This window comes from Pseudanabaena cinerea FACHB-1277 (assembly GCF_014696345.1).
Classification (GTDB): domain Bacteria; phylum Cyanobacteriota; class Cyanobacteriia; order Pseudanabaenales; family Pseudanabaenaceae; genus Pseudanabaena; species Pseudanabaena cinerea.
The window spans coordinates 1-57,671 of sequence record NZ_JACJPY010000004.1 but is presented as its reverse complement, the minus strand read 5'-3'; the positions used below and the strand labels follow the sequence as shown (position 1 = coordinate 57,671).

Sequence of the window (57,671 nt, the reverse complement as noted above, 5' to 3'; positions counted from 1 at the left end):
AGAAGCATTGCGTCAAAGTGAAGCATTACTGAATTCTTTTTTAGAGAATGCACCAACACCAATTTGTATCAAAGATTTGGAAGGAACATATTTATCCATCAATAACGAATTTGCCTATTGGATGCAGATGCCTAAAGAGGAGATTATAGGCAAGAAAGATCAAGATTTTTTCCCCTATGAAGTAATCCGAAGATTGCGAAGCATGGAAAAACAGGCGATTTTTGAGGAGATTTCTATCAGTTTTGAAGAAACTGTACAGTTACCTGATGGAACACATACCTTCATCATGACCAAGTTTCCAATCGTTAATGATCAAAATAAAGTTCAGACTCTAGCAGGGATTTATCTAGATATTAGCGATCGCAAACGTGCCGAACTAGATCTAGCTTACAACAACGATCTTCGGGAAGAAATTTATAATGGCTCGGCTGATGCGATTTTTTTAGTTGATCCCTTTAGTATGTTGACCTTTGACTGCAATCGCCGTGCTGTGAATATGTTTGAAGCAGATCGCAAAGAGGAACTTATCGGCATTGAAGGGCAAACTTTGCAGAAGTGCAAGTTTACCGAAGCGCAAATCAAATCAATTCATGGGGATATTGAACAATTTGGATATTGGAGTCAAGAAGTAGAATACATTACCAAAAAAGGGAATCATTTCTGGGGAAATTTGGCGGCTAAGCCCATCGCAGTTGCGGGAAAAGAGATGAATTTGGTAAGAGTGACAGATATTAGCGATCGCAAAAAAGCAGATTTAGCCCTCGCGCAAACACAAGCAGAATTGAGGCGCGTCAATTTGGAATTGCAAAAGTTAGTTAACCTCGATGGACTCACCCAAATTGCTAATCGGCGATGCTTTGATGAACGGATTATGTATGAATGGCAAAGGCTACATCGGGAGCAGCGACCCTTATCATTGCTCATGTTTGATGTCGATTATTTCAAACGCTATAACGATTGCTATGGACATCAACTTGGAGATGACTGTCTCATCAAAATTGCTCAAGCTGTGGAGCTTTTGCTATGTCGGGCTACGGATCTAGTGGCGCGATATGGCGGTGAAGAGTTTATTGTGATTTTGCCCAATACTAATATTGAAGGGGCGATCGCTGTTGCTGAACGGATTCATGCGGCGATCGCTGATTTAAAAATTCCGCATCAATGTTCAGATGTGAAGGATTTTGTCAGCGTTAGTATGGGGATCGTGTCGGATATTCCCAACCTTGAGCGATCGCCTTGCGTTTTAATCAACCAAGCCGACCAAGCTCTCTATCATGCAAAACAGAAGGGAAGGAATCAGTCAGTGGTTTTTACGATTTAGGGTGATTATAATACTGTTAAGACTTACACATTAGCCCTAGTTCTCCAATGATAGTTGTCCTTGGGGAGAATATCGGTACATAAAATTTTATTCGTGCAAGGATTTTTCTAGTTTTTATACTAATCCCTGAAATAACTACCTAAAAATATGCTGTTAGTAGAAACCGAAACCCCAATCAAAACAACGTTAAACACATGGATTAGCGCTCCTTGGACAGAATTTGTGGCGATCGCCGATGCGCCAGATAGCGACAAACGCAAAAGCTACTATTACAACCACCAGATGAGATTTGAAGATATGTCCACAGGTTCCGATCATGCCAAAGTCCACATGATCATCATTATGGCTGTGGGACTATTTGCCGCCATGCAAGGCATCCCAATCAATGGGCATGACGGCTGCTCATATCGTAAAACAGGGAAAACCGAATTTCAGCCCGATGCCTCCTATTACATTGGTGACAATGCCGATGCGATCGCATGGGGAACGCGCATCATTGACCTCGATATCTATCCCTTACCCGATCTCGTCATCGAAATATCGGACACCACTTTCAACGATGACCTCGGCACAAAACGCCTGCAATACGAAGAACTAGGTATCAAAGAATATTGGATCGTCAATGTCCAAACTATGAAAATCTACGCCTTTGCGATCGCCCCAGATGGTGGCAGTCATCATATTCGCCAATCCTTAGTGCTGTCTGGACTAAAATTAGAAATATTAGAACAGGCACTCGAACGTAGTCGCCAAGCCAATCAATCTGCCGTCACCGCATGGCTCATGCAGCAATATGGAAATACAGTCAGCTAACTTTGAATTTTTGCACCAGCATGATCCGCAATTGGTAAAGCTTGCTGCCCTCGCTGAACAGTTTTTCCATAGCGACAGCAACACCTGCATCATCAAGCTGCGCCAATATGCCGAACGCCTTGCCAAAATCATCGCCGCCAATACGGGGCTGTACCAATCCTCAGACGAACCACAGGCGGAATTGCTCAAACGCCTCAAACTTGAAGGCATCATTTCTAGTGAAGTCGCCGATCTCTTCCATGCCATCCGCATCGCAGGTAACAAAGCTGTCCATAACTCCCGCAATACCGACAGCCGCGAAGCCCTCACCCTCCTCAAAAATGCGCGACAATTGGGCATCTGGTTTCATCGCACCTTTAAGGACAGAAATTTTAAAGCGGGAGCCTTTGTGCCACCTGTTGCGCCCATCGATGCCACAGCCGAACTGCAAGCGGAAATTGAGAGACTGCAAGCGATCGCCCTTGATAGTCAGTCGGCTGCTGAACGATCGCGCCTCGAAATAGCCCAAAAAGAGAGCGCCCTGATGTCTGCCGAAGCCAAAGCCCGTCAAGCTGAAGCCGAAAAGCAACTGTGGGAACAAATGGCGATCGAAACGGAACAAAAACTGGCACAGCAAATTACCAATCTCACCGTCACTCCCAAGCAAACTGCCGAAATCGTTAAACGGTCGGAAATCGCTGCCCAAAGTATTGATCTCGATGAAGACCAAACCCGTCAGATTATCGATCAAAAATTACGCGATCGGGGTTGGGAAGTGGATAGCCAAAACCTGCGCTATAGCCAAGGTGTGCGTCCCTCCAAGGGCAAAAATATCGCCATTGCCGAATATCCCACCCGTGATGGTATTGCTGACTATGCCCTATTCATCGGCTTGCGCTGTGTCGCCATGATCGAAGCCAAGCGGCGGCGCAAAAATGTGGCAGGGGCGATCGCACAGGCGGAACGGTATGCGAGAGGGTATAGCCCAGAAGTTCCCTTCGTATTCGCTACCAATGGGCGCGGCTATCTCAAACAACTGGAAACCGCAAGTGGTATTTGGTTTCGCGATCGCCGCAAATCCACCAATCACAGCCGAGCGCTAGTTGACTTTTATACTCCCGAAGGTTTGGAAGCACTCTTGGCAATGGATCGGGAAACTGCCCATGAGAAGTTAAAAAATACCAGTTTCAATTTTGGCTTTGATCTCTATCCACACCAACGCGCCGCCATTGAGAAGATTGAAGCGGCTCTCGAAAAAGATCAGCGATCGATGCTGGTGGCAATGGCAACAGGCACTGGCAAAACCAAACTAGCGATCGCTCTGTTATATCGTTTACTGTCTGCCCAACGCTTTCGCCGTGTCTGTTTTGTTGTCGATCGCAGCGCCCTCGGCAACCAAACCGCCGATGAATTTACATCGACTAAAGTTGTGAGTATGAGAACCTTTGCTGATATTTTTGGTATCAAGGGCTTAAAGGATATCGATCCCGAATCAGAGACGAAGGTGCATATCTGCACAATTCAAGGCTTAGTCAAGCGCATTCTCTATGCCAAAGAAAATGGCGATATTCCACCGATTGATCAATATGATTTGATTTTGATTGATGAATGTCATCGTGGCTATCTGCTCGATCGCGAGATGTCCGATAGTGAGTTAAGCTTCCGCAATCAAGATGACTACATCTCCAAGTATCGCCGCGTTTTAGAACATTTTGATGCTGTCAAAATCGGCTTAACTGCCACTCCTGCCCTGCATACTAAAGCGATCTTTGGTGAACCAATTTATACCTATGGCTATCGTGAAGCCGTCATCGATGGCATTCTCATCGACCATGAGCCACCGATCCAGATTCGTACCAAACTCAGCGAACTTGGGATTAGTTTTGCCGCTAATGAAGAAATCTCGCGTTACAACACGGTTACAGGCGCGATCGATCTCAGCAACACGCCCGATGAGCTAAATTTTGATGTGGAGAAGTTTAATAAACAGGTCATTACAGAATCCTTTAACCAAGCGATCGCCCTCGAACTTACTGCCCGTATTGACCCACTCATAGACGAGAAAACTCTCATCTTTGCTGCAAATGATCATCATGCTGATATAGTCGTGCAATGCCTCAAACGTGCTATGCAAGGACGTTATGAAGAATTAGAAAATGATGCCATTCAAAAATTAACAGGCTCAGTCGATGGCGTTCAAGGCAAAATTCGCGCTTTCCGTAATGATTCCTTACCACGCATTGCCGTTACCGTTGATCTACTCACCACAGGGATAGACGTTCCCAAAATCTGTAACCTTGTCTTTTTGCGTCGCGTCAATAGCCGCATTCTCTATGAACAGATGATCGGCAGAGCCACAAGGCGCTGTAATGAGATTGGCAAACAGGTATTCAAAATCTATGATGCTGTCGATATTTACAAACAAATGCAAGAAGTCAGCGCCATGAAACCCGTGATCGTTAATCCGCAAATCAGCCTAGAGCAGCTATTTGATGAATTGATACAGGTCGGTGATCCGCAGCACCAAGCCGAAATTCGCGATCAAATTCTGGTCAAAATGCGCCAAAAAATTACCAGAATGGGCGATCGCGCTAAGGAAAATTACGAAACCCAAAGTGGGGAAACTCCTGCTAGTAGTCTCGCTAATTTCAAAACGATGACTACTGCCGAAATGATCGAATGGGTGCGATCGCGTCCCTATCTTGGCAAAATTTGGGAATGGAAGCCCACTTATGAAGGTACTTGGATTCCTATTTCCGAACATGAAGATGAAGTTATTTCCGTTACTCGTGGCTATGGTGAAGGCAAAAAACCGCAAGATTTTTTAGATAGCTTTACCGATTATGTCCGCAATAACGTTAATCAAATCGCCGCCCTCACCGTCGTTTTGCAGCGTCCCCGCGAGTTGACCCGCTCCCAGTTGCGAGAATTGCGCCGCGAACTCGATCTCAAGGGCTATTCTGATGTTTATTTACAGCAAGCATGGCGCGATACTAAAAATGAAGATATAGCGGCTTCGATCATTGGTTTTGTCCGTCAAGCAGCGATCGGCGATCCCCTCATGCCCTATGAAGATCGCGTCAGATCGGCAGTTACAAGGATTCTGAAAAGGCAACCATGGACAGAAAAACAGCGTAAATGGTTAGAGCGGATTAGAGATCAAATTATTAAAGAAGTAGTAGTCGATCGCGAGGCATTCGATCAAGGGAGTTTTCAACGGGATGGCGGATTTAAAAACATTAATCGTGCTTTTGAAGGACAATTAGAGCAGATTTTAGGCGATATCAACGAGGAAATATGGTTAAAGCAAGCTTGAGTAAGCATAATGGCAGTAATGGCGATAGCACAAATGGGAATATCACCCGTGATATTGTCGCGAAACTCTGGAATCTCTGTAATATTCTCCGCGATGATGGCATTACCTATAACGAATATGTCACCGAGTTGACCTATCTGCTATTCCTGAAAATGCTTGCCGAAACAGGCAAAGAAAGCCGCCTTCCTGAAAACTATCGCTGGCAAGATCTTGACGATCGCCAAGGTTTGGAACAATTAGAATTTTACAAACAGCTATTGCTAGATTTGGGTTCACCGAAGAAAGTGAATGACGCAGTGGTACTAGCCATCTTTACCGATGCTCAAACCAAACTCCGCAAACCCACTAATCTCAAAGCGATCACCGATGCGATCGATGCCCTTGATTGGTTTTCCGCCCGTGAAGAAGGGTTGGGCAACCTGTATGAAGGCTTGTTAGAAAAAAATGCTGCCGAAAAGAAATCGGGTGCAGGGCAGTATTTCACGCCTAGACCTTTGATCGATGCGATCGTCAGACTGATCAAGCCCCAAGCAGGGGAAGTTATCCAAGATCCCGCCGCAGGTACAGCAGGTTTCTTAGTCGCCGCCGATCATTACATCAAAGCCCAGACTGATGATTTTTACCAACTCAGTAGCAAAGCTCAAGAATTCCAAATTTGCCAAGCCTTTCGCGGACTAGAATTAGTTCCCGATACCCATCGCCTTTGCCTGATGAACTTGATGCTGCATGGCATCGAAAGCCCCGTTGATTGCGGCGATAGCCTCTCCCCCGATGGCGAAACCCTTGGCAAAGCTGATGTGATCCTCACTAATCCTCCCTTCGGCACAAAAAAAGGCGGTGGTCGTCCCACCCGCAATGACTTCTCGATTACTGCCGAAACTTCTAATAAACAACTTGCCTTTGTCGAGCATATCTATCGCGCCCTCAAACCCAATGGCAGAGCCGCCGTAGTCTTACCTGACAACGTTCTCTTTGAAGATAATACAGGCAAAAAGTTAAGACAGCAGCTAATGGAACTCTGCGATCTGCATACGATTTTGCGATTGCCCACTGGCATTTTTTATGCTCAAGGCGTGAAAACTAATGTGCTATTTTTTACACGCGGTAAGAGCGATCGCGGCAACACCAAAGCCGTGTGGGTGTACGATATGCGAGCCAATACCAACACCTTCGGCAAAACCCGCCAACTCACCCTCGCTGATTTTGCCGAATTTGAAGCCGCCTTTGGTGAAGATCCCTATGGGAAGTCACCACGCATCGATCAAGGTGAAGAAGGGCGATTCCGTTGCTTTACTCGCGAACAAATTAGCGATCGCAATGACAATCTGGATATTGCATGGCTGCGCGACACTAGCGATGATCCTGAAGATGAAATGACGGAGCCAGAAGAAATTGCGGCGGCGATCGCCACTCATTTAAAAAATGCACTAGCGGCGATCGATGGGTTGATAGAGGAGTTAAACTAATCAAAAATTCTGTAGGGTGCATTAGCTTAGCGTAACGCACCCTATTTATCTACTAGGCGATCGCTTATGATGTTTGAATGTAAAGTACGGAATTTGATGAGGTATCATGAACAACAATAACGGTTTTAAATTTGATAGTTCATCTTTTAGTGTTGTTGGTTTAAAGGATGATGATAGTGAAGATAAAGGCTATTGGTTGCTCAAAAGTCCTTCCGAAAGGTTGATAGCATTGGAACATCTAAGACAGGTAATGTATGGCTATGATCCAAATACCACAAGACTTCAAAGAGTTTTTGAGATTGCTAAATTTCCATCAAGTTGATTACTTATTGATTGGTGGATATGCTGTTGGCTATTATGGATTTGTAAGGGCAACTGGTGATATGGATGTTTGGGTTAGGATTAGCCCAGATAATGCTACAAGTATTGTAAATGCTCTCATTGAGTTTGGTTTTGCAGTTCCAGAGTTATCACCCGAACTATTTCTTAAAGAAGAGCAAATAATTCGTATGGGTGTGCCACCATTAAGGTTAGAAATTTTAACTACTATTTCAGGAGTTGCATTTGATGAATGTTTTGAAAATCGTTTGGTAGTTCAAATCGATGATCTGAGTATAAATACGATTAATTTGCAAGACTTAAAGCGGAATAAACTATCTAGTGGGAGGCTTAAAGATTTGCTGGATTTAGAGAATTTACCCTAGGTCTTGTGAAGAGCGATCAGCTCTTCTGCTGATTATCTAAATTACAGGCGATCGCTTATGATGTTTGAATGTAAGGCGCGGAGGTTGAAAACAAATGACAATTCGTGAAATGACTGCGGTTAAGCTGTTTCAGTTGCCAGATGAAATTTTAAAAGAGGTTGATAGTTTTATTGACTTTATGATCATGAGGCATCAGTTAGAGGTTAAGTCTAGTAATCTCTCTGATGGTGTTGCTCCAAAATGGCAACAGTGGTTTGATGAGGTCGATCGCCTTGAGTTGATACCGCATGAGCCTGTTAATGAGTATCAAGAGGCGATATTAGATAAGTATCGTAATCAAGGATTAGATTTATGATCTTGTAGGATGCTAGCGTTATGCTTTGCTTAGTCGATCGTAAACAGTCTCAACATATTGCTTACAGAGATTTGGTTTTGCGTCTCAATAAGCCTCTGACTACAACTTGGTGTTGTTTGACTGAAGCCATGTATTTAGCTTACAAGCGTGGTGGATGGGTTGCCCAAAAACAATTAGGGAAGATGCTTTTGAACAACGATCTATTCATCTATGAAGTTAAACAGCAAGATTCTGTTCGCATTTTAGAGTTAATGGAACGTTATCATGATCGCCCTATGGACTTGGCTGATGCTACTTTGGTCTTAGCGGCTGAGAATCTAGGTTATAGGCAAATTTTGACTACTGATTCTGATTTTTTGTTTTACCTTATTCATGATGCAGATAGTTTTGATGTAATTAATCCTCTGTAGCAGTAAAATATAGCGACTGAATCGCTTGTTTGTAAATTTAAAATGCAATGGCTGTAAGGGTAGAGCATTTGCGGATAAGGGTTTGAATGAGTTTGAGAGATTTTGGCGCAATTGCTCAACCTCTACGTCTCTGGATCTAACAATGAGAGTCTAGTCTATGTCTAAACGTTCAGATCGCTTATGATGTTTGAATGTAAGGCACGGAGGTTAAAAACAAATGACAACGATTGATATGTTACGCGATCGCCTTTTGGAAAAGTTAGAGAATCTTGAATCTGACAAGTTAAATTCTGTGATTGATTTTGTGGATTTTTTGATATTTCAACAAAATACTAATCGTATTCATGTAAAGCCTAAAACAATAGAAAATCGTGCAGCTTTGGTTGAAGATATGAAGCAGCTATTTAGAGAAACTCAGGCTTTGCCTGGTGTCAGTGAAATTACGGATGAAGAGATTGCTGAAGAAATCGCAGCTTATAGGCGAGGCGAATGATTAGAGTTGCTGATTATCTCATTACGGGCGATCGCGATTTTGAGGCATTTAATGGGGCGCAGGGTACGATGGTTGTGACTGCATCTAGGTTTTTAGGGTTGTTTGTAAAGTAAAATATAGCGACTGAATCGCTTGTTTGTAAATTTAAGATGCAATGGCTGTAGGGGTAGAGCATTCCTGCCGCGATTTGCTAATTTACAGATAACTTTAATTCGGGAATGCTCTACCCTAAACCTCTAACATTTATCCCAAATTTCGCTGCCGCAGTCATAATTTCTGGGCGATCGGCGTTAAGGGTTGAGCATTTGCGGATAAGGGTTTGAATGAGTTTGAGAGATTTTGGCGCAATTGCCCAATCCCTACTGTTTTTGTCTTATGCTAAGGTTTGTTTGTTAAATTGAGGTTGGGTTATGAGTGATGGTTTACCGATGGATAAGGAATCTATAATCAAGTGTTTGCGGCAAAATTTGGAATATTTACGCCAGAATTTTTATATTAGGAGATTGGCTCTGTTTGGGTCGTTTGCGCGTGGGAATGCGAATTTGTTTAGTGATGTGGATTTGGTGGTTGAGTTTGATCGCCCGATTGGTTTGCGGTTTATGGAGTTGTGTGATTACCTTGAGGAGTGTTTGGGGCGTAGGGTGGATGTGCTGACTTTGACGGGTGTACAGCATATTCGCAATCCTAATGTATCGCGTAGTATCCTTGAGAGTCTGGTCTATGTCTAAACGTTCAGATCGTGAACTTCTATCTGATATGTTAGAGTCTATCCGTAGAGTTGAGATGTATATTGAGCAAGTCAGTTATCAGGAGTTTGTTAATGATCTTAAAACTCAAGATGCTGTGATTAGGGCTTTGGAAATTTTGGGTGAGGCGAGTAAGGGCATTTCTCCAAAAATAAAAGAGCGTTTTCCTGATGTTCCTTGGAGGTTTATGGCTGGGATGAGGGATAAGTTAATTCATGAATATTTTGGTGTGAACTTAGATATTGTGTGGGAGGTTGCGACTGATAGTTTGCCTGAGGTGTTTTTGCAGATTGAGTATATTTTAAGTAATGAGGTTGGGTTATGAGTGATGATTTGCCGATGGGGTGGGTTAAATGCAATTTAGAAGATATTTCTAATCTAATTACAAAAGGAACAACACCAACAACTTTAGGATTTCAATTTCTTGATATTGGAATTAGATTTATAAAAATTGAAAACATAAAAAACAAGCAAATTATTAGAAGTTCAATTTCTTCCTTTATTTCTAAAGAAGCTAATGAAACACTGAAAAGATCTCAGCTAGAAGAAAATGATATCCTCTTTTCTATTGCAGGTACTATTGGTGAAACTTGTTTAGTTAAACAAGATGATATCCCAGCAAATACAAATCAGGCTGTTGCAATAATCAGGGGAACTAATTTTTATTGCATTCCTCAATTTCTTTTATATCAACTCTCTTCTGAATCTATTAAGTTGTTACGCGAAAAAGCTCGTGGTGGAGCTATGAATAACATTTCTTTAGGAGATTTGCGAACAACACAAATAAATCTCCCGCCACTTAATGAACAACGGCGGATTGTGGATAAATTGGATCGGATAGGCGATCGCCAGCGATCGGCGCGTAATGAGCTAAACCACATCCCCAAACTAATTGCGCGTTACAAACAAGCTGTTTTAGCTGCTGCTTGCTCTGGTAAATTAACAGAAGATTGGCGAGAGACTAACAATATTTCATTCAATTGGGGAAGAGTCAAAATGGCTGAAATTGGATACTTAGGACGCGGAAAATCTAAACATCGCCCAAGAAATGATTCTCGTTTGTATGGCGGTATTTATCCATTTATTCAAACTGGAGATATTGCACAATCAAACGGAAGAATAGAAAATCATTCACAAACTTATAGTGAATTTGGTCTTAGTCAGAGTAAATTGTGGGAAGCAGGTACAGTTTGTATAACAATTGCTGCAAATATTGGAGATACTGCCATTCTGTCTTATCCCGCTTGTTTTCCCGATAGTGTCGTAGGATTCGTATGCGATGATAAAAAATGTTTACCAGAGTTTTTTAAATGGTCGATTGACATGATCAGTGAAGATCTTGAATCTTTTGCTCCTGCGACTGCTCAAAAAAATATTAATTTAGCTATTTTGAACGATATTGAATTATTTTGTCCGCCACTTGAAGAACAAAAAGAAATTGTTCGGCGGGTTGAAGAGATGTTTGAGAAAATTGATCGGATGGAAAGAGAATATCAACAAGCGGCGAAACTTTGCGATCGCTTAGAACAGGCAACATTGGCAAAGGCATTTCGGGGCGAACTTGTACCGCAAGACCCTGACGATGAGCCAGCATCGGTACTGTTGGAACAAGTAAAAAGGGAAAGGTCAAAAGGAAAAATTAAGAAATAGGAGGAATATTAGAGAGGACTAAAGCTTTGCCAACGCCAGAGGATATTTTATTAATTATTGAAGTTGCCGATCGCGCGATCGCCTATAGCCTAGCTACTTAAAAACGCCTTTATATTCGGATGTAAAACCAGCCTCTGTAAGCAAAAGGATTAGCAGTGCGGCGCATTGCTAATCCTTTGGTTGTGATGTATCTATTTTTGCAGGGTATGTACTAGTCAAAGTCTTGATTGACCTACAAATTTAAAATCCCTGTAGCGATGACATACTGCCTGCTTTGGGTGAAAATTTGTCCGTCAATCAGGACAAAGCCTCAATAGGTCGAATCTAGTCACGCTTGAAAGATTCTAGCCAACTGCGAATTTGGTCAGAGGCAACATCGCGCCCACCTAAACCAAAGGCTAAGGCGATCGCCACCGCGATCGCGCCCGTGATTAGACCAAAGGCAAGGTCAACAATATTACTAGCAACGCCGATCTGCTTGAGAGCCATCGCCGAGATCAAAGCAATGATCGAAATGCGGGCGGTATGACCGAGAATCCTTGCTTGGCGACTGCCAGAACTAGCAATCAAACCATAGGCAAGGTTAGCCAAATACAAGCCGATCGCAAAGACGATTACGCCACTCAACACGCGCCCCGATATTTCTAGGACACCAAAAACAATGCGAGTAAGCGCCGCAATTTGTAGCACATCGGTGGCAGTAGCGATCGCCACTAACATAATGCCAATTAAGACAACAATGCCCACCAGTTGCGATGGGGTGAGTTTGGGTAAAGTCGCTAGAGATTCAGCATTATCACTATCACTGGCTTGATCGCTAGTCTGTTCAGTGCCAGCGATCGCGGGTAAACCGAGCCAAGTCAAAATATTGTCAAAACCAAGACTAGTTAAAATATTGGTGACAATATCTCTGGCAAATTGGGCAAAGAAATAAGCCACAACTACAATCAAACTTGCCACAAAGATCTGTGGTAAATATTTGAGGGCTTGATCGAGCATTGCAGTCGCAGGACGGGATACCGCCGCGATTTCTAGGGCTTCAAGAGAAGCGATCGCCGTAGGGATCAAAATCAAAATATAGGCAACCATCCCCAATAGTTGAGACAGGGACTGTCCACCATTATCTTGACTAGAGCGAAACTGAGGCAAAAGGCGATCAGCACCTGCGGTGGTCAAAAGATTAGTAAGGATGCGGCGCACAGTTTGGGCAATTAGCCAACCAACTGCACCAATCAAAACAGCTTTCAGGATTTTGGGTAGAGCGCTTAGCAATTGATTAACTAAGTTTTGCAAAGGCTGTAGGGCTTGCTGCAAACCGAGCGCATCTAAAATTAGGGGTAAAAACAGCAGCAAAATAAACCAGTACAAAGCATTGGCTAGGGTTTCACTGAGTGGCACTGTATCCGTGCCATCGTCTAGCTGCTGTCCGAGTCGCGCATCAAGATTAGCCGATCGCATTGAGCGTGATACTAATAACTTGCTAACCGTAGCAATGCCCCAAGCGATCGCAGATAACAGAACTGCCCCAAACAACTTGGGAATAAAAGTGGTGATTTGCGCCAAGAAGCCATTAAGAGGTGCGGCAACTGCATCTAGTTGGAGAAACTGAAAAAACCCAACAAGAGTAAACAGCAAAATAATCCAAAATATAGCTGTCGCAATCCATTTCTCGATCGGCACTGGGTTTGTATTCCCCTGCCCCGATAGCCAAGCCGCAATTTTATTGTCGATGGTGGTGCGCTTGAGTATCCCCTGCACAAAGCTTGATAGGACAATTGCCACGAGCCAGCCGCCAACCAAGATGGCGATCGCTGTCAGCAATTTGACTAAAGGGCTATCGGCACTAAGACTGAGGTTTGCTGGGACTTGTCCCAAAGGGCTAATCGCAAGATCCAGCCAGAGTCTAGACATTTCGTTGTACTCCAAATGCAACATGGTAAGAACAAAGCTAAAGCTAATTTAGTTTTGCTCTCACCATAGTACAAGCCATTTTCAGCATTGAGAAGTATTGTAATGCTTGATCACAATGCTGGTGTATATCCTAAAACTCGATCCCCGCCTGTGCCTTTACCCCCTGTTCCCGAAAAGGATGCTTGACTAGTTCCATTCTGGTTACAAGATCGGCAAACTCGATCAGAGATGCAGGAGCGCCGCGCCCAGTCAAGATCACATGGGAATCGTCTGGCTTAGTCCTCAATCCTGCAATCACGGTTTCCACATCCAGATAGCCCAGCTTTAGAGCAATATTTACCTCATCCAGCAATATTAATTTGTATGCAGGATTTTGAATATAACTTAGCCCCAATGCCCATGCCTCCTGAGTTTTAGCAATGTCGCGATCGCGGTCTTGCGTGTCCCATGTAAAGCCTTCACCGAGGGCATGAAAAACTAACTGCTCTGACCATGCTCCAAAAATCTTCTTTTCGGCTGGTTCCCAAGCGCCCTTAATAAACTGCACGATCGCCACCTTATAACCATGCCCTAGCGATCGTAGCACCATCCCCAGCGCCGCCGTAGTTTTACCCTTGCCATCACCAGTATTGACGATCACCAACCCCTTTGTGATCTGGCGATCGGCTATACGCTGTTGCTGCACTTCTTGACGGCGCTGCATTTTAGCGCGATGTTGCTCAGCAGTCAGTTCCATTATTGCTCTCCTAAAATTATCCTAAATTATATTTAGCTGTAGTCAGTCAGTACAAGTTAAAACTCCAGAAGTGAGAGACGGCGCGAAGCACCGTCTCTCACTTCCAAATTTGGTATAACTTGCTTATTGATTATCAGCACGATTGCAGTATATTTAGCCTTACAGCCATTGCCCCTCAAATGGATTACAGGGAAATTTTTGAAAACGGGACTTTGCAACACTTTCAAAATCTCTCTGAATATTATTTTGATGGCAAAGCGCTGTAATACTTGCCTTAACCTTTAATTAGCTGGCTATGTTTAAAAAAATATTCTCCTTTGGCTTGCTTGTGTTTGTGCCGATCTCAGTCATCGCTCATTTTCTAGAATGGAGTCCTTCGGCTGTGTTTGTGACTTCAGCGATCGCCATTCTGCCCCTAGCAGGCTGGCTAAGTACTGCCACCGAAGAAATATCGGTAGTTTTGGGACCATCGTGGGGGGGGCTACTCAATGCCACCTTTGGCAATGCCACCGAATTAATCATTGCGATCGTTGCCCTAAATGCAGGCTTTACGGGCGTAGTTAAGGCAAGTATCACAGGCTCAATTATTGGTAATTTGCTCCTTGTCATGGGTTTAGCCATGTTTCTCGGTGGACTTCGTTACAAAGAGCAAGAGTTTCAACCAACTATGGCGAGGCTAAATGCTTCCGTCATGAACTTAGCCGTAATTTCGATTCTGCTGCCCACAGCCGCCAACTTTACCACCGTTGGCATCAGTGAAGAAATCTTACAAAATTTATCGCTCGCCGTAGCGATCGTGCTGATATTGGTCTATTGCCTAACCCTGCTATTTTCCATGAAAACCCATGCCTATCTTTATGATGTTGGTGTATCTGAGGCAGATGATGCTGAATCCGAGTCAGGGCATCCCCAAAAAATCAATCTCAAGCTATGGATTAGTGTACTATTGGCAGTAACGCTGCTCGTGGCGCTAGAGTCGGAGCTTTTAGTAGGGACGCTAGAAGAAGCAACAGCCCAACTTGGACTTACAGAGTTATTCACAGGGGTGATTTTGTTACCCATCATTGGCAATGCTGCCGAACATACAACCGCCGTTACTGTTGCCATGAAAAATAAAATGGAGCTTTCGGTGTCGGTTGCGGTGGGCTCAAGTATGCAGATTGCCCTATTTGTTGCCCCTCTACTAGTAATCGTGGGTTGGTTTATTGGTCAGCCGATGGACTTAAATTTTCAGCCCTTTGAGTTAGTTGCGGTAGCCGTAGCCGTTTTAATCACCAATTCCATCAGTTCCGATGGGCGTTCTAACTGGCTAGAAGGTTCATTACTCATGGCAACCTATGCAATTTTAGGCTTTGCCTTTTATTTCCAACCTGCTTAGGAATAAAAATTTATCAAAACCAAAAAGTGCTGGAAAGGGCAAAGCCCATTCCAGCACTTTTTAGTTTTAATTGCACAGGTTTAGGGCGGGGTGCAAAATGGATTACAACCCTCATTGTAAGCATAATCCATGAACTGCCCCTACTCCTTACAGCCTATTGAGGCTTTGATGGGTGCAGAGAAAATTTTCTGGAAGCGACACTTTGCAGCGTTTTCAAAAAACTGTCGGGGTTTCAAGTCTATGGGTTGCCCTATGTTGCTGAATTTAAGTTTTAATTCATTAAAGTGTGGCACTGCTTCTATGAATTGGGGTAGGTGGGTTTGTAGCGGTATATGAATTATGTAAACTAAGTTTATATAATTCATATATTAAGTAGGAACATGATAAATATTTAAAGTATTTTGATCCCCTTTTGACATCATGCAGTGATAAATTAGAATCCATCAGTTTAGGTAAACCCTATTCATGTTACTGGCTAATTAATTAAAAAACTGTGTGGATTAATGGATACAGAAGGGATAGTCGAACTCATTATCAGTAAGTGCGATCGCTGTGGGGTAAAACTTGATCATCTAGATAAGCAATTGTTAAAGGGATCTTTGGAAGGATTGACAGTCGAGGCAACCTATAGAAGGTACGCACTGCATAATTCATGTACGCTTGGCTATCTCAAAACTAACCGATCGCCCAAATTCTGGAAAAAGTTGGGCATTGTTTTTCAAGATCTAGGCATAGTCACATCGGCAGATCGTTTGGGTCGTTCCAATATTTGGAGCTATATTTTCTTGCTAATGGAAAATAAGAACAAAGATATTCATCAAATTGGCAATCAAATTGGTGTACCTAACCCAGAGGATACAAAAAATCAACAACCTGCCACCCCGATTTCAGAACCGCCCTCCCGCGAACAGCAGCAACAGTCAACACAGTCATCACCAATGCTGCTTGCTCATGGAGAGTTGCCTAAGCTCTTGGAATTTTATGGGCGCGAAGACCAACTAAGGCAGTTAGAAAAATGGATTTTGACTGATCGAAGTCGGGTGGTGGCAATTATCGGTATTGGCGGTGTGGGCAAAAAGTCCCTTGCCCACAAATTTATTGAAGAGATTCAAAAAAAGCTGCCCTGCTTGGAGCCGAAGAGTTCTAATGATCCCATCGATCCAAATGCTTTCTCCAATATTGTTTGGCGATCGCTGCGTCACGCACCCCCAATTCAGGAATTATTGAGTGATCTGATATCAGAAATTAGTGACCATAGGATCACTCCTATGAACAATATTGATCGCGGCATTAGTCAATTAATTTCGCTTTTGCGATCGCAACGTTGTTTATTAATTCTTGATGATTGGGAAGTGCTGCTAGACAGTACGCGGACAGGCATATATCAAAAAGAATATAGCGACTATAGCGAATTGCTAAGGCAACTAGGCACAAATGATCATCAAAGTAGCTGCATTGTGATCAGTCGAGAGATGCCCATCGAAATTGTGGAAAAGGAAAGGTTGACGGCTCCTATCTATCGCATCCTTCGCCTAAAGGGACTAACTATGCAGGCCGCTAGTAAACTTTTGATCGCTAGGGGTTTTGCTGCCAATACACCGCAACTAAGCGATCTCGCCCAACATTATCAAGGACATCCCTTTGCCCTGCAAATTGTCGCCAATATTGTGCGCGAACAGTTTAACGGCAATATTGCTGACTTTCTGAGGCTTAGCACCCTTGTGATTGATGATGCCCTCAGTCAGTTGTTAGATGAGCAATGTCAAAGTTTGGCAAAGGCGGAATTGGAGATTATCTATTGGTTGGCGATCGCCTCGCGCCCTGTCACCCAACAGCAACTGAGCAACTGGTTATGTGCCGAAAATCCCCACTCTTCCACAATTAATGCTTTGGAGTCTCTGCGGCGGCGATCGCTTTTGCAGGTGGTTGATCCCTCTGACATCGTGGTGATGGAGCGATCGACCGATGATTTAGAAATCACGTCCCAAAATCATTACACCCTAGAGCCAGTGGTGCGGAAATATATTTCCAATCGATTTATTCAAGAATTTTGCCAAAATATGAACGATCTGATTGCCACTCAACGCCTATCCCAATCGGGATTGGTTAGCAGTCACCATCTTGTACAATCCGAATCGCCAGAAGAGTTTCAGATAATCCAAAGACATCTATTTTTAGAACGGATTGTTGCAAATCTGGCGCGGCAATGGGTGAGCCAAGATGTCTTAAAAGTCAACTGTCAAGCGATTCTAGAACTATTTGCGAAGAGTACCATCATGATCAAAGGCTATGGAAGCGACAATCTTGCCTTATTAATGGATGTCATAGCCGAATAGATTGGGATTAGCACTATCCATCTTTAAATCCGCTAAGCCATATTCTGCCCACCGCCTTGTCACCATATCGGCAATCTCAGGATCGCTCTCTAAAGGATCTCCCCAATCGCGATCGGTTTCAGGATAGATTTTCGTGGTAGCATCAATGCCCATTCTGCCGCCCAGACCTTCCTTCTCACAGGCAAAGTCTAGGGAGTCAAAGGGATTATCGGGGAGAATAAAGACATCGCGGCTAGGGTCTACCTTAGAACTGAGCGCCCAGACCACCATGCGCGGATCGCGGATATTAATCGTATGGTCAACCACAATCACAAACTTAGTATAGGTGAATTGCGGTAACGCACTCCAAAAAGCCAACGCCGCCCGCCTTGCCTGACCTGGATATGCCTTCTTAATGGAAATAATTGCTGCTTTGTAAGATAGGGCTTCCATTGGTAAAAAGAAGTCGGTAATCTCCGAAACCTGTTGCCGCAGAATCGGCGTATAAATACGATTGAGGGCGATCGCCATCATTGCTTCCTCCTTGGGAGGCAAGCCACTAAAGGTGGTCAAATAGATGGGATCTTTGCGATGTGTCATGCAATGGAATCTTAGTAATGGCGCTTGATCATTAATGCCGCCGTAATAGCCCATATGATCGCCAAAAGGTCCGTCAGTGGCGACTTCGCCTGGGGTAATTGTACCTTCGAGAATATATTCTGCCATCGCTGGCACTTCTAGATCAAGGGTCTTGCACTTGGTAAGTTGCACTCCCGCGTTGCCATAGAGTCCTGCAAAAATCCATTCTGATAAATCCACAGGAATTGGGGTCGCCGCCGCCATAATTAGTACAGGGTCAACCCCGATCGCGATCGCAATTTCTAACTTCTTCCCCGCCTCTGCCGCCTTGCGTAAATGTCTCGCGCCACCGCGCACCGATAGCCACTGCACCGTCATCGTATTTTTGGACTGTTGCTGCAACCGATAAACCCCCACATTGGGAATGCCATTTTCCACATCCTTAGTAATTACCAATGCCAGAGTCACAGCCCGTCCGCCATCCTTGGGATAGGGGCGCAGGATCGGAATTTGATCAAGATCGACCGCATCGCCATTTAGCACCACCTCTTGACAGGGCGGATTGAAGAGCATTTTTTGCGGACGTGACTTGACCACATCAAATAGAATTTTGCCAAAATCGATCGCCTGCGAAAGCTTTTTTGGTGGTTTTGGGCTTTGCAACTTGCCCAATTTTACGCCCAGTACTTCCAATTCCGATTGCTCGCGCATTCCCATTGCCCAGCAGACCCGTTCCACCGTGCCTAACAGGTTCACCGCCACAGGGGTTTGGTAGCCTTTCACATTCTCAAATAATAGGGCAGGACCGCCTGACTGCAATAAGCGATTACTAATCTCCGCAATTTCTAATTCGGGATCGACTAGGGCTTTGACGCGATGGAGTTGTTGACGTTCTTCGAGGAGGGCAATAAATGAGCGCAGATCACGGGACATAGAAATAAATCAAGCTAAGGCATTGAATCAAGAGTTGCTCAAATATTGTATCCTATGCCAATTTCTAAAGGTATTTACCGTAGTACTAAGAACAACTGCCTATAATGTTAACTGTATTTTTAACTGTATTTTGTGATCAAGAATCGTGAGCTTATGCTGTCCTTTTTGAGTCGTGGATTGATCCGTGGGGTTGCCGCCGCGATCGCCGTGGTAATCTTTAGCCATATACCCCTCAGTATGCCTTTGAGCCTGCCTTGGCAGACAAACTTTTTGCCTTCTTTGCCCTTGAGCGATCGGGCATTAGCCGAGTCAACTAGCCCAATTGCCAAAGCCGTACCCAATGTACCCATAGCGCCCGATGCCCTTACGGGCAATGTGGTTAAAACTGTGCTAGATAATGGGCTGACGGTATTGACTAAGGAGGTTAATACTGCCCCTGTGGTGACGGCGCAGATCTGGTATCGGGTCGGCTCTCGCAATGAGGCGGCAGGCATCACAGGTATTTCCCACCAACTCGAACATTTGCTGTTTAAAGGCACAAGCGATCGCCCGATTCAATTTGGTCGCCTATTTAGCGCCCTTGGCAGTAATTCCAATGCTTTTACCAGCTATGACATGACCGCCTATTTCGGCACAGTTGCCAGTGACAAGCTAGAGGCAATGCTGATGCTAGAGGCGGATCGCATGGTAAACACGGTGGCAGGGGAAAACGAACTCAAGAGTGAGCGCACCGTTGTTTTATCAGAGCTAGATGGCGGCAACAATAGCCCAGGCACGCGCCTCTATCGAGAAGTGATGTTAGCGGCATACCCTGACAATAGTTACGGCTGGCCCGTCATCGGCTATCGCCCTGATGTGGAAAATTACACCGTTGAGGATATTCAAAACTATTACCGCACCTTTTATCGTCCCGACAATGCCACTTTGGTAATTGTTGGTAACTTTGAAACGGCAGCAACCCTGAAAAAAGTTAAAGAAATTTTCGGGGCGATCGCTGCTCCCGCTAAGCCCAAAACCTTGATCACTGCCGAGGCACAAAGCCGCAAGCCCCCTAGACCAGAGCCGAAATCTACTAAAGAACCCATTCGCCTCAAAGAGCCAGGTAGTGTGCCATTTTTGCAAGCGGTCTATCCCAACTTGCCCAAGATTAACGATCCTGATGTGCCAGCTCTGGAGGTGATGGACAGCATTTTGACCGCAGGGCGCAGTTCTCGCTTCAATCAGTCTTTAGTCGAAACTGGCTTGGCAACAGGTGTAAGCGGCAGTTTGTCCTCAATGATTGGTACTGGTTGGTATTTTGTCAGCGCCACCCCGACCGAGGGCAAATCCCTTGATGAGCTAGATCGACTCATCCTGCAAGAAATTGCGAAGATTCAGACTCAGCCTGTCACCCAAGCAGAACTCGATCGCGCCAAAATTAATATGCGTTCCAGTTACATTTTGGGCAATCGGGATATTAGCTCACAAGCAATCCAAATAGGATATAACCAAACCGTTGCCCAAGACTATCGCTATAGCGATCGCTATTTGCAAGCGGTGGCAAAGGTGACGATCGCCGATGTGCAGCGCGTTGCTCAGAAATATTTACAAAGCGATCGGCGTGTAGTTGGTTACTTTGAGCCATCGGTGATTACCGCCAATGCTGGCACAACCCCCAGCAATGCCCATGCCGAAACCACCTTTACCCCTAGCAAGCCCGTCGATCCTGCCGAAGTTGCCCAATATCTGCCCCCCAGTGCCTTGACCGCCCAAGCCCTTGTTCCTCCTCAAGTAAAGCCTGATCGCTTCACCTTGAGTAATGGTATTAAGGTCTTGCTACTCAGCGATCGCAGCACCCCCACAATTACCCTAGTCGGTGAACTGAATGCAGGTTCAGGCTTCGATCAACCCGACAAAGCTGGGTTAGCCAGTATCACTGCCCAAAATATTACCAACGGCACAACCACCAAAGATGCCCTCACCCTAGCGGCGCGTCTAGAGGATCGGGGCGCAGGCTTAGGCTTTTCCGCAGGACGGGAGAGTGTGGGTATATCTGGCGTATCCCTGTCCGATGATCTACCAATTGTGATCGATCAAATGGCAGATTTACTGCAAAACGCCACATTTCCCGCCAAAGAATTTGATCTCAACCTCCAGCGCAATTTGCAATCTTTAAAATCGGAACTAGATAACCCTAGCTCCCTTGCTAGACGCATCTTCCAATCTACGATCTATCCCGCAGGACATCCCTTCAATGCCATGCGGACAGAAGATTCCCTTAAGTCGCTGACCCGTGAGGATTTAATCAACTTCTATAAAACCTACTATCGCCCCGATACCATGATTCTCACGATCATGGGCGATTTTGAGCCAGCCAAGGTCAAAGCCTTACTGGAAGAAAAACTTGGCAGTTGGCAAGCTCAGGGCAAGCCACCCCAATTTAATTTCCCGAAAATGGTGAATTTTGCCGCCACTAAGGAAAAACAATCCGCCCTAGCGGGTAAAACCCAGGCAATTACGATCATGGGTCATCCGAGTATTGCTAGAGCTGATCGCCAATATTATCCTGCCCTGCTATTAAACCAAGTCCTTGGTGGCGACACTCTCGCCAGTCGCCTTGGTACAGAAATACGCGATCGCCTCGGTCTCACCTATGGCATCTACAGTTTCTTCCAAGCGGGTCGCCCTCCCCAAGGGGCATTTATCGTGCAGATGCAAACCAGTGGCAAGGATCGCGATAAGGCGATCGCTGCAACAGTGGCACTATTACGGAATGTCAAAGAGAAGGGAATTACCGAATCAGAGTTTGCCTTTGCCAAAAAGAGCCTGATTAACAGCTTTGCTACCGATTTTGCCGATCCTGATAGTATCGCTAGTTCCTTACTCAGCGATGAAATTTACGGTCTGCCCGTTGGCGACTTTTATAAGTTTCCCGAACGGATTCAAGCTGTGACCTTAGAGCAGGTCAACCGCGCTGCCCAAGAGCTATTAAAACCCGATAATTTATTAATCGTGTCCGTAGTGCCTAAATAAAAACCAAATAAATAGGCAAAAGGGCATCGCTAAGCGATGCCCTTTTGCTTGATAAAATCAAAATTGAGATATCAAGTCCCATAAGTTAACCCAGATTGCTGTATGAAATATCGTATTTTTTTGGCGATCGCCCTGCTGGTTTTATTTCTCTTTCCTAGTCCCGCATGGTCAGCCAATCAAAGTCAAATTTTAGAATTGCAAACCACCAAAAGCTGTCAGTCCTGTGACCTCACAGGAGCATATTTGCCAGTGGCTCGACTCGACTATACTTACCTACTAGCAGCCGATCTCAGTCAAGCCAACCTCATGGGTGCAAGCATCACCTTTTCTAACCTCAGCCGTGCCAACCTCACCCAAGCGAACCTGAGCTATACCAAACTCCGCCGCACCAAGTTTTTATTAACCAATTTCTCTGACGCAATTCTCGACAAAGCCGATCTAACGGAAGCTGATCTCACTAGTGCCAACATTTCAGAATCACAATTAGTCAAGGCAAAGCTATGTAAAACCACGCTCCCCAATGGCATAAAATCAAATCGTGATTGCTAAAATGGAAGTTAAACCTGATTTATTGCCCGTATAAAAGTAGTGATATTGTGCCTGTTGAACTGCTAATAGGTCTTGAGGATACCTTAGATTCAAAGCAGACTTATCATGTGGCGGCTGTCACCTTTGCCAATGGTGGCGATAATATTGGTATTTATATTCCTCTATTTGCGAGTAGTAATGCCGCTAGTCGCTCAATTACGCTTGCTACTTTTTTTGTTCTGATTACAGTTTGGTGTTATGCCGCTAAAAGTATCATTAGTCATCCTGCGATCGCTAAATTCTTGACACAATACAGTGATGCGATCGTGCCTTTTGTCTTAATTGCTTTAGGTATTTACATCCTCTACGAGAGCGAAACCTATCAACTTCTCCCTTTCGTTAAGTCATGATTCTTCAGAAATTTCAATATTTTTGTCTGCAAGTTGTTCAATAAACATCTTCAAGCTAGGATTTTTGGGATAGAGATTCAATAAATCATCGTGATTGCGATATCTCTCAGTAATTTCTTGATAATAATCGTATTTTTTTCTAAAGCTGGGAACAGTTTTTTCCAAAATTTGACAACAGTTTTCTATTTCTTCACTTTTATCGTTAGAGGCTAATAACGGAAATAGCCAGCACTCTATTGAATGGACTGCGATCGCAAAAATAATTCGATGTCCATACTGACTATAAAATTCTTCTCCCATCTTCTGTTTAAATTTGCCTATTACTTTATCAATCAATTGTTGTGGAGAAAGTGGTTTGTCATCTTCACTATGAGAAACACCAAAGCTTTCAGACACATCAGTATCGACATGAATAATAATATACTTGTTAGCTAGAAAAGCTCGCTTTAATTTTTCTGGCTTACAGCTTTTGAATACTTTATCGTAATTAGATGACGCTTTAAAGCTTATAGGGCTAATCAGGTTAATATCAATTGTACTGTCATTAAAATATCCTATCAAAATACTATTAATGATAGGAAAATCGGTTATTCCTTCTACAATTGCTCCAAATGTGTACATATTAAAAATTTTTCGGTAATCCGCCAATGTAACCATTTATAAAAGCCTCTGAAAGAGGCACAATCTCACCATCATCTAAAGGATCTAAAGGAGCTATGCGCCTAGCTTGAGTATGACCTTCCATATTTCGATAAATTACAAAAAGACGCTGCTCATCATCGTTCAAATCCAGACCATCTAAGATAGCAGGATTATGTGTTGTGAATATAACTTGTTTATCATGTTTTTTTGCAAGTTCTACTAATTCTTGAATTAGTCTTGTGCATAGTTTGGGGTTTAGTGCATTTTCAATGTTGTCAATTGCAAAGAATTTAGGTGTATCGTCACTAACAAACAAAGCAAAGTAAAACATCAAAAATAAAAAGCCTTCATTAGAGCTTCTTTGATTAAAGTAAGGTAAATCTTTGTCTAAATACCTATCTTTAATTTGAATAGTTCTTTCTATATCGGAATCTTGATGTATTTTGAAATCATCAAACCAATCAATAAATTCAAGTCTTTGTTTAATCTCATTGATTCTTTCTGGAGTATTACTTAAAACTCTTAACAGCTTCAGTAATCCTTCTCCCTTTGTACCTAATGGTTGAACTTGTCCTTCTTCTTCAAAATTACGCAAAGCAGAATTTTCAGGAAAGAAAATAACAAAATCCTTTAGAAATTTTAATCTTTCTTTTGACCGAGTAGACAAGGCATGAAATATTTGATGTAAACGAAATGAAATTTCATCAGGAATTAACTCATCATTCTTTAATAGATTTACAATCTCAATATCCGCCTGAACTTCATTAAGTTGATCAGGTACTTCACGCAAAATATATTCCCAAGGAGAATAATCTTTGTTTTTATTTTGTATTGCAAAGCTCAACCCAAATTGATCACCTTTTCGTAGGTTTATTTTGATCTCTTTTATAACATTCTCTTTATCAAAAGCCGATCGCATAAATTCTGGTTCAGTAACTCTAATCCCTCTAGGGACTAAAAACTCGTTATCTAACTTGTCGGCAGCAGCAGCAGCAGCTAAAGCGATCGCTTCTAAAATATTTGTCTTTCCGCAACCATTCTCACCAATAAACACATTTACCCGACCCAAATTTATCTTAAGACTTTGGATAGACTTATAGTTCTCGATTTGAACTTCGGTAAACATAGGGTTGAGACTTAGGGTGAGCAAACGGGATGCAGTTAGTTATAGCTTAGCATTCACCTTAGTTAAGTAGTCACCAGCGATCGCCAGAAAAATTGCCAATGACCAGCCACCGAAAATATCACTGGGATAATGCACATCCCAACATAACCTTGTCCAAGCGATCGCCATGGATTAGTTCCCAGCTAACCGTAATTAAGATCACAAAGATGAGATAGCGTAAGGCTCGTTATGCCAAAAACAAAAAAAGAGAATGTACTAAGCACATTCTCTTTTGATTGAATTTACTGAATGCATCACATTAGGCTAAAGGACGTTCTGGCCCTGTTTCTACAGGCAAATCAGTCTGACTATATTCTGTCCAAGAGCCTTCATACACTCTGACCTTGGGATAGCCCAGTAGATGCTTTAAAACTACATACTGCAAAGATGCTTCGCGACCTGTGGTGCAAGTGACAATAATATCCTTGGACTTATCAATCTTTTTCTCATCAAGAATCTTTTGGATTTCGGCTAAAGGCTTGAGCTTGTGAGGATTTTGAGGATCGGTGAAGGTTGGCCAAGGGATATTTCTCGCTCCAGGGATGTGACCATTGCGAACGAAGAGATCAACTTCACCAGCAAAGGCATTAGCGGGACGGGGATCGATAAATCTTACGTCTTTTTTACCAAGCAAGTCTTTGACTTGAGCAAGGGTGACGCGGATATTCTTTTGATCATTGACACTAAGTTTGCCTGTTTTATATTTAGGAAACTCTTTGGTGACAGGTTCTTTAGCATCTTTGTAGCCATTAAAGCCACCATCTAAGACTGCAACCTGTCCTTTAAACCCAATCCGCTCTAGGGCATAGGCAATTTGGCTAGAACCGAGGATATTATTACCTTCGGAGTAAACTAAGACTTTGCTTTTGTCATTAACTCCAGCCTTGGCAAGGAAGTCCCCAAGCTTATCAGAGTCTAAAAGCTGCACTGGTAAGCCATCCTTGGGAACACGCACAAGGTTATCGGCAAAGTTAACAGCGTTGGGGAGATGTTCTTTGAAATAGTCGAGGGGATTCCACCGCACATCTAAAATCCGCAGATTAGGGTCATTAGCATTCGCTTTTACCCAGCTTGGGGGAACGAAGGAAATCTTGGTTGGGGAACTTTGGGCAAGGAGGGGGGAGCTAGAGAAGAAGGCGATCGCCACGACTACAGACATGACTGCGGCAGCGATAAAGGCGAGAGGTTTAAACTTAAATCTGAGCGACTTTGCTCTAGAATTTCTGCGGGTAATAGTCATGGGATTTATATTTTATAGAGGGAAAAGCTTGTCTAGCTTTAATCTACTACATTACCATGCAAATACCGTATTTTGCTCTCCTCGAAGCACTACTTCAATGTAAATTTTTGCTTAAGACCTACCACCGAAGAGATGAGGAGCAGTGTGAAGCCCCTTTACTAACTTTTCACTACCTGATTATTAAAGTGAGTTTGCACATTACTGGTGCTTAGTAAAAACAAAGCTAATTCGCAATAGTTAATTAATCTACGGTAAATACGTGGACATAACGTATTTTTAATGCTAGAAATATTCTAAGTTACATAATTTTGATGCTGTGAGTCACAATGAGCATTCTGGTTCAAGATATTACCAAGCAGTTTGGCGATTTTTTAGCAGTTGATAGGGTTAGTTTGACAGTAGAAAGTGGTTCTCTAGTAGCTTTGCTAGGTCCATCAGGGTCAGGTAAGTCAACTCTCTTGCGAATCATGGCAGGTTTAGAAAAATCTGATCATGGTCAAATTTGGATTGAAAATGAAGACGCAACTTACCGCTCAGTGCAAGAACGCCAGATCGGTTTCGTATTTCAGCACTATGCTTTGTTTAAGCATTTGACTGTGCGTAACAATATCGCCTTTGGCTTAAATATTCGTAAGGCATCTAAAAGCCTAGTTAAACAAAAGGTTGATGAATTGCTGGACTTAATTCAACTCAGAGGATTGGGCGATCGCTATCCATCTCAACTATCGGGTGGTCAGCGTCAGCGCGTAGCCCTTGCGCGATCGCTAGCGGCTCAGCCCAAGACTCTCCTACTCGATGAACCCTTTGGTGCATTAGATGCGAAGGTACGGAAGGAACTACGCACATGGCTTCGCCAACTCCATGAACAAGTTCATGTGACTACAATTTTTGTCACCCATGACCAAGAAGAAGCGATGGAAGTCGCTGATCGCGTGGTGATTATGAATAATGGCAGAGTTGAACAAATTGGTACACCAGCCGAAATTTATGATAATCCTACTTCGGAATTTGTGATGCGTTTTATCGGTGAAACCAATGTTATCTCAGGTGCGCGTCGCCATTTCCCCGATCTTGAAATTGCAGATCATCATCAAGTATTCTTACGTCCCCACGATCTGGCGATTAGAGCCGAACCAGAAGAAACCTTTGCCCCCGCAACTGTCAGCTATGCCTTTAATCTTGGTCGTGAAGGTCATGCGGAATTGCTACTACAAGACAATCAAAAAATCGTCGTCAAACTAGATCGCGATCGCTTTGACAGTCTCTCGCTCTATCCTCAAAAAGAAGTCTATGTCAAACCTTTAAAAACTAAAATCTTTGCTGAAGTTGCTTAGCCAAGAAACAAAAAAGCACCCTCAAAGGGTGCTTTTTTGTCTAAATTTCATAGTGCCATTGCTCAGTAGACTCTGCCAAAAATCTGAGTTTGCGACCTTTACGAGACAAGAACCCAATCTTTTCAAGATCATTAATAATGCGGGTGACCGTGACGCGAGTAGAGCCGATTAATTCTGCGAGTTCTTGATGGGTTAGTTGCAGACCAATCAACCTGCCATCACGATGATCCTCTTCACCAAAGCGATCGCTTAACCAAGCTAACAGCAACCTTACAGCCTCATCCTTAGCGCGACTATGGGCAATCTTTAGCAAAAACTCACTGGTTTGATTGCGGCGAATCATTGCTTCAACGTGATTTCCCCACTGCGATCTCGGTATTTCTGTTAACTGCACATCGGTTAAGCATTCCATTTCATAAGGGTATAACTGTGATAATTCACTGCCAATGAGATCACCCGCAGCCCATAAACCAGAGCAAATTACTTGACCATCCTCATTCCATGTGAGCGATCGCACCACGCCCGACTCAATTTTCCAGAGATAGTTAGCCTTACGGGGCAGCATCTCACGACGCTTATAGGCAATGCCAGTAGTCTTTTCAAGATAAATCATCAGATACTCTATCGGCAAACAGTAGATTTTATTTGTATTACGTTGAAAAGTATTGTATCTTGCTAAGTACGGTATTCCCATGAAGTTACCGTATTTTTTATTAATTGCTACTTTTTGCTCTCTACGGAGTCCTCACCCCCAACAACTTTTATGAAAATTGCTCAAAATATCACGCAACTAATCGGCGGTACGCCCCTCGTTGCCCTAAATAACATCCCTAAAAAAGATGGCTCCCTTGCCAAAATTGTCTTGAAACTAGAAAGTATTAATCCTTCTTCTTCTGTTAAGGATCGTATCGGTTTGGCGATGATTGAAGATGCTGAAGCTCAAGGTTTGATTAGTCCTGCCAAAACTATATTGGTGGAACCAACTTCGGGTAATACAGGGATTGCCTTGGCAATGGTGGCAGCCGCTAAGGGCTATCGCTTAATTTTGACGATGCCTGAGACTATGAGCCTAGAGCGCCGTGCCATGCTCAGAGCCTATGGTGCAGAGCTAGAGTTAACCACAGCCAGCGAAGGGATGCGTGGTGCGATTCGGCGGGCTGGAGAAATCGCTGACTCTACGCCTAATGCTTATATGCTGCAACAGTTTAATAATCCAGCCAATCCTGCTGTGCATCGACGTACTACTGCCGAAGAAATTTGGAATGATACGGATGGGCAAGTGGATATCGTGATTGCGGGTGTGGGGACTGGCGGCACAATTACGGGTGTTGCAGAAGTGATTAAGCAGCGTAAACCGAGTTTTAAGGCGATCGCTGTAGAACCTCTCAACAGCCCCGTCTTGGCGGGTGGTACACCAGGGGCGCATCGTATTCAGGGCATTGGAGCAGGATTTGTCCCCCAAGTTTTACGCAAGGATTTGATTGATGAAATTATTGGTATTTCTGATGACGAAGCGATCGCTTACGGTCGGCGCTTAGCCCGTGAGGAAGGTTTGCTGTCGGGTATTTCGTCAGGGGCGGCTCTGGCGGCAGCGATCGCTGTGGGTAAGCGTGAAGAAAATCGCGATCGTTTAATTGTGGTAATTCAACCAAGTTTTGGCGAGCGCTATCTCAGTACAGCTCTATTCCAAGAGCCTGAATTTGCGAATTCATCTTTGGTTTCTTCAAGATAAAAGCATTCATCCCTAGGTCAATTAATCCTGTACTAAGTGGAGCATTAATTGACCTAAAAAAACATTTATAAACTGAGTCTAAAAAATCAATGGAACTATCTAGTAAGGTAGATTATGCTTGTATTGCCCTAATACAACTAGCGATACGACATGGACAAGGGCAGCCAATCTCTGTTAACGAAATTGCTCACAGCCAAAATATTCCCATTCGCTACCTCGATCAAGTCATGGGAATGTTAAGGAGAGCAGGCATTATTACTAGTCAGAGAGGAGCTAAAGGAGGCTATCACCTTGCCCAAGAACCTTGGCAAATTAGAATTATTGACGTAGTGGTTGCTCTTAACGGTGAAGACTCTAGAGAGTTACAAAATGATAATCAAATCACACCTGAAAAACTAGTTATTGCAGATATAAGAGAGCTTACCAGAAGGGGGGCGATTGATGTATTAAGCAAACATACCCTAGAAGATTTAGTCAGAAAATGTGAAGAGAAAAAACGCTCAGGTATAATGTTTTATATTTGAAATTCCACATAAAAGAGTGCCGCATTGCGAATCTCTCTTATGTAGAATTTATATTTGTAGAGAAATTACAAAGCCGTGTTTGGTTCACGATTATCTTGCCAAATCTCGATATCAAGGTCGTTGAGATAGGCGATCGCCGTTTGAATTTGCGCTTGAGTTCCCTTAAAGCTAAGATGAAACCAGCCGCTACCAGCATTTACACCCAAATTTGCCGAAACAATATTTACAGTTATCCCGTACTGTGAAATTAACTGTGAAATCACAGGTTCACTATGTAAATCTTCTGGTATGCGGATCTTGACATCTCTGGTCACAGGACGAGTATCAATAGTCATAGAATTAACCTCCTTTTACATCACCATTATTCCCGTTCATTAGGATTATGGGTTTTGCGTTCCAAAATTTCCTTGAGAACTAGAGTAACAACAGCTAACAGAGCAAGCAGAACTGCTGCCGAATAAGCAACTTCATTCTCATAATTTTTGTAAGCCTCCTCAACAAAAAGAGGTAAGCTTTGGGTTTTTGACGCAATATTGCCAGAAACGACTGAAACCGCACCAAACTCACCCATAGCCCTTGCATTAGTCAACACTAAGCCATAGAGCAAACCCCATCGGATATTGGGAACAACGACTTTCCAGAAAATCTGCCAGTCATTAGCGCCAAGGGTTCGTGCTGCCTCTTCTTGCTCGGTTCCCATTTCATCCAATACAGGAATAACTTCACGGGCAATAAAAGGCATACTGACAAAGATTGTCGCCAACAGCATTCCTGGGAAAGCAAAGATAATTTTGATGTTGTTGGCTTCTAGAAATGAGCCAAACCAACCAATGCGACCATATAGCAAAACGATCATTAAACCTGCCACCACAGGGGAAATGGAGAAAGGCAAGTCAATAATGCTCAGTAATAAGGCTTTGCCAGGGAACTTATTGCGGGCGATCGCCCAAGCGGCACTGAGTCCAAAAATTGTATTCAATGGCAAAGCAACTAATGCTAAACCAACGGTTAGTTTAATTGCGGAGAGAAAATCTTCACGCTTGAAAGAATCCAGTAAGGGGGCAAATCCCTTAGCAAAGGCTTGGACAAACACATTTGCCGCAGGGATGAGCAACACTAACCCCAAATATAAAAAAGCAATCCCAATTAAGATTGTTCGAGCAAAGTTCTGCTTCACTTTTTTAGTTTGAGATTGAGGTAAATTCTGAGTATAGTCATTTATAGAACTATTGAGATTAGCCATACTTTTTGCTCCATGCTTGCAATAGATTGATTGCCAAAAGACTCACAAAGGAAATAGCTAACATCACTGCCCCAATTACCGTCGCCCCTACATAGTCGTATTGTTCTAGACGTTGGAAGATCAAAATTGGTGTGATTAAATCCCTAAAAGGCGTATTAGAAGCAATAATCACCGTTGAGCCATATTCCCCAACCGCACGGGAAAAGCCAAGGGCTATGCCTGTCAAGATCGAAGGCATGAGTGGTGGCAAAATCACTTTCGTAAAAGTCTGGAATTGCGATGCTCCTAGCGACCAAGCCGCCTCTTCTATTTCCTTTTCTAAATCCGTAAGCACAGGTTGCACCGTGCGGACAATAAAAGGAAGAGAAATAAAAACCATCGCCACAAATAGACCTAATCGCGTAAAGGCAACCTTGATGCCTAAGGGTGCGAGAAGTGAGCCGATCCAGCCCTTATCACTATAGACTGTAGCGAGGGTTAAGCCTGCAACTGCTGTGGGCAAAGCAAAGGGCAAATCCACCACAGCTTCGAGAAAACGTTTGCCTCGGAACTGGTAACGCACAATTACCCAAGCAATCAATGTGCCGAAAATGCCATTGAGGGTGGCGGCGGCTAGGGCGGTGACAAAGGTGATTTCGTAACTAGAGATGGCAATAGGAGATGTGGCAGTTTTCCAAAAACTATCGAAGGGTTCGCTAGCAGCCTTGGTAATTAGGGCGGCGATCGGCAAAACTAGCAGGAATGCCAGATATACAAAGGTGATTACCCATGTCCAAGGGATTTTGCCAAAAAATAGGAAGACAGGATTAGCTTGACGCTTACTGTCAGGTGTTGTCGTGACCATATTAATTTTTGAGGAGTACAGAAATATTGTTAAAAGTATCACTGAGTAATACTTTTAAAAATATTCTTGAATATATGTAAGACTAACGTTTAATTTTGGCTTGAATTTGGTCAAAGGCTGCACCATCAGCAAAGAATTTTTTATTGATGGCATCCCAACCGCCCAGGTCTTTGACTGTGGCCAGATCCTTTACAACTGGGAACTGCTCAACAAATTGCTTTTCTTTAGCAACAGTTTCATCTACAGGACGGAATCCCACCTTGGCAAATTCAGTTTGCGCTTCAGGAGAATATAGGAATTTCACAAAGGCTTCGGCAACTTCCTTGTTACCATGCTTAGCCACGTTCTTATCAACAACCGCGATCGGATTATCGATAGAGAAATTAACTTCAGGAATTACATAATTCACCTTAGTTCCTTTTTGAGATGCAAGAATAATTTCATTCTCATAGTTAATCAGGGCATCACCTTGCCCTTGTTTAAAGAAAGCATCGGTGGCTTCTCTAGCATCTTTAGTTAAAATCGGTACATTGGTATAGACCCTAGTTAAGGCTTCTAGAGCCTTTTCATCGCTACCACCCTTTTTAAAAGCGGCATTCCAGAGCGCTAAGAAGTTCCAACGGGCTACGCCTGATGTCTTAGGATCAGCCGTAATTAGGCTAACGCCATCTTTCTCCAGATCAGCCCAATCTTTAATGTTTTTAGGATTGCCATCACGGGTCACAATCACAGGCACAGACTTAGAAACGATGCCATCATTGGGATATTCTTGTTCCCAGCCCTTATCAATTAGTCCTGCCTTTTCGATTTTACTTGTATCCGCCGCCAGCGCCAGATGGACAACATCAGCTTCGAGTCCATCAATGACAGCGCGAGTTTGGGAGCCTGAGCCGCCATAACTTTGCCTAAATATAACTTTTTGATTTTGTTCTTTTTGCCATTTCTCGACAAATTTAGGAATGATATTTTCGTGTGCTTGTTTGGTGACAGCAAAGGATACAAGGGTTAACTCGACATCCTTTTTGGGTGCGCCTGTGGGTGATGCTGCTGTAGTTGTTTGGGACGCAGGACTTGCGGTAGGAGGGGGCGTAGGTGTGGTGGCGGTGCAGGCTGCCATGGTGACGCTGATGAGTGCGCCTGCGAGGAAAAAGGAGATAAATTTGCGTCTCCACAGGTTATTGAATGTATTGCTGACTAGACTAGCGATCGCTTGCATTGCCGATTTGGATTTACCCAAAGGCTGCTGATACCTTGAACTCATATTGTTGTATCTCCAAAATTTAATCTACGATATCTCGGTGTAGTTACCGTATTTAAATACCATACAGCAATTCTGCCCAATGTACAAACAAATTTACTGGGTTTAGTTTGTAATTCACAAAAATGTGACAACACTTTTGTGAATCGGTATTACGCGATATATTACAAAGGGCGCAAACCTAAATATCGCGCTTAACGTAACAAACTCAAATTAATTCTATGGTTCGCTATACCCTTGCTCAGAGTCCAGAGATCGTTTTAACCATTGCTGGCAAAGACTCGCCCAAAGCGCGAGAAAAGGCTATGAACGAACTGATGGAGCTAATGGATTCAGGTAAGCTCGATACCGATCTTGCCGATGGCTTCAGTCCCGATCAATTTATAGAAGTGAGAGAGCTTACCATGTCCGAAGAGCGCGAAGATCCGATTACTCAGGCGGTGCAAGTACTCAACAACCTTGCTACCCTCAAAATTAAAATTCAAGAGCTACGTACTGATGCAATGCAGGTGCGATCGCAGATTGATATTTTGTTCAGTGATGAGACTGTATCTGAAGAGCAAATTAACAATATTAAAGATGGTTTTAAGATTCTCAAAAATTTTGCCCAACTAAATATGCGCTTCTTAGATGCGCGATCTCAAGCCGAGAATGCTCGGCAAATCCTTGATGATGCTCTCAAATCCCCATCTGCCGATCCTAAGCTAAATCCAGAGTTGCAATCTATCGTTGAGTCACCATCATCGGCAATAACATCTGATGAACAAGCTGATGAGCAAATCGATGAGCAAGCTGACAAAACAGAAAATTCTAACTCCCTAGAGTTAAGTGTAGAGGTTCCTGCTGCAAAGGTATCTAAGAAAAAGTAAATTAAGCTGCGTAGTACCTGATGGACTGAGCAAAGCTGATTGACTGACAAAAGTACTAGCAAACCTTGTCAGTCCAGTTGTCTGACCTACAAAGGCAGAATTCTTGTGGAACGGACATCTTGCCCGTTTATGGTTAAGATTTGTCAGTCAATTAGCTCTTTGACACTACTCGTAAGTTGGGTATCAGCTTTTTTGCATACATTCGTGACCGTATTTCTTCCCTTGACCTTATTCCTCCTTTAGATTCCATTATCCAGCATTACTCTTCTCTCTCTTCTTTAGGCTCTTCTTGGTTTCCTTAATCAAAAAAAAGTTCCACAGATGGAACCTTTTTGTGAATTATTTGCAAATTATGAAAATCAAATCTATCGCTTCGAGTATTGAGGAGCCTTACGCGCTTTCTTAAGACCATACTTACGACGTTCCTTACAGCGAGGGTCGCGGGTCATGTAGCCTTCTACCTTGAGGGGTTTGCGGTTTTCAGGCGCAAGCTCACACAACGCACGGGCAACACCTAAGCGAATGGCATCAGCTTGCCCTGTAACACCACCACCATGAGCATTGACCAAAACGTCATACTCATTTTCCAAACCTAGGGTTTCTAGAGGAGCCTTAACTCCTGCAATGTAGGTAGGGTTAAATTGCAAATAGAGATCACCAGGCTTGCCATTGATCACTACTTTGCCTTCACCAGGCACAAGACGCACACGGGCAACGGCAGTCTTACGGCGACCAGTTCCCCAATAGACAGCACGATTAGAACGTTCAGTGTCAGACATTAGTTTCTCCTACTTTTGCGATGGAATCGTATTAATTACCAAGGTTTCAGGCTGCTGAGCATCATGGGGATGGCTAGAACCCTTATAAACCTTAAGCTTCGTGAAAAGCTGACGACCAAGAGTATTTTTAGGCAACATCCCTTTGACGGCGTGTTCAAGAATGCGCTCAGGTACACGGGCAAGCACCTTGTCAAAAGTTTCTACCTTCATACCGCCTGGACGACCAGAATGTCTTCTGTATAGCTTTTGGGTGGATTTTTTACCAGTGACAGCAATCTTTTCGGCATTAATTACCACCACAAAATCACCTGTATCTAGGTGAGGTGTGTAGATAGGTTTGTCCTTACCGCGCAAAATCATGGCGATCGCCCCAGCAAGTCTGCCGAGACGCTGCCCTTCTGCATCAATCAAATACCACTTACGTTCGGGGTCTTTAGGTAAGTAGCTTTTGTTCGGAGTGAGTGTAGTTGTAGTCATTGATTTCTCTACAAACGAAGTTTATCTATAAATTTAAAAAAGTCTTGCTTAATGGCAAATCAGCAAAGGGATGATCGCTATAACCGATCGCTAAGAGGCAAAGTCCTTGGGGTGGGGCAGCATATTTCACCTCAATACGGCGCTTTGACTGCCAACGCTCTGTAAAAGCCTCAATACTGAGACTGGAACGACCCACGTCCACTAACTGACCTACCAACAAGCGGATCATGCCATACAGAAAACCACTAGCTTGAACCTCGACATGGACATAATCGCCATCGCGCCAACACATAGCTTCCTGTAAATGCAAGCGACTATGGGGACGGCTAGAACCTGCTCTTTGAAAAGCTGCCATATCTTGATCCCCTAGCATAGGCTGTAGAGCTTGGTGGATTAGCGTTTCATCGAGATGGTGGTGGTAGTAGTGCCAACTGAACTGCTTTACAAAGAGATTGGGAATTGCTGCGGTGTAGATCGTGTAACGATAACGCCGCCATGTCGCCGAAAATCTTGCGTGCCAATCGTTGTCCACCTCTGTCGAACCACAGATCAGGATATCTTCGGGCAGATAGCTGTTCAGCACCTTTGCCCAACGGTGGGCAGGGATCATACTCGAAGTATCAAAATGCGCCACTTGGGCGGCAGCATGAACTCCTGTATCAGTGCGCCCAGCACTATGTACAACTGTCAAGTTGCCACAGATTTTAGCGATCGCTTCTTCAATGGTTTGCTGCACAGAGGGATGATTTGGCTGTCTCTGCCACCCGTAATAATGCGTACCTAGATATTGAATAACTAAAGCCACGCGATGGGTAAACTCAGAGTCAGTTGCAAAAGCCATACCTGCACAAGCTAACTAACCAATTTAAACAAGCTGTAAGATCGCCATTTCCGCATTGTCACCACGACGGCTAACAGTGCGGATAATACGGGTATAACCACCATTGCGAGCAGCATAGCGATCCTTGGCTTGACTAAAGAGTAGATCGACTAAGGTAGTTACACGATCTTCCTCAGGCAGTTGCTCTTGTTTGGTTTTAGTCATCGGGCGATCGCTGACAGGCTCACCATCCTTGACCGAAATATCATAAAGATAAGCGATCGCTTGCCGACGGGCATGGAGAGAACCATCCTTGGCAAGGGTAATCATGTGATCAACATTAGAGCGCACAGCATCTGCCTTAGCCCTAGTGGTTTTGATCTCACCTCTGAGAATTAACTCAGTGGTCAAAGCACGCAACAGCGCTTTACGCTGGTCGGCAGCGCGATTAAGTTGAGGGGTTTTACAACGGTGACGCATAGATTTGTACTAAATGAATAAAAAGCTCCCAAAAGAGCCTTATGTTAACTAGACTTAAGCAGCTAAATTAGATCGCCACCTAGATCGCCTTAGAGGTCTTAGACTCGGTTAAAGTTAATCCAAGATGCTGTTTTAGAGCATCCATCACCTCTTCAGCCGACTTTTGACCAAAGTTTTTAATCTCTAGCAAGTCGTCTTGGGTATATTCCAATAGATCGGCAACAGTATTGATTTGTGCGCGTTTGAGGCAGTTGTAGGCTCGCACCGACAATTGCAACTCCTCAATGTGAATTTGCTTAGTTTCATCCTGTTCGTCACGCTCCTGTGGCAAGGATGGCGCAAGGGTGATTTCTTGGAGGGGCGCAAACAGGTTTAACAACACATTAGCCGCTTGGCTAAGAGCCTCTTGAGGCGTGATACTGCCGTTAGTCCAAATATCAAGATGAAGGCTTTCCTTATTGGCTGCATCACCAATACGAGTATCCTTAATTTCATACTTGACCTTCCGAACAGGCATAAACACTGCATCGATTTTGAGGGTGTCAATGGGTGAGCTGTGATCTTCCTTAGAGCGATCTACAGAACGGTAGCCTTTGCCACGCTCAACTGTTAATTCCATTTCGAGGGTTGCGCCCTCACTGAGGGTAGCAATGTATTGATTTGGGTTAACAATTTCAATGTCCGATGGCAAGGAGTGAAAACTGGTTGCCATGACTAGCTTCGGTCCACGCTCTACCAAACGAATGATCTGCGGTGATGAACTGTAAGATTTCAACACTAGTTCCTTCAGGTTGAGCATCAAATCTAGAACATCTTCCCGCACACCAGGAATTGTCGCAAACTCGTGGTTAACACCAGCAATACGAACCGCAGTTACGGCCGCTCCTTCAAGGTTGGCAAGCAACACTCGTCTGAGCGCATTTCCGATAGTAATGCCTTGCCCCCGATCTAGCGGCTCCAGAACAAATTGGCTGTACTGGGTATTGTCTTTTTCTGTGTGGGATGCAACGCACTCAACCTGAAACTGTGCCATATTTGTACCGACTTATGTCTGCAAAAGTAAACGAAAATCAATAGAAGAAATTAGAGAATTACAAAATTACGGATTACGAGTTACGAGATTAATAGTTAATTCGTAGGTTCTAATGCGTAATTAATTACACCCGTCTGCGCTTTGGAGGACGGCAGCCATTGTGAGGAATAGGTGTAATATCACGGATTAGGGTGATCTCTAAGCCCGCAGCTTGCAAAGCCCTTACTGCGGTTTCACGACCTGAACCAGGTCCTGTGACCATCACCTCTACCTGACGCATTCCTTGCTCCATTGCTCTTCTAGCTGCCGACTCTGCCGCAGTCTGGGCGGCAAATGGAGTACCCTTCTTCGCGCCCTTAAAGCCACTAGCACCAGCCGATGACCAAGAGATCACATCACCAACAGTGTCGGCAATGGTCACAATTGTGTTGTTGAAAGTAGACTGGATGTAAGCGACTCCGTTAGGGACATTACGCTTATTTTTGCGTGCGCCAGTTCTACGAGTTGTTTGACGAGCCATTGTTTCTTAATAATCCTTACTTACTTCTTACCTGGAGCCTTCTTCTTACCTGCAACTGTGCGGCGACCGCCACGACGAGTTCTGGCATTGGTGCGGGTACGTTGCCCACGCACGGGCAAGCCCATACGGTGGCGGCGACCTCGATAGCAGCCAATATCTACTAGTCGTTTGATGCTTAGACCCTCAAGACGACGCAGGTCGCCCTCAACTTGAAAGTTGCTTTCTACTTCTTGACGTAAGGTGGTTACTTCAGGATCAGTAAGGTCTTTAACCCTCGTGTCGGGGTTTATTTTGGTAGCTACTAAGATTTTTTTGGCGCTAGTCAGACCAATTCCGTATATATACGTTAGTCCTATTTCGATGCGCTTGTCACGCGGAAGGTCAACTCCTGCAATGCGAGCCACTATGAATCTCCCAGTTTGTTGTTAGTTTTTAGATTTGTACTGCTATTGCCTAATCAAAAGCAGATTACGCAAAGGCAAATTACGAAGACGTAATATTTTACAGCGAACTCTATAATATATGGATAATGGCAACTTCTGTCAATATTTTCTTGGAGTAATCTCAAAACCAATCCTAAAACTGCCCTCAAGTTTGTCGTCAGGTAAGCTTTTGATTTTACTTTGGCGGTTGTGTTTGGCTTTTGCTAGATGTCGCGATCGCTTTCAATGGAGGCTAGGTCAGAGATTGGGCGATAGGTATAGCTAGGGATGGCGGGGCTGTTGGACTGAGAACGTGATGTTTTCATGATATCGTCCTTGATTGCCTCTAAGTCAACATAGCGATCGGCAACGTTGATTAGATGATCGCTGGTCATGGAGCGCAAGCTAACCACTTCAACGCGCACACCTCGATAGCTGGCGGCATCCACTGCATAAGCAAGATCCCCATCTCCGCTGACTAAAACCGCAGTGTCATAAGAGCCAATTAATGCCATCATGTCTACGGCTATTTCCACATCAAGGTTAGCCTTTTTGGAGCCGTCAGGTAGCTGTACAAGTTCCTTAGAAATGACCCGATAGCCATTGCGCCGCATCCACAGTAAAAAACCTTGCTGTTTTTCGTTGGTGCGATCAACGCCTGTGTAGAAAAATGCTCGCAGTAAACGGGAGCCATCGGTGAGGCAGAGTAGTAATTTGGTGTAGTCAATCTCAATGCCAAGTTGTAAGGCGGCGTAGAAAAGATTTGAGCCATCAATAAAGATGGCAACTCGCCCTCGATTTTCTAAAATTTGATCTGGCTTGAAGCCAGAATCTTGCTCGAACGGTAACATATTTTTGCCTATAGAACGCTTGTTATCTAGTGCCGTGGGATGAAGCTTGGGTATTAGCATTGATACTTAAAACCGTCCTAAATGTTTACCTAATCCAGAAAAACCTCTTAAAACTATTGAATAAACTAATTTATATAGCTTTCAAGGCAAATGAGCCTGTTGAAAAACTAGTAGTGGACGTTAAAAGTGATCTTTTAGCGAACTAATCTTTTTATACTAAGTGGGCTTTATCCCAAGACTATGTTGAGGAATAAAATTAAAGAATATATGAAAGAATAAATGGCGATCGCTTTTTGTGTTCTGTGAAAGCTCTGGCTTTAGGTTTAGGACTAGTGCTGTGGGCTAAGCCTATGACCAATACCAAACAAAAAACCAAATCAAAAGCTAAACAAAAGAACTCAAAAAGAATTGATTACTAAGCAAGATATTGTGAAATAAATAAGATTTTATTATTTTTAATGAATGAGATATTTGTTATGATTGGGTTTTGTGACTTGCTAGGGGATTTGAGCAAGGACTATAGATGAATCTCTAGTAAATGAATTACCAATAGATTATTTTTATAGCTTATTTCCAAATATACACTATAAGTAAATATACTCATAGAGGTAGATTTCCATAATTTTGACAGATTAAAAATAACAAAACTTAAAATATAAATTAGCTATTTTGGTCAAAATCGCTCAAAGTACGTCAAATTTATTTTGTTTCAATACGTTGGAATATTGGGGTTGGCGCAGATAGTTGAGTATCTGGTCTTAGGATTCCCCAATTTGTATGACTCCAATCAGGCGGATGAGTTTCATTGAATTCTAGTCCTAGTTGTTTATAGGCATTAATGCTGAGTTGCGGCATGATGGGGGAGAGGAGGTAAACTGCGATTCTGACCGACTCTAGCAAGACATAAAGGATCTCGTTAACTTCTTTCTGATTGCCAGCTTTGAACTGTTTCCAAGGGGCTGTGTCATCGATTAGTTTATTGCAGTTCCAGATTAGCTCTAGGACTTTTTCACTGGCGGCGCGAAAATTAAGATTTTGGTAGTCTGCGGCAACTAGATCCCCAAGGTTTTGTGCTTGTGCCACCACAGGATTTGTGAGTTCAGAGACATCGCTGGGATCATGGGGATCATAGTTGGGGATTAGCTTTTGACAATATTTATTTGCCATGCCGAGGCTACGATTGAGGAGGTTGCCTAGGCTATTGGCGAGGTCAGCATTGATGATCGAGATAAAGCGATCTTCGTTAAAGTCGCCGTCTTTGCCAAATTCGATTTCCTTGAGAAAGTAATAGCGGATCGGGTCTGCGCCATAGCGATCGACTAAATCGTAAGGGTCGATGGTATTGCCGAGGGTTTTACCCATTTTTAGCCCGTCTTTTGTCAGGAGTCCATGACCAAAAACCCGTTCTGGCAATGGTAATTGCGCGGACATGAGCATGGCTAACCAGTAAATAGCATGAAACCTCAAAATATCTTTGCCGATGATATGCAGGTGAAAGGGATACCATTTTTTGATGGCATTAGCCAAAGTTGGCTCATCATCGGGATCGAGCAAGGCGGTTACATAGCCAAGCAGGGCATCAAACCAGACGTAGATTGTGTGGTTGGGATCGCTGGGGATCGGGAAGCCCCAATCGAGGTTGATCCGCGAAATTGAGAAATCCTGTAAACCTTGTTTGATAAATCCGAGAACTTCGTTGCGGCGGCTTTCGGGTTGGATAAATTGGGGGTGATCGGCGTGAAATTGTTCGAGGTGGGCTTGATATTTGGAGAGGCGGAAAAAATAATTGGGCTCATCGCGCCATTCGCAGATGACATTTGTATGGATGGGGCAGTGATGGCTAGGGGGTAACTCGCGTTCTTCTTTAAATTCTTCGCAGGCAACACAGTACCAACCCTGTTGCTGATTTAGATAAATATCCCCTGATTCGTATACCCTTTGAAAAAATTCGTTGACGATCGCCTGATGTTTGGGGGCAGTGGTGCGGGTGAAGCGATCAAAGCGGATATTTAGCTTTTCCCAGAGGCTATAAAATTCGGCAACGGTGCGATCGCAATGTTCTTGGGGGGAGAGATTATTTTTTTCGGCAGTGCGCTGAATTTTTTGTCCATGTTCATCTGTGCCTGTAACGAACATTACGGGATGTCCCTTGAGCCGATAAAATCGCGCAAAGGCATCGGCGGCGATGGTGGGGTAAGCGCTGCCAATGTGGGGGCGATCGTTGACATAGAACAACGGTGTTGTCAGGGAAATCGGTTTGAGGGATTCAGAGGACATGGGTGATGTAATTCAGGACTATTACCATTTTGCAAAAAAATGGCGGCAAATTAGCGGTTTTCTTAAATTAAAAAATGAAATTAAAAAATGGCTACGCCATTTTTTAATTTCGGATCAGACTCGTCTAAGGACAAATACATTGCCCTCGTTGCCGCGCCCAATGCGTAAGTCTTGATCGATATATGTGGTTTCTAGCCAACCCTTTTGATCGGTACGCTTAATTTGGGCATCGATCGCTAATAATTTTTTTGGCGATCGCAGTCTTTCAATAAAACTATCAATATTTTTATAACCAGCTAAAGTTTGCGAACCCGCCACTAGGCGCTCAAAATTTACTTTAACCCTTTGATCGGAAACTACTGTAAAACTGGCACATACACTCACCAGTCCGCCTAGCAATGGCAAACCTTGCACCTTGGCAACATTGAAAATTTTGGCATCGGACACCCTCAAGCATTGGTAAATTTCACCTAATTTGTATAGAGGAAACTTGTCAATTCCTAGTAATTCCTGACTGGTGGTAAATAGTAAGAGCCAATTGCCATCTAGTAGTTTTGGGGTGCGATTGGGCGTGGGGTTGGGGTTTACCTCTTCGAGGTAGGCGATCGCCGCAAAGATATCTTTGCGCTGGTTATCGGACATTTGTAAGCCGCGATTTACGGGGGCGATCGCTTTGAGCAGATTGGCTTTGCGGGTACTAATATTCATAGGTATACCATCGCACAGGGCTTAAGTTCTAAAAAAATATGGGAGTGCCTTGCACTCCCATATTTTTCCCTAACCCTGACGAGCTTTGAACTTTGGGTTGGATTTGCAAATGACATAGGTTCTGCCGCGACGACGCACAATTTTGCAGTCTTTATGGCGAGTTTTTGCCGATCTAAGGGAGCTAACAACTTTCATGACCTAATCTCTTATGGCTAATTAACTAACGTTGTGGTTAAAATTTTTCACACGGTTTATTATCATATCATAAACACTAGTTATGGTGAACAATTTAAGAGTCTAATTTCTTGACTTGTTGTTGATTTTAAGTACTAAAAGTCTTATTTTGCAAGGGTTTTAGTCAAAGTATTTAGTTGTAAATTCAGCATAAATCGTGATTCATCACAATTGCAAATAAGTGTTATGCTTGCAAGCAAAAGTAGATCAATCACCTTAAAATTAACTAAATAATAACTTTGTAATGCTGCATCCAACTGCCATCCCCTACTTGGTCGCCTTTGCAGTATCTGCGATCGCAGTATGGTTAACTACACCGATCATCCGTCAATTAGGATTAAAAGCTGGATTAGTGGATCGCCCCAATAAGCGTAAAATGCACACAACGCCAGTGGTGCGTGTGGGTGGTGTGGCTATTTTTTTGGGAACTGTAATTGCGCTGCTGCTGGTATGGAGTGCAGGCTGGTTTGGCATCTTACCACAAACTAGAGAATATGAGGTTTGGGGAGTGACCATTGGCGGTGCAGCGTTCTTTCTGATTGGGTTTGCCGATGATTTGTTTAATTTGCCCCCTCTGCCGCGCTTGATTGCTCAATTAGCGGTATCTGCTGCCGCTTGGCGCGTTGGTGTCCGCATCGATTTTATTTCGATCCCTTTTATTGGCATTATCAAATTTGGTTGGTTTAGCTTGCCACTGACGATGGTATGGCTGGCGGGGATGGCTAATGCCATCAATTGGTTAGATGGACTGGATGGATTGGCGGCAGGTGTCACCACGATCGCGGCGGCGATCATTTTAATTACCAGTTTATTTATGAAACAACCAGCCGCCGCCTTGATTGCCGCCGCCTTAGCGGGCGGCTGTTTGGGATTTTTACGGTATAACTTTAAGCCCAAAAGCTCTGCCGAAATCTTTATGGGTGATGGTGGGGCTTATTTCTTAGGATTTACGTTAGCAGGGGTAAGTGTAATTGGGTTGGTCAAGGCGGTGGCAACGGTGGCGCTAATTCTGCCCTATGTGATTTTGGCAGTGCCAATCGTGGATGCAACAGTGGTGATTTTGCAGCGCATCGGGCGCGGTGAGTCGCCCATGGCGGCGGGTAATCAACATTTGCATCATCGCCTTGTGAAAGCGGGAGTATCTAAACGCCTAACGGTGTTATTTATCTATGCGTTGACGCTATGGGTGGGTAGTATTGCGATGGCGGTGTCGGGGATGCCTGCGGGTGGCACCTATGCCGCGATTAGCACGCTGTTGATGATCTATGCCTGCTGGAAGGTATGGCAAAGAATTAGAATTAAAGAAGTACGATCGCCTAAAGAAAATTCTTAGATATTCCCAATCCTATGTTGCCATCCTCAAATATTACTGATGTTGCCTCCCCAAAAACCGCAGCAAAATCCACGCCAAACCCCGACAATTGGCAGATCAAGCTTCTATTTGATGGTGCTTGCCCTTTGTGTGTACGCGAGGTGAATTTTTTAAAAAGGCAAGATCGCGATCGCGGTTTAGTGAAATTTGTAGATATTGCCGCCGATGACTATGAGCCTGCGGACAATGCAGGAATCGACTTTGCAACGGCGATGGGCAGAATCCATGGCATTCTTGCTGATGGTACGGTGGTGGCAAATGTGGAAGTTTTTCGCCGTATTTACGACATTCTGGGCATCGGTTGGATTTATGCAGTGACAAAACTGCCCCTAGTTGGTTGGTTGGCTGATGCTATCTATGGCATTTGGGCTGACTATCGATTGCTATTGACGGGGCGGGGTAGCTTGCAGACAGTGATGGCAGAAAGGGCGGCAAGATTGGCGGCTCAGGACTGTGGCGATCGCTGTAATGTGTAGTTGTGTTGTGGCCGCTTTGCGGCCACAACACAATTAAAAAAAGATTTAAGAATAACTAGGAAATAACAATGATTGGGACATGGCTGGCGATCGCTGCGGTTACCTTTTTGATTGGCTTGGCCCTCAATCAACTATTTCCCAGTGATTACAAATGGTTTATGCGATTGCGTCGCCCGCGCTGGCTAACCTTTGAGCGCTTCATACCTGTAATCTGGATTAGTATTTTCATCTGTGGCATCACCTCCGCAACTTATCTATGGCAATCTACATCTCCCGCTAATCTGATTTGGTGGCTGATGCTCGGCTATGCGATCGTGGAAATTGCAGTGTTGCTTTACACGCCAGTGATGACCAGATTACGCAATGTTAGGATTGGAGCTTTGGTGGGGGCGATCGGCTTTTTCTTGGGACTAATATTAACTGTGCAGGTTTGGCAAATATCAACCATATCAGGATGGTTACTAATGCCCTATTTGCTATGGAGTCCAGTGGGAACCTATGTGACATGGGTGATGGCAAGGCTAAATCCACCCAGCGAATAGCGATGCAAAACGTTGTTAATGTCAGTAGAGACAGCTATATAATTAAATTTATCCAGAGGCAAATTTAATTAAAATCTGATCATGACAGTTAAAAATCTGCGAAACCTGCATTCTCTTAGTATAGTGAATGATGTGGACAGGGATGCTAACAATCGGCAATCCGAAGATGGGGGTGATGTGATTAAGGGACTGACGGGCATTCCCAAAAATTTACCGCCCAAGTATTTCTATGACGATCGCGGTTCGCAGCTATTTGAGGATATTTGCGGGCTGCCAGAATATTATCCCACACGCACCGAGGCGGCGATTTTAGAACAATATGCCGATGAAATTGCTCAATTAACGGGATGTTGTGAATTGGTGGAGTTGGGAAGTGGTAGCTCAACGAAGACGCATTATCTATTGAGCGCCTATCAAAAAATTGCTGCCCACAGCGACCTAGCCGATGCCTTTAGTTACATTCCCATTGATGTGAGTGGGGGCATTCTCAAAACGACCGTTTTGCAGTTGCAGCAACAATATCCCGACCTGACCCTAGAGGGCTTAATTGCCACCTACGAAGAAGCCTTAATGTATTTGGGCAAAAATCATGGGCGATCGCGCATGGTTTTCTTTCTAGGTAGTTCCATTGGCAACTTTACAGAATCTGACGCTAACACATTTTTCGATCAAGTCGCCCATGCACTTAAGCAAGGCGACTATTTTTTATTGGGAATCGATTTGCAAAAGCCCAAGCATATTTTGGAAGCAGCTTACAATGACAGTCAGGGGGTGACGGCAGCTTTTAATTTGAATATACTTGCCCATTTAAATTGGCGCTTTCAAGGGAACTTCGATCTGCAACTTTTTCGACATCAGGCAGTTTACAATGAATCTAAGCATCAAATTGAGATGTATTTGCACAGTCAAGCGCAGCATCAGGTCAATCTAGAAATTCTCGATCTGCAAGTTTCGTTTCAAGCGGGGGAAAGCATTCTTACGGAGATATCACGCAAATTTGATTTAGAAGCATTGCAGCAGCAACTGCGATCGCAGGGGTTACAAACATTAAAAATTTGGACCGATCCGCAACAACTGTTTGGATTAGTCCTCTGCCAGCTATGAGATCTCGCTTGTCAAATATTCTGAGCGATGCTAGTCGCAAATAATCCATGAATTCCATCTATCCCGATATTCAACCGCCAAATCTGCATAAATGCGATCGCCAAGATATTCTGCAATATTTTCAAAGGGCATGGCAAATTGAAACTGATTTATTGAAAAGTATTATTGAGCCTGATACTTTCTATATCAATCCTGATCCTTTACGGAATTTATTAATCTTCTATTTAGGACATTCCGCAGTCTTCTATATCAACAAATTAGTGTGCGTTGATTTGTTGCCCAAGAGAATTAACCCTGATTTTGAAGTTCTCTTTGAGATCGGCGTTGATCCTGAAAAGCCCGAAGATATCCAAGGTATATTTGCGAATTTGCGTCAAGCCGCAGTGGAGCAGGTATGGACTTATCGCCAACAGGTTTATGAATGTATTAGTGAGTTAATTGAGAATCTTACCGATACGGCGGCGATTGACTTTGAGCATCCTCTATGGGCTTTGATGATGGCGATCGAGCATCAATATATTCACATTGAGACTTCATCAATGTTGTTGCGGCAATTGCCCATAGAGAAGTTGCAGCGCCCTAAACATTGGCAATATGCCCCTAGCAACAACCCTAAAAATTCAAGGCTTGCCAATCCGATGATTTCCATTGATGGCGGCATCGTCAAATTAGGAAAACCCCAGAATGACTATACCTATGGTTGGGATATTGAATATGGCGATCGCCTCGTAACAGTTGCCCCCTTTGCTGCCAGTAAATATCTAGTTACTAATGCTGAGTTTCAGGAATTCGTAGAGGCTGGAGGCTATGAAAATCCAGATTTTTGGTCGGAAACGGCATGGCAATGGAAGGTAAATCATCAAGTTCAACATCCGCGCTTTTGGATTGCCCAAGGCGATCATTATCTATACAGAGCCATGTTTGATGAGATTGAACTTCCCTTAGACTTCCCTGTGGAAGTTAATTATTATGAGGCGATCGCCTATTGTCGCTGGCAAAGCGATCGTTGGGGATTGCCTCTCAGACTCATGAGTGAAGCAGAATGGCGGCTTGCGACCTATGGCAATAGCGATCTCGCCGCCGCCCACGAAGACTATAATCTCAACCTCCGCTATGGTTCACCGCAACCCGTTAATCAACTAGCAACCAATGTGGGACTGCATGACCTGCGGGGTAATGTTTGGCAATGGCTTAGCGATCATCTCACTCCCCTGGATGGCTATCAACCTCATCACCTATACAGCAACTATTCCATGCCTTATTTTGATCAGCAGCATTACATGATGGCGGGTGGCTCATGGATTACTAATGGCACAGAGTCAGGTAGATATTATCGCAACTGGTTTCGTCCCCATTTCTATCAACACGCAGGCTTTAGGCTGGCAACTCACAGCGATTTGCGCTAAATTAGCGCCTGCATAACCAAAAGTAGGGGGTAATTCATGAATTGCCCCTACGCTTGAATCAGGATTTCAAGGTCTCTTGCGTAAGTCCTATGGATATTACGTGGCAGAAATTCCTGCGCGTTGTTGCCCTTAATTTCTCCCCCTTCGGCGCGATCGCAAGTTTATTAGTCAATTAGTTACCTGTTAGAATTGATTAATAAATCGTTGCCCTAAAATGATCATGTTCTATCCACCACTTAGCGGCGATCGCTACATCAACCCCCTTACCGACTTTGGCTTCAAGCGCCTATTTGGAAGCGAGCCGAACAAAAATATATTGATTGACTTCCTTAATGTAATCTTGCCACCCCAGCATCGAGTTCAAGATCTGACCTATCACAGCACCGAAAATCTTGGCAATACTCCACTTGACCGCAAAGCCATCTTTGACCTATATTGCCAAAGCGAAAAGGGCGAGAAATTTATCGTTGAGATGCAAAAAGCCAAACATAATTACTTTAAAGATAGAAGTATTTATTACGCATCTTTTCCCATTCAAGAACAAGCCCAACAAGGAAATTGGAACTATAAACTCAACCCAGTTTATACCATCGGCATTTTAGACTTTGTTTTTGACGAAGATAAAGATGATGATAGCTTTTTACATATTGTGGAATTGAAAGACCAAGATTGCAAAGTATTTTATGAAAAATTAAAGTTTATTTATCTAGAATTACCCAAGTTCCAAAAGAGCATCGATCAACTAAGCAATCATTTTGAGAAGTGGCTATTTCTACTGAAACATCTACCTGACTTGGACGAGCCGCCCTTAGCATTACAGGAAAATGTATTCTTGCAACTATTTGAAGTTGCCCAGATTGCCAAGTTTTCTCAGGCTGAAAGAGAAGCTTATGAAAACAGTTTAAAGTATTATCGCGATATGAATGGAGTCATCGAAACAGCTAGAGATGAAGGAAAAGAAGAGGGAAGACAAGAGGGAAGACAGGAAGGACTAGAGGAGGGTAAAGCGATCGCTAAGCTAGAAATGGCGCGTAAGTTGCTAGATGTGCTTGATGATGAGGCAATTAGTCAGGTTTCGGGGCTGAGTGTGGCGGAAATTGCTAAACTTAGAAATGTCTAAATTTTTTGTTGACTTCAGTAAATACCGCTTATAGCAAGAGTGAAAAAACATCTTCTCTTTATCCTGCCCTACCTCAATCAAGGCGGCACAGAAAAACAGGCGCTTAGCCTCATTGAAGGGCTAGGCGATCGCTACAAAATCTCTTTACTTGCCCCCGATGGTAAAGGCGCACCGCAATTTCGGTGCTTGCCAATTTTGCAACGGGAGTTTACGCGCTTAGAATTTAATTTTTTTAAAGGCTTGCCCGAACTAATTAAGGGCATCAAAGAAATTAATCAAGAACAGGCGATCGACTTAATCCATGTCCATGCCGCCCATGAATTAATGATTCCTGTCAAATTAGTTTTAAAAAAAGTACCAATTATTTTTACTGTGCATGGCTATCATGGCGATAGCGCCAAAATCAGCTATCAATTATCCTGTTGGTTTAGCAATCTCTTTGCTAGTCAAGTGATCAGCGTATGTGAAGCCGAATATTTAATTCTCAAAGAATTAGGGTTAAATGCCAAAAAACTCAATTTAATTTATAACGGTGTTAAAGAGCCGAGTCTAGATGCAAACAAATCCATAGAATTTGCCCAAAGATTTAACCTCGATCCCGCAAAGCAAATTATTCTCGGCACAGCCGCCCGTTTAAATGAAGCCAAAGGGCTAACTTATTTACTAAAAGCCTTTGCCGCCCTCACCCCCTCTCCCAATGGGGGAGGGGAGCAGGAATTACGGTTAGTAATTGCGGGTACTGGCGATTTAGAAACTTCACTCAAACAAGAGGCGCAGGATTTAGGAATTAGCGATCGCGTAATTTTTGCAGGCTATATTGATGACTTGCCAAATTTGATGCAGCTATTTGATATTTTTACGCTACCTTCTCTTCAAGAACCATTTGGGCTAGTCTGTGCCGAAGCCATGTCTCAAAGAAAACCTGTAGTTGTTACTAATGTCGGCGGACTTGCTGAACAGGTCAGCGATCACGAAACTGGTTTTATTGTGCCGCCCCGTGATCCTGAACAGTTAGCTCTTAAACTGCGCCAATTGATTGACAATGCTGAACTGCGCGATCGCTTTGCCCAAAACGGCTATGACCGTTACTGTCAAATATTTTCTAGTGAAACCATGCTCAATAAGACAGCCACACTTTATGAGCAGTACTTACTTACTGTCCACTAAGCCTATGGAGTTCTGCCCCTACTTGCACATATGGTTAATAGTGATTGCCAACCTTGCGATGGTGCGCGGCAGTGAGCGTGTCAGACTTTGATACCCGCCCTTCTTGAGCGATCGCATAGATAATCCAATGATCACTACATTCCATCCGACTGTTTACTTCGCACTCGATAAAGGCAAGGGCATCGGTGAGAATGGGCGCACCAAAGGAAGATAGCTGAGTTTTGATCCCTTCAAAACGGTCAGCCCCTGGGGCAAATCGCTTGAGGAAATGCTGCATTAATTTGGTGTAGTTGCCATCCTCAAGCACATTCAAAACAAAGCGATCGCCTACCTGCATAAAGGACTCGATCGCCCGATCCTTCGCCACTGCTACCGTAAAGCCAAGGGGTTTGAAGCTTGCCTGTGCCACCCAAGAGGCTAACATGGCACTGCGAGCGCCCCCCTTGGCTGCGGAAATAATATACAGACCGCCAGCAATGCGCCCAATGGCTTTATCAAGATCGGCATCGATCGCCTTAAGCTGCTTAATATTCTGCTTGCGAGTGAGCATCTGCCCCAAATCAGTCCCTGCCTCATCACAAAGTTGGTAAGTGGCTTCATTGGGGGTATCACGCACCAGAATTGGCGGGAAAGCATTGACCACGCCCAAATCCTTAAACCGATTGCTCAATAAATCAATGGAAGTATCCAGAGCGCCATGGGGTTCATATAGCCCAACCACCTGCTTGGCCGTGGTCGCCGCCAATATCGCGCCGATCGCTGTTTCCACATGGCTATTGCCTGCGGGAGGCGTGCATACTACCACCCCTGCCGCGTGACCAACTAACTCACGCAATTCCTGCAAGTCGATCGCTTTGAGATCCGCCATTTCCACCGCCACACCTGTTTTGGCAATGCCACGGGCGATCGATTGCGATAGGCGATCGCCATAGCCATAGTCGGACACATAGCAAACCACCACATTGGTTTCGCCCTTAGTTTGGGCTTGGCTCCATTGGCGATAATTTTCCGTCAGTTCCTTGACATTGTGCCGCAATAAAGGACCATGACCATTTGCCACGATCGCCGCTTGTGGCAGCTCATCCATCCGCTTCATTGCCGCAATCACAGAGCGAGCATTGGGAGCCATTAAACATTCATAATAAAAACGATAGTCGGGGCTAATGCGTTTGAGGTCTGTGTCATAGGTGGCATCACTGCAATAGTGCATCCCAAAAATATCACAGGTATAAAGAATTGCCGTGCCATGATCAAAGGTCATCATCGTATCTGGCCAATGCAAGTTGGGCGCACTGACAAACTGCAAAATATGCCCCTTACCCAAATCGATTTGATCGCCGTTTTTGACCACCAGTTGCTTAAAAGGATGATGCACCAGATCGTTTAAAAATTGTAACGCCACTTTACTCGCAACCACCGTGACATTGGGCGCGAGGGCTAAAATTTCCTTGACTAAGCCGCTATGATCAGGCTCGGTGTGGCTGATCACCAGATACTCAATCTGGCTGGGATCGATCTGTCCCTTGAGGGTTTGCAGATATAACTCTCGAAATTTGGCATGGGAGGTATCCACGAGGGCTAATTTCTCACCACGAATAATATAGGAATTATAGGTAGTGCCATTTTGTAAACCAAATTCAATATCAAAGCGATCTCGATCCCAGTCCAGCGATCGCAGCGTTGTGGTGTCAGCCGCAATATCTACAACCTGCATCGAGAGGCGACGCTCTATAGGTTGATCCCCAATTCTGCCCGATGGCTTTTCAACTGCAACTACCAAGGTCTTGCCTCCATTACTTAGGTTTTTCTACCTATATTCTAGTGCCGACACTTAGCGATTGCCTATCGAAATTGGGATAAAAATTCCATCATTAACTCTTCTTCGGTCATTTCAACGGGCTGAAGAGATTGCGGTCCCTTCAGAAAATCCTTGATCGTCATGCGGCGATCGCGAAAATCGCGGACAAATTTATGGATCTCTTCCATCGCTCCAACCTGTACTTCCACTTCCAGCAGCGCATCGGCAATGGGATCACCACCATACTTACTGATTTTCTGAAAGGTGGCAGTGATCTCACCTTGTTGTGATTTCTTAGTGAGCTTGAGTTTGCGCTTAACTTCTTCTAGCTGATTTTTTAAGAAATTATTTTCCGACTCGACCTTGGCACAATGACGGGTTAAATCATCGGAACTATCGTGATCGATCAGCAATTCTAGTTCCTGCTGCTTTTCGATCGCCAATAATGTGGCGAGGTCGGCATTTTGATAAGCCATATTAATTTCCTTCATGATCTCCGTCCGAAAAGCTTTCTCGGTTTCATCCGTGACCTTATCGGGGTGAAAGCGATCGGCTAATCTCAAGAAAAGTTGCCGAATCTTTTTTTGCTCTTCACGGTTTGGCTTATTTAACTCTTCAGGAAATTGATCTGGCGATCGCCCCTGCCATTGCCCATCCCCCACATTTTCCCCATCAAAGGCATCGGGATCATCGTCATCATTCATTACCTTAAAGTCAAAAGGTAATTTTTTCATCGAAATCAATCCCTGCATTTGCAGGTTGTAGTAAACCGTTGTAATGTCCTTGCGGGTCTTCTTGCCCAACTTTCTGCCATCCAAAATTTCTTGAAAAACCTCGTGAATTTCCTGATCGAGTTCCACCATCTTCTGCCGAAATGGGGCTAGGCGCTCCGCAATCTGCACCCCAAGCTCTTGGATACTTTCATTAAATTGATCTAACTTTTTTCGATTAGTCTCAATTTGCTTGAGCAGTTTCTCATTTTCCTTTTCTAAAAAATTAAGGCGCAGTCGCAAATCTGAAAGCCCTAGATTACTATCAGTGGGTACAGCCGAGGTTTTAGTTTTAGGTTTTCGCGCCATAGATATCAAATGAGTGAATGACAAATGAGTGAATGAACGGATAGGTGCAGGAGCTTATCACAGTCCAGAATTTTACTATTAATTTGCAAGAAAGGGAATTTTTAGAATGACTTACTAAGCAAAGCTTCACGAAAACTCCCCATGTCTTTATTTTGTCTTGGGATTTTGCAGGAGGTCTAACCAGGATTTTCCTGCGCGATCGCCACATCGTCTTCTACATTGGGTAACAGCCAGCTCAGCAACATTGCGGTTAGTCCACCAGTCGAAATTGCAGAACCAAATAGATTTTTGAAAATTGGTAACTTGCCATCAAAAATCTCAGGAGCAAAAACTACTCCTAAACCCAAGCCAAGGGAAACTGCGACAATAATCATTGAACGGCGATCTAGACCTGCTGATACGACAATGTTTAGTCCTGCCACAGCGATCGAGCCAAACATTACTAAAGTTGCACCGCCCAAAACAGGTTGCGGAATTGCCTGAAAAACACCACCGATAATTGGCAATAATCCCAAAATCACAAAGATTCCTGCAACAAAGAAACCAACATAGCGACTACCTACGCCTGTCATTTGAATCACGCCGTTATTTTGACTAAAGGTAGTATTGGGAAATGTATTTAGTACAGCCGCAATTAGAGAGTTAATGCCATCACCTAAAACACCACCCCTAATACGGCGGATATATACACCACCTTTGACGGGTTCGCCAGAAACAGCAGAGGTAGCGGTCAAGTCACCAACAGTCTCAATTGCAGTAAGTACATAAAGCAGAATGAATGGGAGAAAAGTGCCAAAGTCAAAACTAATGCCATAGCGGAAGGGTAGAGGCATTCTAAAAAATGGCAGTTGGTTCAGGTCGCTAAAGTTAACGATCCCAAGAAACAATGAAGCAATGAAACCTACCGCTAACCCGATCGCGATCGAACCCATCCTTAAGAATCGATTTTTAGACAGTGTAAGCACCACCACAATCAACAATACTGCCCCTCCTAACATGAGGTTTTGAGAACTACCAAAGGTGCCAGTTTTTCGAGATATTTCACCACCTGCGAGGCTAATCATGCCAGTTTTGATCAAGCCTAAGCCAATAATCATAACTACCGTGCCAGAGACAACGGGGGTAATAATTTTGTCGAGGAGATGTAGGAATTGACTCAATATAATTTCTACAAATGAGCCGAAAAGACAAACCCCGAAAATAAGGGCGAGAGCTTGTTCTGGGGAGCCTCCTGAGGCTTTAGCGGCGGCTCCAATTCCCAAAATAGGACCTAAAAATGCGAAACTAGTGCCTTGAAGGCTCAATAATCCTGACCCGATAGGACCAATTCTTTTGCATTGAATAAAGGTACAGATTCCTGACGCAAACAAAGACATACTGATTAAATAACTAGTATTGGCTGCATCTAGACCAAGGCTGGAACAGATAATAATTGGCGGGGTGATAATACCAACAAAAGAAGCGAGGACATGCTGAAAAGCTACAAAAATGGCTTCTGCTATAGGGGGCTTGTCATTTAGACCATAGATTAGTCCAGATTTAGTCACCACCGCAGTTTCGGTAATATCGCTGTCCAAATCATTGCCCAAGCTGTCAACTGGGGTTAGCTCTTGATCTGAGTCCATAGCTTTCTAATTAAGTTATATAAAGATTTTAGTTTGTATACTGTATACAAACGCTAAATATAATTCCGCTAGAATCACTACAATACTGTGGGGGATTTTGCAAAATAAGCCCAAAAATAAGCCCATAGTTGGGGAAATTTGCGTCAATCTTCTCTGGACTGTGTAATTCTCTAAATGTCGCATCTCTATAGTCAAAGCGACATTTCGCGACCATTGCAAAATCGCTAGCTTATCAGCCGCATCTTGTGGCTGATATTACGAACACAGACAGCGATCGCATCCTTTATGTGCGTCTGCCTTGCCACTTGTTAAGTACGAGCCGCGATCGCATAGATCGCCTCGCCCCAAAATGACAGAGCGGCAATAATTTGATTTAGTTGTCTAAAGAACTAAGCTTTACATTTGTAAAGCTACCAAAATCTGATTAAGCAAGCGATCGCAAATATCAATACAGATTTCAGCATCAGCTTTAGTTATCCACTCAAGAATTATTTCGTTCATAAAGCACCTTGCCAAAGTCAACTGCATTTCTTACTAAAGGATCGAATTGCTCGTATCGCCAAATCATTTCACTAGGCGATCTGATAATCAAATCCGTAGCAAATGTTGGTTGTACTTGTCTCCAGATTTCCATTCTTTTTTCGAGTTTGCGCCCAGTAAATTCCATGACAATTAAAAGATCGACATCGGAACTATCATGGGGGACTCCATAGGCATAGGAACCAAATAGAATGATTTTTTCTGGTGAAAATTTTTCGGCAATTTGTTTGGACAATGCTTCGATCTGGCAATCGTTAATTAATCGAGATGCGGTAAGTGTATGATTCATTATCTTTTGCATTTATTCATCTCAACCATTCTCTGATAAATTTAACGCTACTCCAAATACTTAGCGATCGTGTTTACTAAAATATTTATCTCAAGTAGAGACATTCAATTCCTTCAATTTGCAATACAACTCCAAGTGTTATTTGTTGAGGATTACTATTACCATCTTCAACCCATAGCTCAGAATTACTAAGTGAAAGGGTTTGGGTTTCATCTGGATAATAAAATACAATCTTTTTATTGTCTGAAGGTCTTACGATAATATCAATTTTTTGATGATGTTTAAGGATTCCTGTGATATGAGTAGTTCCAACCTCATACCAACCACTACAGTCATATTCAGCGTGAGACTCTAAATATTGTCTAACATTAATCTTGGCTCTTTCTATGATTTCTAGGACATATTGAAGCTTAGAAACCATGTCAAATGCTTGAAATGAAAGGATATATTTTTGAGATATACGAGGATCGCTGATGATACTATTTATCTGATCAATATTAGTAACACCATATGCAATTAGGAAGTCTTCATCAATTTCTTTCATAGCCAAAGAAATATCTTTTCTGTCAGATGTATCAATATTTTCTTTAAGCTTTTCTATCTCAGCTTTTAGTTGATCATTTTCATTTTTTAAATTAGAATTAGTTTGACGTAAATTAATTATTTCTCTCTCTAAGTCACGAACCTTACGCAAATTGCTTGCGACCTCAGCATCATCATATAACTTATGGCGATTTTCAAATAAATCTTCAAAAAGCTCTTTAGCAAGATCTTGATTGCTATCCATCCAGATAATCAACTCATTGAAAATACTTTGAGTTTGCGGCTTACGACTGACTTCTGACAATAGAGGAGTTACAAGACTTCTAATTTCTATAGCAATGTCCTTCTGGAATTTATGACGATTTTTAGGAATCTTTACTTTAAATGCAATATCAATCAGTTCGTCTCTAAAATCCCTTCTCAACTGAAGAGCGATATTCTTGAGAGACTCATCAATCGGTTCTCCCTCTGCAAATAAGTCGTTAATATCGCAAAAAGTTCCATTTTGATTAGGAACAATAGGACTGTCATCTATAAGCAAATAATTCCAATTTTGTTCAACAATTAAGCCAACAAAGACAGATAACCATTCACGAACTTGAGCGTTACTTTCTGATAATGCGTTGCTGAGATTTAGCAGGTTTTCGTACTCAGAGATGTCAAATGTAATATACTCTACCTGTATTTTGTCTGAGATTTCCCAAATATCTGGACTCCACTTATCGATAAATTGTTTTTCAAATGTGTGATCTTTAAATACTTTTTTTGAAATCTCAAATATAAGATTCTTGGTTTGATAGAGTGTAGTTTCAACTGGTGGAAACAGTGAAGTCAGTGAATATACTGCAATCCTCTTGTCATCTTCATTTGTATCTTCAGAAATAAGATAATTATTAATTTCTTCAATAACATCTTTTTGAGATTTTGTTTTTAAAAAGCATGAAATTTTTACTGAAGTGTTACAGAGAATTTCATAATAGTCTGTAACAAGTTGAGAACCAATATCTTTCAAAGATGCTTCAATGCCAGTATCATTATATAAATCATTTGGGAGACAAAATTCACCATATTGATTAGGAACTAATTTATATTCTCCATTTTGCAAAAAAGAAATAATATTTTTATCTTCCGCAATTTCTAGAAGAGAGAAGTATAGATTTAACCACTCGATAGGTAAATCTATTTCAAATACTTCTTGTAAATCATCTAGTTTTGTGCAATTACTAGAGATATATTCAGACAGTCGAGATACGGTTAGCCGGTGAGAATCATCCCAAATATTATGTTTAAAGATTTTATACCATTCATCAATATGAGTTTTGGCAGGTAGGATGAAAAACTTGACATCAGCAACTAAATCCCATATTGCGTGTCTAATCTCCTTACTTTTATCAAAAGGAATGTCTACAATGATGGAGTTATCTTCATTTTTGAGTGAAACATATGATCCATTCTGCTTTCTCACTAAGGCAGTAATGTAAACTTTATCTTGTATAGGCTTTAAAATGTTTTCTTTGTACCATTGAGTAGAAAGCCAATATGTTTCAAGAGGCATATAAATGTTTGCAAGTTGATATAAGTTTTCCCATTTTTCAATTGCAGCAAAATCAATCAAATGGATATAGTAAGTAGTTAATGTTTTTAAGATTTGCTTATTGAGGTTGATTTTAGTCGTTTTTTTGTCTGTCAAAAAAACACCATCTCTTGGTTCTGTAGGATAGAAGTAGGAACTATTAACAAAGAAAGGGATGCCAAACTTCTCACTTCCTACTAAAGGAAAGTCACAAAAAATCTTTGGAACTTTATCTTGAGATAATTCGCCTATAAATATTTTGTTTTCTTTCTGACTTACGGGTATGGCTATTTCACCATCTAAGCCTTTCAATGAGATAAATTCAAATGAATTATCTGATTCAATTGTGCATTTCTGTATGCTACAAACCCTTAAACTCAAACCATCAATTTCTAGGGGTATTTCTTTGTCAGAGACACTATAATAAACGGGAGCATCCCAAGTTTGCGCTAAGTAGAAATACTTAGCGATGGGGAATTATTAAGAAAAGCTGTACGCAAACGTAAGATCTTTGGAACATTGCATGGATT

55 protein-coding genes and 1 pseudogene (1 of these 56 running past the window's edge) are annotated in these 57,671 nt (G+C 43.3%); 28 read left to right on the top strand and 28 right to left on the bottom strand.

The genetic code is table 11. The features are described from left to right. The 12 genes from H6F44_RS02255 to H6F44_RS02200 form a co-directional block, all read left to right on the top strand. Positions 1–1,321: the 3' portion of a GGDEF domain-containing protein gene (locus H6F44_RS02255; RefSeq protein WP_190349296.1), read on the top strand. Its footprint begins 614 nt before the window's first position; the window shows 1,321 of its 1,935 coding nt (coding positions 615–1,935); the start codon falls outside the window, past its left edge; it ends in the stop codon at positions 1,319–1,321. A gap of 147 nt (positions 1,322–1,468) precedes the next feature. Continuing rightward, positions 1,469–2,134 carry a Uma2 family endonuclease gene (locus H6F44_RS02250; protein WP_190349295.1) on the top strand — a complete coding sequence of 222 codons (666 nt, stop codon included), beginning with the start codon at positions 1,469–1,471 and terminating at the stop codon, positions 2,132–2,134. Further along, positions 2,115–5,429, top strand: coding sequence for a type I restriction-modification system endonuclease (gene hsdR / locus H6F44_RS02245; RefSeq protein WP_190349294.1), 3,315 nt, complete (start codon positions 2,115–2,117; stop codon positions 5,427–5,429). Before H6F44_RS02250 ends, hsdR begins: the two co-directional genes overlap by 20 nt. Next, the gene (locus H6F44_RS02240) at positions 5,411–6,895 is read left to right on the top strand and encodes a class I SAM-dependent DNA methyltransferase (protein ID WP_190349293.1); all 1,485 of its coding nucleotides are present in this window, start codon (positions 5,411–5,413) and stop codon (positions 6,893–6,895) included. Before hsdR ends, H6F44_RS02240 begins: the two co-directional genes overlap by 19 nt. A 106-nt stretch (positions 6,896–7,001) precedes the next feature. Next, a complete protein-coding gene (locus H6F44_RS02235) occupies positions 7,002–7,217 on the top strand; it encodes a hypothetical protein (protein ID WP_190349292.1) in 216 nt (71 codons plus the stop codon). Then, positions 7,156–7,599 carry a hypothetical protein gene (locus H6F44_RS02230; protein ID WP_190349291.1) on the top strand — a complete coding sequence of 148 codons (444 nt, stop codon included), beginning with the start codon at positions 7,156–7,158 and terminating at the stop codon, positions 7,597–7,599. Before H6F44_RS02235 ends, H6F44_RS02230 begins: the two co-directional genes overlap by 62 nt. Positions 7,600–7,693: 94 nt before the next feature. After that, positions 7,694–7,954 (top strand): hypothetical protein, encoded by a 261-nt coding sequence (locus H6F44_RS02225; protein ID WP_190349290.1) that lies wholly within the window; start codon positions 7,694–7,696, stop codon positions 7,952–7,954. Positions 7,955–7,974: 20 nt separating this feature from the next. Then, positions 7,975–8,364, top strand: coding sequence for a type II toxin-antitoxin system VapC family toxin (locus H6F44_RS02220; protein WP_199301951.1), 390 nt, complete (start codon positions 7,975–7,977; stop codon positions 8,362–8,364). Between the two features lie 217 nt (positions 8,365–8,581). Next, entirely contained in the window at positions 8,582–8,857 is a 276-nt protein-coding gene (locus H6F44_RS02215) for a hypothetical protein (RefSeq protein ID WP_190349289.1), read from the top strand. 410 nt (positions 8,858–9,267) lie between these two features. Further along, a complete protein-coding gene (locus H6F44_RS02210; protein ID WP_199301950.1) occupies positions 9,268–9,585 on the top strand; it encodes a nucleotidyltransferase family protein in 318 nt (105 codons plus the stop codon). Next, entirely contained in the window at positions 9,578–9,928 is a 351-nt protein-coding gene (locus tag H6F44_RS02205) for a HepT-like ribonuclease domain-containing protein (RefSeq protein WP_190349288.1), read from the top strand. Before H6F44_RS02210 ends, H6F44_RS02205 begins: the two co-directional genes overlap by 8 nt. Then, positions 9,925–11,253 (top strand): restriction endonuclease subunit S, encoded by a 1,329-nt coding sequence (locus H6F44_RS02200; protein WP_190349287.1) that lies wholly within the window; start codon positions 9,925–9,927, stop codon positions 11,251–11,253. The genes H6F44_RS02205 and H6F44_RS02200 overlap by 4 nt, the downstream gene beginning before the upstream one ends. A 324-nt stretch (positions 11,254–11,577) precedes the next feature. Here the strand turns inward: H6F44_RS02200 and H6F44_RS02195 are convergent, their stop codons facing one another. Together H6F44_RS02195 and cobO are read right to left on the bottom strand one after the other, a co-directional pair. Then, positions 11,578–13,164: a mechanosensitive ion channel gene (locus H6F44_RS02195; protein WP_190349286.1), complete on the bottom strand. Its 1,587-nt coding sequence runs from the start codon at positions 13,162–13,164 to the stop codon at positions 11,578–11,580. A gap of 130 nt (positions 13,165–13,294) precedes the next feature. Beyond that, positions 13,295–13,900 carry a cob(I)yrinic acid a,c-diamide adenosyltransferase gene (gene cobO / locus H6F44_RS02190; RefSeq protein ID WP_190349285.1) on the bottom strand — a complete coding sequence of 202 codons (606 nt, stop codon included), beginning with the start codon at positions 13,898–13,900 and terminating at the stop codon, positions 13,295–13,297. Between the two features lie 295 nt (positions 13,901–14,195). Between cobO and cax the strand changes: the two genes are divergently transcribed. Both cax and H6F44_RS02180 read left to right on the top strand, forming a co-directional pair. Beyond that, positions 14,196–15,278, top strand: coding sequence for a calcium/proton exchanger (gene cax / locus H6F44_RS02185; protein ID WP_190349284.1), 1,083 nt, complete (start codon positions 14,196–14,198; stop codon positions 15,276–15,278). Positions 15,279–15,781: 503 nt separating this feature from the next. Then, positions 15,782–17,614: an NB-ARC domain-containing protein gene (locus H6F44_RS02180; protein WP_190349283.1), complete on the top strand. Its 1,833-nt coding sequence runs from the start codon at positions 15,782–15,784 to the stop codon at positions 17,612–17,614. Here H6F44_RS02180 and H6F44_RS02175 read toward each other — a convergent pair. Beyond that, the gene (locus H6F44_RS02175; protein WP_190349282.1) at positions 17,591–19,105 is read right to left on the bottom strand and encodes a UbiD family decarboxylase; all 1,515 of its coding nucleotides are present in this window, start codon (positions 19,103–19,105) and stop codon (positions 17,591–17,593) included. The genes H6F44_RS02180 and H6F44_RS02175 overlap by 24 nt on opposite strands. 153 nt (positions 19,106–19,258) lie before the next feature. Between H6F44_RS02175 and H6F44_RS02170 the strand changes: the two genes are divergently transcribed. The 3 genes from H6F44_RS02170 to H6F44_RS02160 all read left to right on the top strand — a co-directional run bounded on the left by H6F44_RS02170 (position 19,259) and on the right by H6F44_RS02160 (position 23,055). Further along, complete coding sequence (locus H6F44_RS02170) at positions 19,259–22,117, top strand: M16 family metallopeptidase (protein ID WP_190349281.1); 2,859 nt, start codon at positions 19,259–19,261, stop codon at positions 22,115–22,117. Between the two features lie 102 nt (positions 22,118–22,219). Continuing rightward, entirely contained in the window at positions 22,220–22,666 is a 447-nt protein-coding gene (locus H6F44_RS02165; RefSeq protein WP_190349280.1) for a pentapeptide repeat-containing protein, read from the top strand. A 47-nt stretch (positions 22,667–22,713) separates the two neighbouring features. Then, on the top strand, positions 22,714–23,055 hold the full coding sequence (locus H6F44_RS02160; RefSeq protein WP_322096148.1) for a cadmium resistance transporter: 342 nt from the start codon (positions 22,714–22,716) through the stop codon (positions 23,053–23,055). Here the strand turns inward: H6F44_RS02160 and H6F44_RS02155 are convergent. The 4 genes from H6F44_RS02155 to H6F44_RS02140 all read right to left on the bottom strand — a co-directional run bounded on the left by H6F44_RS02155 (position 23,050) and on the right by H6F44_RS02140 (position 26,102). Beyond that, positions 23,050–23,712 (bottom strand): phage tail protein, encoded by a 663-nt coding sequence (locus H6F44_RS02155; protein WP_190349278.1) that lies wholly within the window; start codon positions 23,710–23,712, stop codon positions 23,050–23,052. The two genes, H6F44_RS02160 and H6F44_RS02155, sit on opposite strands and share 6 nt — an antisense overlap. Continuing rightward, complete coding sequence (locus tag H6F44_RS02150) at positions 23,678–24,823, bottom strand: AAA family ATPase (protein WP_190349277.1); 1,146 nt, start codon at positions 24,821–24,823, stop codon at positions 23,678–23,680. The genes H6F44_RS02155 and H6F44_RS02150 overlap by 35 nt, the downstream gene beginning before the upstream one ends. A 39-nt stretch (positions 24,824–24,862) precedes the next feature. Continuing rightward, entirely contained in the window at positions 24,863–24,991 is a 129-nt protein-coding gene (locus tag H6F44_RS02145; RefSeq protein WP_190349276.1) for a phosphatase PAP2 family protein, read from the bottom strand. A gap of 130 nt (positions 24,992–25,121) precedes the next feature. Next, positions 25,122–26,102: a sulfurtransferase gene (locus H6F44_RS02140; RefSeq protein ID WP_190349275.1), complete on the bottom strand. Its 981-nt coding sequence runs from the start codon at positions 26,100–26,102 to the stop codon at positions 25,122–25,124. Between the two features lie 326 nt (positions 26,103–26,428). On the opposite strand from H6F44_RS02140, the gene H6F44_RS02135 reads away from it, so the two are divergent. Further along, on the top strand, positions 26,429–27,436 hold the full coding sequence (locus H6F44_RS02135) for a sulfate/molybdate ABC transporter ATP-binding protein (RefSeq protein WP_190349274.1): 1,008 nt from the start codon (positions 26,429–26,431) through the stop codon (positions 27,434–27,436). Between the two features lie 40 nt (positions 27,437–27,476). On the opposite strand, the gene H6F44_RS02130 is transcribed toward H6F44_RS02135, so the two are convergent. Then, a complete protein-coding gene (locus H6F44_RS02130) occupies positions 27,477–28,049 on the bottom strand; it encodes a Crp/Fnr family transcriptional regulator (RefSeq protein ID WP_190349273.1) in 573 nt (190 codons plus the stop codon). A gap of 150 nt (positions 28,050–28,199) precedes the next feature. Between H6F44_RS02130 and cysK the strand changes: the two genes are divergently transcribed. Together cysK and H6F44_RS02120 are read left to right on the top strand one after the other, a co-directional pair. Continuing rightward, positions 28,200–29,168 carry a cysteine synthase A gene (gene cysK, locus H6F44_RS02125; RefSeq protein ID WP_190349272.1) on the top strand — a complete coding sequence of 323 codons (969 nt, stop codon included), beginning with the start codon at positions 28,200–28,202 and terminating at the stop codon, positions 29,166–29,168. An 89-nt stretch (positions 29,169–29,257) separates the two neighbouring features. After that, positions 29,258–29,692, top strand: a complete 435-nt coding sequence (locus H6F44_RS02120; RefSeq protein WP_190349271.1) for an RrF2 family transcriptional regulator — start codon at positions 29,258–29,260, stop codon at positions 29,690–29,692. 65 nt (positions 29,693–29,757) lie between these two features. Here the strand turns inward: H6F44_RS02120 and H6F44_RS02115 are convergent, their stop codons facing one another. The 4 genes from H6F44_RS02115 to H6F44_RS02100 form a co-directional block, all read right to left on the bottom strand. Next, complete coding sequence (locus H6F44_RS02115) at positions 29,758–30,027, bottom strand: NIL domain-containing protein (protein ID WP_190349270.1); 270 nt, start codon at positions 30,025–30,027, stop codon at positions 29,758–29,760. Positions 30,028–30,053: 26 nt separating this feature from the next. Further along, positions 30,054–30,935 (bottom strand): sulfate ABC transporter permease subunit CysW, encoded by an 882-nt coding sequence (gene cysW / locus H6F44_RS02110; protein ID WP_190349269.1) that lies wholly within the window; start codon positions 30,933–30,935, stop codon positions 30,054–30,056. Next, entirely contained in the window at positions 30,928–31,779 is an 852-nt protein-coding gene (gene cysT / locus H6F44_RS02105; protein WP_190349268.1) for a sulfate ABC transporter permease subunit CysT, read from the bottom strand. The genes cysW and cysT overlap by 8 nt, the downstream gene beginning before the upstream one ends. A gap of 82 nt (positions 31,780–31,861) precedes the next feature. Beyond that, positions 31,862–33,040: a sulfate ABC transporter substrate-binding protein gene (locus H6F44_RS02100; RefSeq protein WP_190349267.1), complete on the bottom strand. Its 1,179-nt coding sequence runs from the start codon at positions 33,038–33,040 to the stop codon at positions 31,862–31,864. A gap of 218 nt (positions 33,041–33,258) precedes the next feature. On the opposite strand from H6F44_RS02100, the pseudogene H6F44_RS02095 reads away from it, so the two are divergent. Beyond that, positions 33,259–33,726, top strand: a pseudogene (locus H6F44_RS02095) (hypothetical protein); the annotation flags it as partial. A 545-nt stretch (positions 33,727–34,271) separates the two neighbouring features. On the opposite strand, the gene rpsI reads toward H6F44_RS02095, so the two are convergent. The 11 genes from rpsI to ykgO form a co-directional block, all read right to left on the bottom strand. After that, positions 34,272–34,685, bottom strand: a complete 414-nt coding sequence (gene rpsI / locus H6F44_RS02090; protein WP_190349265.1) for a 30S ribosomal protein S9 — start codon at positions 34,683–34,685, stop codon at positions 34,272–34,274. Between the two features lie 9 nt (positions 34,686–34,694). Next, positions 34,695–35,162: a 50S ribosomal protein L13 gene (gene rplM / locus H6F44_RS02085; protein ID WP_190349264.1), complete on the bottom strand. Its 468-nt coding sequence runs from the start codon at positions 35,160–35,162 to the stop codon at positions 34,695–34,697. Positions 35,163–35,187: 25 nt separating this feature from the next. Beyond that, on the bottom strand, positions 35,188–36,003 hold the full coding sequence (gene truA, locus H6F44_RS02080) for a tRNA pseudouridine(38-40) synthase TruA (RefSeq protein ID WP_190349263.1): 816 nt from the start codon (positions 36,001–36,003) through the stop codon (positions 35,188–35,190). Between the two features lie 24 nt (positions 36,004–36,027). After that, positions 36,028–36,462: a 50S ribosomal protein L17 gene (rplQ, locus tag H6F44_RS02075; protein WP_190349262.1), complete on the bottom strand. Its 435-nt coding sequence runs from the start codon at positions 36,460–36,462 to the stop codon at positions 36,028–36,030. A 79-nt stretch (positions 36,463–36,541) separates the two neighbouring features. Next, positions 36,542–37,495 carry a DNA-directed RNA polymerase subunit alpha gene (locus tag H6F44_RS02070; protein WP_190349261.1) on the bottom strand — a complete coding sequence of 318 codons (954 nt, stop codon included), beginning with the start codon at positions 37,493–37,495 and terminating at the stop codon, positions 36,542–36,544. A 124-nt stretch (positions 37,496–37,619) separates the two neighbouring features. Next, positions 37,620–38,015: a 30S ribosomal protein S11 gene (gene rpsK / locus H6F44_RS02065; RefSeq protein ID WP_009628986.1), complete on the bottom strand. Its 396-nt coding sequence runs from the start codon at positions 38,013–38,015 to the stop codon at positions 37,620–37,622. A 20-nt stretch (positions 38,016–38,035) separates the two neighbouring features. Further along, complete coding sequence (gene rpsM, locus H6F44_RS02060) at positions 38,036–38,419, bottom strand: 30S ribosomal protein S13 (protein ID WP_190349260.1); 384 nt, start codon at positions 38,417–38,419, stop codon at positions 38,036–38,038. A gap of 242 nt (positions 38,420–38,661) precedes the next feature. Continuing rightward, positions 38,662–39,288, bottom strand: coding sequence for a LabA-like NYN domain-containing protein (locus H6F44_RS02055; protein WP_190349259.1), 627 nt, complete (start codon positions 39,286–39,288; stop codon positions 38,662–38,664). A 699-nt stretch (positions 39,289–39,987) separates the two neighbouring features. Then, positions 39,988–41,565, bottom strand: a complete 1,578-nt coding sequence (metG, locus tag H6F44_RS02050) for a methionine--tRNA ligase (protein WP_190349258.1) — start codon at positions 41,563–41,565, stop codon at positions 39,988–39,990. Between the two features lie 114 nt (positions 41,566–41,679). After that, the gene (locus H6F44_RS02045; protein WP_190349257.1) at positions 41,680–42,273 is read right to left on the bottom strand and encodes a PAP/fibrillin family protein; all 594 of its coding nucleotides are present in this window, start codon (positions 42,271–42,273) and stop codon (positions 41,680–41,682) included. 69 nt (positions 42,274–42,342) lie between these two features. After that, the gene (gene ykgO, locus H6F44_RS02040) at positions 42,343–42,468 is read right to left on the bottom strand and encodes a type B 50S ribosomal protein L36 (protein ID WP_190349256.1); all 126 of its coding nucleotides are present in this window, start codon (positions 42,466–42,468) and stop codon (positions 42,343–42,345) included. A 283-nt stretch (positions 42,469–42,751) separates the two neighbouring features. Here ykgO and H6F44_RS02035 point away from each other — a divergent pair, with 283 nt between their 5' ends. From H6F44_RS02035 to H6F44_RS02005, 7 genes are all read left to right on the top strand, one after another. Then, positions 42,752–43,840 carry a glycosyltransferase family 4 protein gene (locus H6F44_RS02035; protein WP_190349255.1) on the top strand — a complete coding sequence of 363 codons (1,089 nt, stop codon included), beginning with the start codon at positions 42,752–42,754 and terminating at the stop codon, positions 43,838–43,840. A 14-nt stretch (positions 43,841–43,854) separates the two neighbouring features. Further along, positions 43,855–44,355 (top strand): thiol-disulfide oxidoreductase DCC family protein, encoded by a 501-nt coding sequence (locus H6F44_RS02030; RefSeq protein ID WP_190349254.1) that lies wholly within the window; start codon positions 43,855–43,857, stop codon positions 44,353–44,355. Positions 44,356–44,423: 68 nt separating this feature from the next. Continuing rightward, entirely contained in the window at positions 44,424–44,897 is a 474-nt protein-coding gene (locus tag H6F44_RS02025; RefSeq protein WP_190349253.1) for a TspO/MBR family protein, read from the top strand. 81 nt (positions 44,898–44,978) lie between these two features. Continuing rightward, positions 44,979–46,001 (top strand): L-histidine N(alpha)-methyltransferase, encoded by a 1,023-nt coding sequence (gene egtD / locus H6F44_RS02020; RefSeq protein WP_190349252.1) that lies wholly within the window; start codon positions 44,979–44,981, stop codon positions 45,999–46,001. Between the two features lie 47 nt (positions 46,002–46,048). Then, the gene (gene ovoA / locus H6F44_RS02015) at positions 46,049–47,407 is read left to right on the top strand and encodes a 5-histidylcysteine sulfoxide synthase (protein WP_190349251.1); all 1,359 of its coding nucleotides are present in this window, start codon (positions 46,049–46,051) and stop codon (positions 47,405–47,407) included. A 220-nt stretch (positions 47,408–47,627) separates the two neighbouring features. Further along, entirely contained in the window at positions 47,628–48,527 is a 900-nt protein-coding gene (locus H6F44_RS02010; protein WP_190349250.1) for an Rpn family recombination-promoting nuclease/putative transposase, read from the top strand. Between the two features lie 39 nt (positions 48,528–48,566). Continuing rightward, on the top strand, positions 48,567–49,694 hold the full coding sequence (locus tag H6F44_RS02005; RefSeq protein ID WP_190349249.1) for a glycosyltransferase family 4 protein: 1,128 nt from the start codon (positions 48,567–48,569) through the stop codon (positions 49,692–49,694). A 34-nt stretch (positions 49,695–49,728) separates the two neighbouring features. Here H6F44_RS02005 and H6F44_RS02000 read toward each other — a convergent pair whose 3' ends face one another. From H6F44_RS02000 to H6F44_RS01980, 5 genes are all read right to left on the bottom strand, one after another. Continuing rightward, on the bottom strand, positions 49,729–51,408 hold the full coding sequence (locus tag H6F44_RS02000) for a diflavin flavoprotein (RefSeq protein ID WP_190349354.1): 1,680 nt from the start codon (positions 51,406–51,408) through the stop codon (positions 49,729–49,731). A 128-nt stretch (positions 51,409–51,536) separates the two neighbouring features. Beyond that, positions 51,537–52,571, bottom strand: a complete 1,035-nt coding sequence (locus H6F44_RS01995; protein ID WP_190349248.1) for a J domain-containing protein — start codon at positions 52,569–52,571, stop codon at positions 51,537–51,539. Between the two features lie 176 nt (positions 52,572–52,747). Then, positions 52,748–54,196, bottom strand: a complete 1,449-nt coding sequence (locus tag H6F44_RS01990; RefSeq protein ID WP_190349247.1) for a uracil-xanthine permease family protein — start codon at positions 54,194–54,196, stop codon at positions 52,748–52,750. 481 nt (positions 54,197–54,677) lie between these two features. Next, positions 54,678–55,025 carry a nucleotidyltransferase domain-containing protein gene (locus H6F44_RS01985; RefSeq protein ID WP_190349246.1) on the bottom strand — a complete coding sequence of 116 codons (348 nt, stop codon included), beginning with the start codon at positions 55,023–55,025 and terminating at the stop codon, positions 54,678–54,680. A gap of 85 nt (positions 55,026–55,110) precedes the next feature. Next, positions 55,111–57,453 carry an FtsB family cell division protein gene (locus H6F44_RS01980; RefSeq protein ID WP_190349245.1) on the bottom strand — a complete coding sequence of 781 codons (2,343 nt, stop codon included), beginning with the start codon at positions 57,451–57,453 and terminating at the stop codon, positions 55,111–55,113. Between the last annotated feature and the right edge of the window lie 218 nt (positions 57,454–57,671).

Bases quoted from the DNA above. Each gene is read 5' to 3' on its own strand.
- H6F44_RS02170 (WP_190349281.1), top strand. From the start codon at position 19,259: ATGCTGTCCTTTTTGAGTCGTGGATTGATCCGTGGGGTTGCCGCCGCG.
- H6F44_RS02055 (WP_190349259.1), bottom strand. From the start codon at position 39,288: ATGTTACCGTTCGAGCAAGATTCTGGCTTCAAGCCAGATCAAATTTTA.
- H6F44_RS02010 (WP_190349250.1), top strand. From the start codon at position 47,628: ATGTTCTATCCACCACTTAGCGGCGATCGCTACATCAACCCCCTTACC.
- hsdR (WP_190349294.1), top strand. From the start codon at position 2,115: ATGGAAATACAGTCAGCTAACTTTGAATTTTTGCACCAGCATGATCCG.
- H6F44_RS02230 (WP_190349291.1), top strand. From the start codon at position 7,156: ATGATCCAAATACCACAAGACTTCAAAGAGTTTTTGAGATTGCTAAAT.
- H6F44_RS02025 (WP_190349253.1), top strand. From the start codon at position 44,424: ATGATTGGGACATGGCTGGCGATCGCTGCGGTTACCTTTTTGATTGGC.
- H6F44_RS02000 (WP_190349354.1), bottom strand. From the start codon at position 51,408: ATGCAGGTTGTAGATATTGCGGCTGACACCACAACGCTGCGATCGCTG.
- H6F44_RS01985 (WP_190349246.1), bottom strand. From the start codon at position 55,025: ATGAATCATACACTTACCGCATCTCGATTAATTAACGATTGCCAGATC.
- rpsI (WP_190349265.1), bottom strand. From the start codon at position 34,685: ATGTCTGACACTGAACGTTCTAATCGTGCTGTCTATTGGGGAACTGGT.
- rplM (WP_190349264.1), bottom strand. From the start codon at position 35,162: ATGACTACAACTACACTCACTCCGAACAAAAGCTACTTACCTAAAGAC.
- ykgO (WP_190349256.1), bottom strand. From the start codon at position 42,468: ATGAAAGTTGTTAGCTCCCTTAGATCGGCAAAAACTCGCCATAAAGAC.
- rpsK (WP_009628986.1), bottom strand. From the start codon at position 38,015: ATGGCTCGTCAAACAACTCGTAGAACTGGCGCACGCAAAAATAAGCGT.
- H6F44_RS02145 (WP_190349276.1), bottom strand. From the start codon at position 24,991: ATGGCGATCGCTTGGACAAGGTTATGTTGGGATGTGCATTATCCCAGT.
- H6F44_RS02200 (WP_190349287.1), top strand. From the start codon at position 9,925: ATGAGTGATGATTTGCCGATGGGGTGGGTTAAATGCAATTTAGAAGAT.
- truA (WP_190349263.1), bottom strand. From the start codon at position 36,003: ATGGCTTTTGCAACTGACTCTGAGTTTACCCATCGCGTGGCTTTAGTT.
- H6F44_RS02130 (WP_190349273.1), bottom strand. From the start codon at position 28,049: ATGATTTATCTTGAAAAGACTACTGGCATTGCCTATAAGCGTCGTGAG.
- H6F44_RS02250 (WP_190349295.1), top strand. From the start codon at position 1,469: ATGCTGTTAGTAGAAACCGAAACCCCAATCAAAACAACGTTAAACACA.
- H6F44_RS02165 (WP_190349280.1), top strand. From the start codon at position 22,220: ATGAAATATCGTATTTTTTTGGCGATCGCCCTGCTGGTTTTATTTCTC.
- metG (WP_190349258.1), bottom strand. From the start codon at position 41,565: ATGTCCTCTGAATCCCTCAAACCGATTTCCCTGACAACACCGTTGTTC.
- cysK (WP_190349272.1), top strand. From the start codon at position 28,200: ATGAAAATTGCTCAAAATATCACGCAACTAATCGGCGGTACGCCCCTC.
- cax (WP_190349284.1), top strand. From the start codon at position 14,196: ATGTTTAAAAAAATATTCTCCTTTGGCTTGCTTGTGTTTGTGCCGATC.
- cysW (WP_190349269.1), bottom strand. From the start codon at position 30,935: ATGGCTAATCTCAATAGTTCTATAAATGACTATACTCAGAATTTACCT.
- H6F44_RS02035 (WP_190349255.1), top strand. From the start codon at position 42,752: ATGCTGCATCCAACTGCCATCCCCTACTTGGTCGCCTTTGCAGTATCT.
- H6F44_RS02235 (WP_190349292.1), top strand. From the start codon at position 7,002: ATGAACAACAATAACGGTTTTAAATTTGATAGTTCATCTTTTAGTGTT.
- H6F44_RS02070 (WP_190349261.1), bottom strand. From the start codon at position 37,495: ATGGCACAGTTTCAGGTTGAGTGCGTTGCATCCCACACAGAAAAAGAC.
- H6F44_RS02175 (WP_190349282.1), bottom strand. From the start codon at position 19,105: ATGTCCCGTGATCTGCGCTCATTTATTGCCCTCCTCGAAGAACGTCAA.
- H6F44_RS02030 (WP_190349254.1), top strand. From the start codon at position 43,855: ATGTTGCCATCCTCAAATATTACTGATGTTGCCTCCCCAAAAACCGCA.
- H6F44_RS02220 (WP_199301951.1), top strand. From the start codon at position 7,975: ATGCTTTGCTTAGTCGATCGTAAACAGTCTCAACATATTGCTTACAGA.
- H6F44_RS02045 (WP_190349257.1), bottom strand. From the start codon at position 42,273: ATGAATATTAGTACCCGCAAAGCCAATCTGCTCAAAGCGATCGCCCCC.
- H6F44_RS02180 (WP_190349283.1), top strand. From the start codon at position 15,782: ATGGATACAGAAGGGATAGTCGAACTCATTATCAGTAAGTGCGATCGC.
- H6F44_RS02210 (WP_199301950.1), top strand. From the start codon at position 9,268: ATGAGTGATGGTTTACCGATGGATAAGGAATCTATAATCAAGTGTTTG.
- H6F44_RS02225 (WP_190349290.1), top strand. From the start codon at position 7,694: ATGACAATTCGTGAAATGACTGCGGTTAAGCTGTTTCAGTTGCCAGAT.
- H6F44_RS02195 (WP_190349286.1), bottom strand. From the start codon at position 13,164: ATGTCTAGACTCTGGCTGGATCTTGCGATTAGCCCTTTGGGACAAGTC.
- H6F44_RS02240 (WP_190349293.1), top strand. From the start codon at position 5,411: ATGGTTAAAGCAAGCTTGAGTAAGCATAATGGCAGTAATGGCGATAGC.
- ovoA (WP_190349251.1), top strand. From the start codon at position 46,049: ATGAATTCCATCTATCCCGATATTCAACCGCCAAATCTGCATAAATGC.
- H6F44_RS02215 (WP_190349289.1), top strand. From the start codon at position 8,582: ATGACAACGATTGATATGTTACGCGATCGCCTTTTGGAAAAGTTAGAG.
- H6F44_RS01990 (WP_190349247.1), bottom strand. From the start codon at position 54,196: ATGGACTCAGATCAAGAGCTAACCCCAGTTGACAGCTTGGGCAATGAT.
- H6F44_RS02100 (WP_190349267.1), bottom strand. From the start codon at position 33,040: ATGAGTTCAAGGTATCAGCAGCCTTTGGGTAAATCCAAATCGGCAATG.
- H6F44_RS02150 (WP_190349277.1), bottom strand. From the start codon at position 24,823: ATGTTTACCGAAGTTCAAATCGAGAACTATAAGTCTATCCAAAGTCTT.
- H6F44_RS02135 (WP_190349274.1), top strand. From the start codon at position 26,429: ATGAGCATTCTGGTTCAAGATATTACCAAGCAGTTTGGCGATTTTTTA.
- H6F44_RS02115 (WP_190349270.1), bottom strand. From the start codon at position 30,027: ATGACTATTGATACTCGTCCTGTGACCAGAGATGTCAAGATCCGCATA.
- cobO (WP_190349285.1), bottom strand. From the start codon at position 13,900: ATGGAACTGACTGCTGAGCAACATCGCGCTAAAATGCAGCGCCGTCAA.
- H6F44_RS02205 (WP_190349288.1), top strand. From the start codon at position 9,578: ATGTCTAAACGTTCAGATCGTGAACTTCTATCTGATATGTTAGAGTCT.
- H6F44_RS02120 (WP_190349271.1), top strand. From the start codon at position 29,258: ATGGAACTATCTAGTAAGGTAGATTATGCTTGTATTGCCCTAATACAA.
- egtD (WP_190349252.1), top strand. From the start codon at position 44,979: ATGACAGTTAAAAATCTGCGAAACCTGCATTCTCTTAGTATAGTGAAT.
- H6F44_RS02155 (WP_190349278.1), bottom strand. From the start codon at position 23,712: ATGGTTACATTGGCGGATTACCGAAAAATTTTTAATATGTACACATTT.
- rplQ (WP_190349262.1), bottom strand. From the start codon at position 36,462: ATGCGTCACCGTTGTAAAACCCCTCAACTTAATCGCGCTGCCGACCAG.
- H6F44_RS02140 (WP_190349275.1), bottom strand. From the start codon at position 26,102: ATGACTATTACCCGCAGAAATTCTAGAGCAAAGTCGCTCAGATTTAAG.
- cysT (WP_190349268.1), bottom strand. From the start codon at position 31,779: ATGGTCACGACAACACCTGACAGTAAGCGTCAAGCTAATCCTGTCTTC.
- H6F44_RS01995 (WP_190349248.1), bottom strand. From the start codon at position 52,571: ATGGCGCGAAAACCTAAAACTAAAACCTCGGCTGTACCCACTGATAGT.